This window comes from Pseudomonas sp. GW458-11-26-14-LB4 (assembly GCF_059423925.1).
Window position 1 is genome coordinate 165,494 of the sequence record NZ_JBWKYU010000008.1, and the last position, 57,671, is coordinate 223,164.

The window sequence follows — 57,671 nt, forward strand, 5'->3', positions numbered from 1 at the left end:
GCGAAAAGCGATGGAAAACAAAGTATCGCCCGGACGGACTACATACTGCCCGGTCGTCACGACCGGACGCTGGGCCACCGCATTGTTGCGATCGACGACCCGAACGTTGCTCGATTTTGTGCTGGAGCAACCGACCAGCAAGGTGCTCAAGACAAGGCCAGTCACCAGGCGCTGAAAGCTCGTGTTACCCATACGCTGCGCAATGACTGTGAGACTCACCCGCCGCTCCCTTTGTGGTGGCTGAAAAATGTGGAATGCCGATTCCGGCATAAAACTTCGCAAGTATAACGGGCGCAACCGGCTTTACCTTTATAGAAGCGCTATGGCTCGGCGCACACGTTTGCTTGTAGACGATCCATCCTGTTTAAACATTCGCTGCCGCTGTAAGACAGGCGCACTCGACAGGAATTCAGCATCGTGAAACAAATGCTCAGGCCAGCGGACCGTTGAGCAATGGCACGAAACGCACCGCCCCCAGAACGTGTCGGGAGAAGCCGTTTTCTTCGCGCACGATCAGCATCAATTGCTGCACTTCACCGGAGCCGACCGGGATCACCATCCGCCCGCCCGGCGCCAGTTGATCAAGCAAAGCCTGAGGCACATCGGTCGCCACCGCCGTGACGATGATGCCGTTGTATGGCGCCAGCGCCGGCCAGCCTTCCCAGCCATCGCCCCAACGAAACACCACGTTGCGCAGGTTGAGCTCGACCAGGCGTTCCTTGGCCCGATCCTGCAGAACCTTGATGCGCTCCACCGAAAACACCCGCTCGACCAGTTGCGACAGCACCGCCGTCTGGTAACCGGAACCGGTGCCGATCTCCAGTACTTTATCCAGCGGCCCGGCCTCCAGCAGCAGCTCGCTCATACGCGCCACCATATAAGGCTGGGAAATAGTCTGGTTGTTGCCGATCGGCAGCGCGGTGTCTTCATAGGCACGGTGCGCCAGCGCTTCATCGACGAACAGGTGTCGCGGGGTGCGGCGGATCACTTCCAGCACGCTGGCGTTGGAAACGCCCTCTTCGTACAGACGCTGGATCAGGCGCTCACGGGTTCGCTGGGACGTCATCCCGATGCCGCTGCGCAGCCTGTCGTCTTGTTCACGAGCCATCAGTTGAGCCCCTCCAGCCAGCCGTCGAGACTTCGGAAGGCATCATTGAAGGTGCGATCGAGCTGCAACGGAGTGATGGATACGTAACCTTGCATCACCGCATGGAAATCGGTGCCAGGCCCGCCATCTTCCGCATCACCTGCCGCTGCGATCCAGTAGCCGGCCTTTCCACGCGGGTCGACGACTTTCATCGGTGCAGCCGCACGGGCGCGATGGCCGAGACGGGTCAGTTGAATGCCGCGAATGTGATCGATCGGCAGATTCGGAATGTTCACGTTCAGCACCGTGCGCGGTGGCAGATCAAGCCCGGCGTAGGCCTCGACCAGTTTGCGCGCAAAGTAGGCGGCCGTGGGCAGGTTGTCGACCTGCCGCGAAACCAGTGAGAAGGCAAACGACGGGCGCTCGAGAAAGCGGCCCTCAAGGGCGGCTGCCACCGTTCCGGAATACAGCACGTCATCCCCCAGGTTGGCGCCCAGGTTGATACCCGAAACCACCATGTCCGGCTGGCGTTCGAGCAAGCCGTTGAGTCCCAGATGAACGCAGTCGGTCGGTGTGCCATTGAGGCTGATAAAGCCGTTGGCCAGGTATTGCGGGTGCAGCGGACGGTCGAGTGTCAGCGAACTGCTGGCACCGCTCTTGTCCTGTTCCGGGGCGATAACCACGCACTCGGTGTAATCCGCCAGCGCAGCATAAAGCGCGGCAAGACCGGGCGCAGTCACCCCATCGTCGTTAGAAATCAGAATACGCATGGGCTGTCCGTCTGCCCCACCGGCACCAGATCAACGAGTTCGCGCACCAATACGGTGGCGAAGCATCCGGCCGGGAGGACGAATTCCAGTTGCAGAATGTCAGGCTCGGGATAATGCCACGTCAACCCGCCAATGGGCAGCCGCAGGATGCGACGTTCGTGGCTCATACCGGCATTAATCAACCAATCGCGCAGATCCGCCTCGCGTGCGGCAATCCCCTGCTCCAGATCATGGACAACCCCGGCCGCCGGCGAGTCACCTTCGCCCCACTGCGGACCGGTCGGATGCAGATCAAGGATGGCCAGTCGCGGGTCGCTGCACTCGGCTTCACCGGCCGGGAAAAAACTGCGGCTGTCGGTGAAGGCCAGCAGATCGCCGACCTGGGCACGCTGCCAGGTGCCATCGGCGACCCGCGCTGCGAGCACCTGATTGAACAGAAAACTGCGCGCAGTCGACAGCAGGCGCGAACGCACATTGCGTTGTTCCGGCAGTGCCTTGCGCGCGGCCCACGAACGGGCATCGACGACGTTGCCACCGTCATGGCCGAAACGCTGGGCACCGAAATAATTCGGGATGCCCTGTTTGGCGATCAGTTGCAGACGCTCGTCGATGGCGGCCTTGTCGCCATTGAACTGGGTCAGGCGCAGCGTGAAACCGTTGGCCGAATGCGCACCGCGCTGCAGCTTGCGTTTGTGGCGGGTGGTCTTGAGGATTTTCAGCGTGTCGTTTTCCGCCGCCGACAGATCCGGATCGGCCTTGCCCGGGAGTTGCACGCTGAACCACTGACGGGTCAGCGCCTGACGATCCTTCAGACCGGCATAGCTCACCGTGCGCAGCGGTACACCGGCGGCCTTGGCGATACGGCGCGCGGCTTCTTCAGTATTCAGACCGCGCTTTTCCACCCAGATCCACAGGTGCTCGCCGTCACCGCTGAACGGAATGTCGAGAACTTCATCGACCTGGAAATCTTCGGCGATGGCTTTGAGTACCGCGGTGCCGAGGGCGTCGCCATAGGCCCGCGGGCCGAGCAGTTGCAGTTCGTTCATGCGCGCAGCAACAAGGCAACGGAATGCACGGCGATGCCTTCTTCGCGACCGACGAAGCCGAGCTTCTCGGTGGTGGTGGCTTTCACGTTCACTTGATCCAGTTCTACTTGCAGATCCGCGGCAATCAGCGCGCGCATCGATTCGATATGGGGGGCCATTTTCGGTGCCTGGGCAACGATGGTGTTGTCGACGTTGCCGACCTTCCAGCCTTTGGCGTGGATCAGACTGACCACGTGACGCAGCAGCACACGGCTGTCGGCGCCCTTGAATTGCGGGTCGGTATCCGGGAAATGCTTGCCGATATCACCCAGCGCAGCCGCGCCGAGCAAGGCGTCGCTCAAGGCATGCAGCAGGACGTCACCATCGGAGTGAGCGAGCAGCCCGAAGCCGTGTGCGATTCGCACGCCGCCCAGAGTAATGAAATCGCCTTCAGCGAAACGGTGCACATCATAGCCGTGGCCAATACGCATAAAAAAACGCCCCGAATTTTGTCAGGGCGTGATTCTACCTGCTTTGTCAGGCGTTAGGCGCCTAGAGCGCGTGCGTGATGCTGCAAGTGGTCGTCAATGAAGCTCGCGATGAAGAAATAGCTGTGGTCGTAGCCCGGTTGCAGGCGCAACGTCAGCGGGTGGCCCGCTTGTTTTGCCGCTTGTTGCAGGGCTTCCGGTTTGAGCTGGGTGGCGAGGAAATCGTCGCGGTCACCCTGATCGACCAGCAGTGGCAGTTTCTCGTCCGCTTCGGCGATCAGTGCACAGGCATCCCACTCGCGCCACTTCGAACGGTCTTCGCCCAGATAGCGGGTGAATGCCTTCTGGCCCCACGGGCAATCAATCGGATTGTTGATTGGCGAAAACGCCGAAACCGACTGGTAACGACCCGGATTGCGCAACGCACAAACCAATGCACCGTGGCCGCCCATGGAGTGGCCACTGATGCTGCGCTTGTCCGAGGCCGGGAAATGCGCCTCAACCAGTGAAGGCAATTCCTGCACGACGTAGTCATGCATCCGATAGTGCCGCGACCAGGGTTCCTGCGTGGCATTCAGATAAAACCCGGCACCTAGGCCGAAATCCCAGGCCCCGTCAGGATCACCCGGTACGTCGGGGCCACGGGGGCTCGTGTCCGGCGCTACGATGATCAGACCGAGTTCGGCCGCCATGCGCATCGCGCCGGCCTTCTGCATGAAGTTCTCGTCCGTGCAGGTCAGGCCCGACAGCCAGTACAGCACCGGCAACTTGCCGCCCTGCTCTGCCTGCGGCGGCAGATACACGGCAAACACCATGTCGCAGCCCAGCACTTCGGAACGATGGCGATAGCGCTTGTGCCAACCGCCGAAACTTTTCTGACAGGAGATGTTTTCCAGACTCATGTAGGGCTCCTACGCAGCCACGGCTACATATCGGCAGCCGTGGCATCGCGACTGATCAGAAATGAATGACGGTGCGGATGCTCTTGCCTTCGTGCATCAGGTCGAAAGCTTTGTTGATATCTTCCAGGCCCATGGTGTGAGTGATGAAAGTATCCAGCGGGATTTCGCCGCTTTGCGCCATATCGACGTAGCTTGGCAATTCGGTACGACCACGCACGCCACCGAACGCCGAACCACGCCAGACGCGACCGGTCACCAGCTGGAACGGACGGGTGGAGATTTCCTGGCCGGCACCGGCCACACCGATGATGACCGACTCGCCCCAGCCTTTATGGCAGCACTCGAGGGCTGCGCGCATCAGTTGCACGTTGCCGATGCATTCGAAAGAGAAGTCGACGCCGCCATCGGTCATGTCCACGATCACTTCCTGGATCGGACGATCGAAGTCTTTCGGGTTCACGCAGTCGGTAGCACCCAATTGTTTGGCGATTTCGAACTTGGCCGGGTTGATGTCGATGGCGATGATGCGCGCGGCCTTGGCCTTCACTGCACCAATCACGGCCGACAGACCGATGCCGCCGAGACCGAAGATGGCCACGGTGTCACCCGGTTTGACTTTAGCGGTGTTGATCACTGCGCCGATACCGGTGGTCACGCCGCAGCCGAGCAGACAGACCTTTTCCAGCGGGGCATCTTTGGAGATCTTGGCCACGGAGATTTCCGGCAGCACGGTGTACTCGGAGAACGTCGAAGTGCCCATGTAGTGGAAAATCGTTTGGCCCTTGTAGGAAAAGCGTGAAGTGCCGTCCGGCATCAGGCCCTTGCCCTGGGTGGCGCGGATCGCCTGACACAGGTTGGTTTTGCCCGACTTACAGAATTTGCACTGGCCGCATTCCGGGGTGTACAGCGGAATCACGTGGTCGCCGACGGCCACCGAGGTCACGCCTTCGCCGATCGCTTCGACGATGGCACCGCCTTCGTGACCGAGGATCGACGGGAAGATACCTTCCGGATCAGCGCCGGACAGGGTGTAAGCGTCAGTGTGGCAAACCCCGGAAGCCACCACGCGCAGCAGCACTTCACCGGCCTTGGGCATGGCGACATCGACTTCTACGATTTCCAGCGGCTTCTTGGCCTCGAAGGCAACGGCGGCGCGCGACTTGATCATGCTGACTCTCCAGTGAATCGATTGAATAAAAAACCAGACAGTCAGTGTAGTTCAGCGCTGCTTGATGAATAATCCTGGCAAAAGCAAAAAATTATTGCCATACAGGGATAATCCCCATGTCCGAAAACCGCTGGGAAGGCATCGACGAGTTCGTCGCCGTTGCCGAATGCAGCCAGTTCACCGCGGCAGCCGAACGCCTGGGCGTTTCTTCCTCACACATCAGTCGACAAATCGTACGGCTGGAAGAGCGTCTGCAGACGCGTTTGCTGTATCGCAGTACCCGGCGCGTCACCCTGACCGAGGCCGGCCAGACCTTTCTGCAACATTGTCAGCGTCTGCAGGACGGTCGCGAAGAAGCGTTGCGCGCAGTCGGCGACCTGACCAGCGAACCCAAAGGCATGCTGCGCATGACCTGTGCCGTGGCTTACGGCGAACGCTTCATCGTGCCGCTGGTGACCCGTTTCATGGGGCATTACCCGCAACTACGCATCGATATCGAACTGACCAACCGGCAACTCGATCTGGTGCATGAAGGCCTGGACCTGGCGATCCGTCTTGGCCGGCTTCAGGATTCCCGGCTGGTGGCGACCCGGCTGGCACCGCGACGCATGTATCTGTGTGCATCGCCTTCCTACCTTGAACGGTACGGGCGCCCACACAGTTTGTCGGAACTGGGACGGCACAATTGCCTGATCGGCAGCTCGGACATCTGGCAGCTTGAACAAAATGGGCGGGAATTTTCCCAGCGGGTGCAGGGAAACTGGCGCTGCAACAGTGGGCAAGCGGTGCTGGATGCGGCACTACAAGGCGTCGGCTTGTGTCAGTTGCCGGACTATTACGTGCTGGAACATCTGCACAGCGGTGCGTTGGTTTCGCTTTTGGAAGCGCATCAACCGCCGAATACGGCGGTGTGGGCGCTGTACCCACAGCAGCGGCACTTGTCGCCGAAGGTGCGCAAACTGGTGGACTTTCTCAAGGAAGGCTTGGCCGAACGGCCGGAATATCGGGCTTAACGTCGATTGGCCCAGCGCTGGCGCAACCATTCGAGGTCTTCGGGGCGGGTAACTTTCAGGTTATCCGCGCGACCTTCGATCAGGCGCGGTGCCAACCCGGCCCACTCCATCGCAGAAGCCTCATCGGTAATCACTGCGTCCGCAACCAGACTGTCCGCCAATGCGCGGTGCAGTGCACCGAGGCGGAACATCTGCGGCGTATAGGCTTGCCAGATCACACTGCGATCAACGGTTTCCACCACTCGACCGTGCTTGTCAACCCGCTTAAGAGTGTCCTTCGCCGGCACGGCCAACAGGCCGCCGACCGAATCGTTCGCCAGCTCAGCGAGCAGTTTGTCGAGATCGTCACGGCTCAGATTAGGCCGCGCCGCATCGTGCACCAGCACCCAGTCCTCGTCGTCGGCACCTTGGGCATGCAGATAAAGCAAGGCGTTGAGCACCGAGCCGGAACGTTCGGCACCACCGTCAACCCGTTGAATGCGCGGATCACTGGCGCTGGCCAGGTTCGGCCAATAAGGATCATCAACGGCAAGACTGACCACCAGGCCCTTGAGGCTCGGGTGATCGAGGAAACAGCCGAGGCTGTGTTCGAGAATTGTGCGCCCGCCCAGTTGCAGATATTGCTTGGGACGGTCCGCGGCCATACGGGCACCGACGCCCGCGGCAGGAATCACGGCCCAGAAGGCCGGCAGGGAATCGATCATTGGGCCAACTGGTAAAGGGTTTCGCCGTCCTTGACCATGCCCAGTTCGTGACGAGCCCGCTCTTCAACGGTCTCCATGCCTTTTTTCAACTCGCTGACTTCAGCGTCCATCACCCGGTTGCGCTCCAGCAGGGCTTCGTTCTCGGCGTGTTGATCAGCAATCTGCTGATTCAGTTCGGCGACTTGCGCCAGACTGCCATTGCCCACCCACAGGCGGTACTGCAGACCGGCCAGCAGCAAGAGCAAAACGAGAAACAACCAGTAAGGACTGCGCATCGAATATCAGGTATCCAGTGAAAAAAGACAGCCACGCCAAAACTTTGAAGCATCTGATAGCACGAAGCCTGGAATATCCAGGCTTGTGCATATAAGGCATCAGATTAGTGGCAAATCCATCGCTGTCACGACTTTTCCGACACAATCCGGTGTCTTTCTAACATTTACTGCTCAGCCGCGAAACTCGCTACGACCGTTGTACTTGGCCTTGCCATTCAACTGCTCTTCGATACGCAGCAGTTGGTTGTACTTGGAAACGCGGTCGGAACGGCACAGCGAACCGGTCTTGATCTGGCCAGCCGAAGTACCCACAGCCAGGTCGGCAATGGTCGAATCTTCGGTTTCGCCCGAACGGTGCGAGATCACGGCGGTGTAACCGGCTGCCTTGGCCATCTGGATGGCTTCCAGGGTTTCGGTCAGGGTGCCGATCTGGTTGAACTTGATCAGGATCGAGTTGGCGATCTTTTTATCGATGCCTTCTTTCAGGATCTTGGTGTTGGTCACGAACAGGTCGTCGCCGACCAGTTGGGTCTTCTCGCCGATCTTGTCGGTGAGGATCTTCCAGCCAGCCCAGTCGGACTCGTCCAGACCGTCTTCGATCGAGATGATCGGGTAACGCTCGGTCAGACCTTTGAGGTAGTCGGCGAAACCTTCAGCGGTGAACACCTGGCCTTCGCCGGACAGGTTGTACTTGCCATCTTCGAAGAATTCGCTGGCCGCGCAGTCCAGAGCCAGGGTCACGTCGGTGCCCAGCTTGTAACCGGCGTTGGCGACTGCTTCGGAGATCACTTTCAGTGCGTCTTCGTTGGACGCCAGGTTCGGCGCGAAACCGCCTTCGTCACCGACGGCAGTGCTCAGGCCACGGGCCTTCAGCACGGCTTTGAGGTGATGGAAAATCTCGGTGCCCATGCGCAGACCTTCCGAGAAAGACTTGGCGCCAACCGGCTGAACCATGAATTCCTGGATGTCGACGTTGTTGTCGGCGTGTTCGCCACCGTTGATGATGTTCATCATCGGAACCGGCATCGAGTACACACCCGGGGTGCCGTTCAGATTGGCGATGTGAGCGTACAGCGGCAGGTCCTGATCCTGTGCAGCCGCCTTGGCCGCAGCCAGGGATACGGCGAGGATGGCGTTGGCGCCCAGGGTCGCTTTGTTTTCGGTACCGTCGAGCTTGATCATCGCCTGATCCAGGGCTTTCTGGTCGCTTGGGTCGGTGCCCAGCAGCAGATCGCGAATCGGACCATTGATGTTGGCTACCGCCTTGAGCACGCCCTTGCCCAGGTAACGGCTCTTGTCGCCATCACGCAGCTCGAGCGCTTCACGCGAGCCAGTGGATGCACCGGACGGCGCGCAGGCGCTGCCGATGATGCCGTTGTCGAGAAGCACGTCCGCTTCCACGGTGGGATTGCCACGGGAGTCGAGAACTTCACGACCTTTGATGTCGACGATTTTTGCCATTGTTGTAAACACTCCAAAGTTGACGAAAACGACGCAGCTAGAGGAAATCTTTTTACCGTCGGCAAGTGGTGTGCAGCGGGCAGCTTGCAGACGACAACGCTCATACCCGAGGGCATGAGCGACAAATCGTGCGGTACTTTACCGGAGAATTGAGGTTTACGCGGTTTCTACCGTCGGAAAACTCTTCACCAGTTCGTCCAGGGCTTTGAGCTGGGCCAGGAATGGCTCCAGTTTGTCCAGACGCAAGGCGCAAGGGCCGTCGCATTTGGCGTTGTCCGGATCCGGGTGCGCTTCGAGGAACAGGCCCGCCAGCGACTGGCTCATGCCAGCCTTGGCCAGGTCGGTGACCTGGGCGCGGCGACCGCCGGCAGAGTCGGAACGACCGCCAGGCATTTGCAGCGAATGGGTCACGTCGAAGAATACCGGGTACTCGAACTGCTTCATGATGCCGAAGCCGAGCATGTCGACCACGAGGTTGTTGTAGCCGAAGCTCGAACCACGCTCGCAGAGGATCAACTGATCGTTACCCGCTTCCACGCACTTGTTCAGGATGTGTTTCATTTCCTGAGGCGCGAGGAACTGGGCTTTCTTGATGTTGATCACAGCGTTGGTCTTGGCCATCGCGACGACCAGATCGGTCTGGCGCGACAGGAAGGCCGGCAGCTGGATGATGTCGCAGACCTCGGCGACGACCGCGGCCTGGTCAGGCTCGTGGACGTCGGTGATGATCGGCACGCCGAAGGCTTGTTTGATGTCCTGGAAGATGCGCATGCCCTCTTCCAGGCCAGGACCGCGATAGGAGGTCACAGAAGAACGGTTGGCCTTGTCGAAGCTGGCCTTGAACACGTAAGGGATGCCGAGTTTTTCGGTGACCTTCACGTACTCTTCGCAAACCTGCATGGCCATGTCACGGCTTTCCAGCACGTTCATGCCGCCGAACAGCACCATGGGTTTGTCGTTGGCAATCTCGATGTCGCCGACGCGGATGATCTTCTGTGCCATCGGGGTTACGCCTTCTTCTGGTGTTGAGCCAATGCCGCTTTGACGAAGCCGCTGAACAGCGGATGGCCATCGCGTGGCGTCGAGGTGAACTCTGGGTGGAACTGGCAAGCGACGAACCATGGATGATCCGGAGCTTCGACCACTTCAACCAGCGCAGCATCGGAAGAGCGACCGGAGATTTTCAGGCCAGCCTCGATGATTTGCGGCAGCAGGTTGTTGTTCACTTCGTAACGGTGACGGTGACGCTCGACAATCACATCCTTGCCGTAGCAGTCGTGCACCTTGGAGCCGGCTTCGAGCAGGCATTCCTGAGCGCCGAGGCGCATGGTGCCGCCCAGATCGGACGCTTCGGTACGGGTTTCGACTGCACCGGTAGCGTCTTCCCACTCGGTGATCAGACCGACAACCGGATGGCCGCTGGCACGATCGAATTCGGTGGAGTTGGCGTCTTTCCAGCCCAGCACGTTACGGGCGAACTCGATGACCGCCACTTGCATGCCCAGGCAGATCCCCAGGTATGGAACCTTGTTTTCGCGAGCGTATTGAACGGCAGTGATCTTGCCTTCCACGCCACGCAGACCGAAGCCGCCCGGTACGAGGATCGCGTCGACGCCTTCCAGCAGCGCGGTGCCCTGGTTCTCGATGTCTTCGGAATCGATGTAGCGCAGGTTGACCTTGGTACGGTTGGTGATGCCGGCGTGACTCATCGCTTCGATCAGCGACTTGTAGGCGTCCAGCAGCTCCATGTACTTGCCGACCATCGCGATGGTGACTTCGTGCTCTGGATTGAGCTTGGCATCAACGACCTTTTCCCACTCGGACAGGTCGGCGCCATTGCATTGCAGACCGAAACGCTCGACGACGAAATCGTCCAGACCCTGAGCGTGCAGCACGGCCGGGATCTTGTAGATGGTGTCGACGTCTTCCAGGGAGATCACCGCACGCTCTTCAACGTTGGTGAACAGCGCGATCTTGCGACGCGACGACACATCCACCGGATGGTCGGAACGGCAGATCAGAACGTCTGGCTGCAGGCCGATCGAACGCAGTTCCTTCACGGAGTGCTGGGTCGGCTTGGTCTTGGTTTCGCCTGCGGTGGCGATATACGGAACCAGGGTCAGGTGCATCAGCATCGCGCGCTTGGAACCGACTTCCACACGCAGCTGGCGGATGGCTTCGAGGAACGGTTGCGATTCGATGTCGCCAACGGTGCCACCGATTTCCACCAGGGCCACGTCGGCATCGCCGGCGCCCTTGATGATGCGACGCTTGATTTCGTCGGTGATGTGCGGAATCACCTGGATGGTTGCACCCAGGTAGTCACCACGGCGCTCTTTGCGCAGCACGTGTTCGTAGACACGGCCGGTGGTGAAGTTGTTGTTCTGGGTCATGGTCGTGCGGATGAACCGCTCGTAGTGGCCCAGGTCCAGGTCGGTCTCGGCGCCGTCGTGGGTGACGAACACTTCACCGTGCTGGAACGGGCTCATGGTGCCCGGGTCGACGTTGATGTACGGATCCAGCTTCAGCATGGTGACCTTAAGCCCCCGCGCCTCCAGGATGGCCGCCAATGAAGCCGATGCAATGCCTTTCCCCAAAGAAGAAACAACACCGCCCGTGACGAATATGTAGCGCGTCATGAAAAACCCTAGAAGTCTGCGTTAAAGCGGTCCGAGCCGCCGGGGAAAGCGAAGGAAGGCCGAAGCCCCCGATCACCTGCATTAATCACAGTGCACCTTTCAAAAAAACCGCCGCGTTGGGACAGACCGGAAGTGAAAACACCGGTACGTTGCTCGCTACACATTTTTTGGAATCGCCCAGCAAAGACTGCTTGGTAATCGGCAACTCCTGCAATTCAGGCGAATCCACAGAAGTTGTATCAAGAAGGGAGCGTAGTCTACCGGAATGCCCCCTTCATCTCAAACCTTGATCTTCGTCCGAAGGCTGCCAATGCAATCGCCAGCCTTCCAGCGCATTGCCGTCGAGCCCCGGCAGGTTCGCCACGGCGAGCAATACTTCACCGCGAAACAGCAGCGGCAATCTGCCACGCACGAAGCCCGGCACCGCGCGCTCATTGAGCAGGCGCTTGAGATCACGATGACCGCGATCCGCCAGATGCATCACCTCGCCGCCCTGCCGATAGCGGATTTGCAGCGGCCCGACGGGAGTCTGGCCGATGAACATGACACGTCCGTTATCGGGCAAGCGTAGCGCTGACGACAGGTCATGCCAGTCGCCGCTGACCACCGGCGCGCGCAGCCATTGCCCGCTGAGCCACCACAAACGACCGGCGCTTCGATGCAACTCGCCATCCGCCAGACGCCAGATCGGCGAAGCACCGTCGCCGGCATCGCGCAGGTCCGCCCAACCCGACCAATGGTCGGTATCCGGCAGTCGGGTCAGCGGTTCAAGCCAGTGACTGAGCGTGTTTCGCTGACGTGCATCGGACAAGTTCGCGATAGCCGCGAACTCCAGTGACGGCAATCCCGACCACTCGAATTCAGCGGGTAAGCTCGCTTCAGCCAGATCGATTTGCGCCAGCTCATCAAGCAAGCCTTGCGCCTCACGCAGATGCGCCGCACTGCGGGCCATGCTGGCGTGAGCCTGAGGCCAGCGGCCGGTCAGCAACGGCATGACCTGATGGCGCAGATAGTTGCGCGAGAACTGTCGATCCTGATTGGAAGGGTCCTCAATCCAACGCAGACCATGGTCGTGCGCATAGGCTTCCAGCTCGGCCCGCGTAACATCGAGTAACGGCCGAACCAGACTGCCCTGCCCCAGCACGCGCTGAACTGGCATACCGGACAACCCACGCACGCCAGCGCCACGCAACAGGCGAAACAACAGCGTTTCAGCCTGATCATCGCGATGCTGCCCGGTCAGCAGCACATCACTGGCCTGAGTCGCCGCTATGAACGCTGCATAGCGCGCATCCCGCGCCGCCCGCTCCAGACTCGCCCCCGGCTGCACCTGCACATGCACCACTTGCAACGGCACCGCCAGTTCATCGCAGACAGCCTGACAATGCGCCGGCCACGCGTCGGCCACAGTCTGAAGGCCGTGATGGACATGGATGGCACTTAGCGCGGGAAGGGAATGGGTTTTGGCAAGATTTGCCAGAAGGTGCAGCAAGACGGTGGAATCGAGGCCACCGGAGAAGGCGATCCGCCAATGGGAAGCACCGAGCCAGGGCTTGAGATTGCGCAGAAGCCTGGAAGGCAAATCAATCGAGGGCTGACCCATTTTTCTACCTTTTCACAAACCAAATGTGGGAGCGGGCTTGCTCGCGAAAGCGCTGAAACAGCCAACACAGTCGTTGGATGTTACATCGCATTCGCGGGCAAGCCCGCTCCCACAGTGTTTTGCATCGTTGGCCGAAACGGCTCGACTTAGAGGCCGTAGCTCATCAGACGATCGTAACGACGCTTGAGCAGCGCTTCGTTGTCGAACTTCTTCAGCATCGCCAGTTGCGAGCTCAGCTCGGCGCGAATCGATGCTGCGGCAGCGGCCGGATCACGGTGAGCGCCGCCCAGAGGCTCGCCGATCACCTTGTCGACGATGCCCAGGCCTTTCAGACGCTCGGCGGTGATGCCCATCGCTTCAGCAGCATCCGGCGCTTTCTCTGCGGTTTTCCACAGAATCGACGCGCAACCTTCCGGCGAGATCACCGCGTAGGTCGAGTACTGCAACATGTTCAACTGATCGCACACGCCGATCGCCAGTGCACCGCCGGAACCACCTTCACCAATCACGGTGGCGATGATCGGGGTTTTCAGGCGAGCCATGACGCGCAGGTTCCAGGCGATCGCTTCGCTCTGGTTGCGCTCTTCGGCGTCGATGCCAGGGTAGGCGCCCGGGGTGTCGATGAAGGTCAGGATCGGCATCTTGAAACGTTCGGCCATTTCCATCAGGCGGCAAGCCTTGCGGTAGCCTTCCGGACGCGGCATGCCGAAGTTGCGACGTACCTTTTCACGCACTTCACGGCCCTTCTGGTGACCGATCACCATCACTGGCTGGTCTTCCAGACGTGCCACGCCGCCCACAATGGCCGCGTCGTCGGAGAAGTGACGGTCACCGTGCAGTTCGTCGAACTCGGTGAAGATGTGCTCGATGTAGTCCAGGGTGTAAGGACGTTTCGGGTGACGCGCCAGACGAGCGATCTGCCAGCTGGTCAGCTTGCCGAAAATGTCTTCGGTCAGCGTCTTGCTCTTGTCCTGCAGGCGGGAGATCTCATCGCCGATATTCAGCGAATTGTCATTACCGACCAAGCGCAACTCTTCGATCTTGGCTTGCAGGTCGGCGATCGGCTGTTCGAAATCTAGAAAATTCGGGTTCATAGGCGTCCGTCTTGGGTCGTGTCCCAAATGAGCTTGGGCCGGCCGGTTGTCTATTCGCGCCCTACCTTAAGGGAGAGGCGCGCTGAGGTCGAGATTAAAAATTCAGGTTGTGGGCAGGCGCTTTGATAGCACCTGCCGGTCAACGGTATTGGAGGAAGACGTTGTCTCGCCCGAACTGGTCACGCAGGGCTTGAATCAAGGCATCCGCCGGGTCGATCCGCCAGGTCTCGCCAAACTGCAGCAAGGTCTTCGCATCGGGACTGGTGTACTCCATGGTGATCGGGCACGCCCCGCGATGACGCTTGAGCAAATCACCCAACCAGCGTAGCTGATCGCCTTTCAGGTCCTGGGTTTGCAACTTCAGGCGCAGACTCTCGGCCAGGTTGGTGCGCGCATCTTCCATGCTCATCACCCGCTTGACCCGCAGCCGCAGGCCGCCGGAGAAGTCATCGTTGCTGACCTCGCCTTCGACCACCACCATCGCATCGGTCTGAAGCAGCGATTGCGCGGAGTGGAACGCATCGGCGAACAGCGACGCCTCGATCCGTCCGGAGCGATCATCGAGGGTGATGAACCCCATCTTGTCGCCCTTTTTGTTCTTCATCACCCGCAGGGCAATAATCATCCCCGCCACGGTCTGGGTATCCCGGGCCGGTTTCAGGTCGATGATGCGCTGACGGGCGAAACGGCGGATCTCACCTTCGTACTCGTCAATCGGGTGACCGGTCAGGTACAGGCCCAGGGTGTCTTTTTCACCCTTGAGGCGCTCCTTGAGCGTCAGCTCCTTCGCCTTGCGGTGGATCGCGTATACGTCCGCGTCTTCCTCGACGAACAGCCCGCCAAACAGGTCGGCGTGGCCGCTGTCACGGGTCCGCGCGGTCTGCTCGGCCGACTTGATCGCCTCTTCCATCGCCGCCAGCAGCACGGCGCGGTTGCGGTCAATGTTGGCCTGATACGCCTTCTGCTCGTCGTGGAAGTACGGGCCGAGGCGATCCAGCGCGCCGCTGCGGATCAGACCGTCCAGCGTGCGCTTGTTGATGCGCTTGAGGTCGACCCGGGCGCAGAAGTCGAACAAATCCTTGAACGGACCGGCCTGACGGGCTTCGGTGATCGCTTCCACCGGGCCTTCGCCGACCCCTTTGATCGCGCCCAGGCCGTAAACGATGCGGCCTTCGTCGTTCACCGTAAACTTGAACTCAGAGGTGTTCACGTCCGGCGCGTCGAGGCGCAGCTTCATCGTGCGCACTTCCTCGATCAAGGTCACGACCTTGTCGGTGTTGTGCATGTCCGCCGACAGTACCGCGGCCATGAACGGCGCCGGGTAGTGAGCCTTCAGCCAGGCAGTCTGGTACGACACCAGGCCGTAGGCGGCGGAGTGGGATTTGTTGAAGCCGTAACCGGCGAATTTTTCCACCAGGTCGAAAATGTTACCGGCCAGATCCGCGTCGATATTGTTCGACGCACAACCCTCAATGAAACCGCCGCGCTGCTTGGCCATTTCCTCGGGCTTCTTCTTACCCATCGCCCGACGCAGCATGTCCGCGCCACCGAGGGTATAACCGGCCATGACCTGGGCGATCTGCATCACCTGTTCCTGATACAGGATGATGCCGTAGGTCGGCGCCAATACCGGCTGCAAACCTTCGTATTGGTAATCCGGGTGCGGATAAGCAAGTTCTGCGCGACCGTGCTTACGGTTGATGAAGTCATCCACCATGCCGGACTGCAGCGGGCCCGGACGGAACAGGGCCACCAGTGCGATCAAGTCTTCGAGGCAGTCGGGCTTTAGCTTTTTGATCAGCTCTTTCATGCCGCGGGATTCAAGCTGGAACACCGCCGTGGTTTCAGCTTTTTGCAGCAGCTGATAGGTCGGCTTGTCATCCAGCGGGATGAACGCGATGTCCAGCGGCGGCTCGTTGACCTTGGCGCGGTCGCGGTTGATGGTTTTCAGCGCCCAGTCGATGATCGTCAGGGTCCGCAGGCCGAGGAAGTCGAACTTCACCAGACCGGCCGCCTCGACGTCGTCCTTGTCGAACTGGGTCACCAGACCGTCGCCGGCCTCGTCGCAATAGATCGGCGAGAAGTCGGTCAGCTTGGTCGGCGCGATCACCACACCACCGGCGTGTTTACCGACGTTACGCACCACGCCTTCGAGCTTGCGCGCCATCTCCCAGATTTCCGCCGCTTCCTCATCGACCTTGATGAAGTCGCGCAGGATTTCTTCCTGCTCGTAGGCTTTTTCAAGGGTCATGCCGACTTCGAACGGAATCATCTTCGACAGGCGATCCGCCAGGCCGAACGACTTGCCCTGGGCCCGCGCCACGTCCCGCACCACAGCCTTCGCCGCCATGGAACCGAAGGTGATGATCTGGCTCACCGCGTTGCGGCCGTACTTTTCGGCCACGTAGTCGATCACCCGGTCGCGACCGTCCATGCAGAAGTCGACGTCGAAGTCGGGCATCGATACCCGTTCCGGGTTGAGGAAACGTTCGAACAGCAGGTCATATTCCAGCGGGTCGAGGTCGGTGATCTTCTGTACATAGGCCACCAGCGATCCGGCACCCGACCCCCGGCCTGGGCCCACCGGAACACCGTTGTTCTTGGCCCACTGGATAAAGTCCATCACGATCAGGAAGTAACCGGGGAACCCCATCTGGATGATGATATCCAGCTCGAAATTCAGCCGGTCGACGTAGACCTGACGCTTGGCCTCGTAGTCCTCGGTGGTGTCCTTGGGCAGCAGCACGCTGAGGCGCTCTTCCAGACCATCGAACGAGACCTTGCGGAAATATTCGTCAATGGTCATGCCATCGGGAATTGGATAGTCGGGCAGGAAGTGCTTGCCCAGCTTCACGTCGATGTTGCAGCGCTTGGCGATCTCGACGGTGTTCTCGATCGCATCGGGCAGGTCGCTGAACAGCTCGGCCATTTCCTCGGCGCTTTTCAGGTACTGCTGGTCGCTGTAGTTCTTGGATCGCCGTGGGTCGTCGAGGGCCCGGCCCTCACCGATGCAGACACGGGTTTCGTGGGCGGCGAAGTCTTCCTGCTTGATGAAGCGTACGTCGTTCGTAGCTACCAACGGCGCGCCGAGCTTGTCGGCAAGGGCCACGGCACCGTGCAACTGTTCTTCGTCGTTCGGACGGTTGGTACGCTGAATTTCCAGATAGAAACGATCCGGGAACACCGCCATCCATTCGCGGGCCAGCGCCTCGGCTTCGGCGGGGTTGCCGCCGATCATGGCCATACCGATCTCGCCTTCTTTCGCGGCGGACAGCATGATCAGGCCTTCGTTGGCCTCGGCGACCCACTCGCGCTCGATGATGACCATGCCGTTACGCTGACCGTCGATGAAGCCACGGGAAATCAGCTCGGTCAGGTTGCGATAGCCCTGGGCATTCATGACCAGCAGGCTGATCCGGCTCAGCGGCCCGTCCGGGTCCTTGTTCGACAGCCACAGGTCGGCGCCGCAGATCGGCTTGATCCCGGCACCCATGGCGTTTTTATAGAATTTGACCAGCGAACACATGTTGTTCTGGTCGGTCACCGCAACGGCCGGCATGCCCATGCCGGTCAGGGCCTTGACCAGCGGTTTGATCCGCACCAGCCCGTCGACCAGGGAGTATTCAGTGTGCAGGCGTAGATGAACGAATGAAGCCGGCATAGTGATCCTGTCCAGTTACATAGAGACAACAAGGCCCGGATTGTACCGGGCCCCGAACAAAACATCAGCCTCGCCGCTAAACCTGCGCGAGACCTTCCAGTGCTTCATAAGCCTGCCGAACCGGGGCAAAAGAACGCCGGTGAATCGGCGTCGGTCCGAGGCGCGCCAATGCTTCCAGATGAACGGGCGTCGGGTAGCCTTTGTGGCCGCCGATGCCGTAACCCGGGTAGATCAACTCAAACGCTGCCATCTCGCGGTCACGGCTGACCTTGGCCAGAATCGACGCTGCTGCAATTGCCGGTACCTTGCCGTCGCCCTGCACCACCGCTTCGGAACGCATCGGCAGTTTCGGGCAGCGGTTGCCGTCGATCATTGCCAGTTTCGGCTGGATATGCAGGCCAGCGACCGCGCGCTGCATCGCCAGCATGGTGGCGTGAAGGATGTTCAGTTCGTCGATTTCTTCGACTTCGGCGCGGGCGATGCACCAGCTCAGCGCCTTCTCGCAGATTTCGTCGTAGAGCTTTTCGCGCTTGGCTTCGGTAAGTTTCTTCGAATCGTTGAGGCCGAGAATCGGACGGTTCGGATCGAGGATCACCGCTGCCGTAACGACCGCGCCGCACAACGGGCCGCGACCGACTTCATCGACGCCGGCGACCAGCTCTTCGACTTCGGCGACCAAGGTGAAATCCAGGCCCATCTGCATGCTTGTCTTGCTCATCGTGTTTGCCCGATCAGGTTCAGAACGGCGTCAGCCGCCTGATTGGAAGCGTCCAGGCGCAGGGTGCGGTGGATCTCGTCGAAGCCGCGGGTCTGCTCTTCGCCACCGTCGATCAACGGCGACAGGGTCTGGGCAAGCGCCTCGACCGTGGCATCATCCTGCAACAATTCCGGGACCAGCAATCGCTGGGCCAACAGGTTCGGCAGGGACACGTACGGGCTCTTGACCATGCGTTTGAGAATCCAGAACGTCAGCGGAGCAAGACGGTAGGCCACGACCATCGGGCGCTTGTACAACAGCGCTTCAAGGGTTGCCGTACCCGACGCGATCAGGACCGCATTGCACGCCGCCAGCGCCAGATGGGATTTGCCATCGAGCAGGGTCACCGGCAGGTCGCGGCCGGCCAGCAGCTCTTCGAGCTGGGCACGACGCTCGGGGTTGGCGCACGGTATGACGAAACGCACGCCTGGGCGCATGGCCCGCACGCGCTGGGCAGTATCGAGGAACAGCGCCCCCAGACGACTGACTTCACCGCCCCGGCTGCCGGGCATCAAAGCCACCAGCGGACCATCCGGCAGACCGAGTTCGGCGCGCGCAGCAGAGCGATCAGCCTCCAGCGGAATGGTGTCGGCCAGCGTATGGCCGACGAACCGCACCGGTACGCCCTTCTCTTCGTAGAATCTGGCTTCGAACGGCAGCAGCGTAAGCATCAGGTCGCAGCCTTCGCGGATCTTCAGGACCCGCTTCTGCCGCCACGCCCACACCGACGGGCTGACGTAATGCACGGTCTTGATTCCGGCCTGACGTAGCTTGAGTTCGATATTGAGGTTGAAGTCCGGCGCGTCGATACCGATGAATACGTCTGGCTTCTCGGCAATCAGGGTAGCAATCAGGTCCTTGCGGCGCTTGAGCAGCTCACGCAACCGCCCCAGGACCTCCACCAGCCCCATGACCGACAGACGCTCCATCGGAAAATAGGAAGTCAGGCCTTCGGCCTGCATCAGCGGACCGCCGACACCGATGAACTCCACCGCGGGATGCTGTGCCTTGAGCGCACGCATGAGACCGGCGCCCAGAATGTCACCGGAAGCCTCCCCCGCCACCAGCGCAATACGAAGATTGGCCATGATCAGCGGGTGATGCCGCGAGACGACGACTGAATGGAGTCACGGAACACCGCGACTTCCGGGAACTGGGCGGACGGTTCGGCGAGTTCGGCCAGCGCCTGCTCGACGGTCAGTCCTTGGCGATACACCGTTTTGTATGCACGGCGCAGGGCGTGAATGGCGTCTTCGCTGAAACCGCGACGGCGCATGCCCTCGAAGTTCATGCTGCGCGCTTCGGCCGGGTTGCCAAATACAGTGACGAACGCCGGAACGTCCTTGCCGATGGCCGTGCCCATGCCGGAAAAGCTGTGGGCGCCAATGTGGCAATACTGATGCACCAGGGTGAAACCGGACAGGATCGCCCAGTCATCAACGTGCACATGGCCGGCCAACGCGGTGTTGTTGACCAGGATGCAGTGGTTGCCGATGACGCTGTCATGTCCGATGTGGGCATAGGCCATGATCAGGTTGTGATCACCCAAGGTCGTTTCGGAACGATCCTGCACGGTGCCACGGTGAATCGTCACGCCTTCACGGATGACATTATGGTCACCGATCACCAGGCGCGTTTCTTCGCCCTTGTATTTCAGGTCCGGCGTGTCTTCGCCTACAGAGGAAAACTGGTAGATGCGATTGTGCCTGCCGATACGGGTCGGACCTTTGAGGATCACGTGTGGCCCGATGACCGTTCCCTCGCCGATTTCCACACCTGCACCGATGATCGACCACGGGCCGACCTCGACGCCATCAGCCAGGACGGCCGACGGATCGATGATTGCGCGAGGGTCAATCAAACTCATAGCTTGCGTTCCGCACAAATGATTTCAGCCGAGCAGACCGGTTTGCCATCGACCGAAGCCTGGCATTCGAACTTCCAGATCTGACGCTTGCAGCTGATGAACTTGGCTTCAAGGATCAACTGATCACCCGGCAGCACCGGCTGGCGGAAGCGCAGCTTGTCGGAACCGACGAAGTAGTAAAGGGTGCCGTCGGCCGGTTTCACGTCAAGCATCTTGAAACCGAGGATCCCGGCAGCCTGAGCCATGGCTTCGATGATCAGCACGCCCGGCATGATCGGGTGCGCAGGGAAGTGACCATTGAAGAACGGTTCATTGATGCTGACATTCTTGTAGGCGCGAATGCGCTTGCCTTCCGTATCCAGCTCCACTACCCGGTCCACCAGCAGGAACGGGTAACGGTGAGGCAGGTATTCGCGAATCTCGTTGATGTCCATCATTTCGGGGGGAAGCCTATGTAAAGATTGGGAGCGCGACTGACGCGCACTCCTCTAGCAAATCAAGGAGGCAGTCCAGAGGCTGTGCACACTTGATATGGAAATGGTATCAGCCTTCAGATGAAGCATTACCGTCGGGGGTCACTTCCCCGGACCGCTTTTCCAGCTGTTTCAAACGTCGCGCGATGTCATCGAGCTGACGAATACGGGCCGCGCTTTTGCGCCATTCGGCCGCAGGTTGCATAGCTGTACCGGAAGAATAGGCACCCGGCTCGGTAATCGAGTGGGTCACCATGGTCATCCCGGTCAGGAATACGTTGTCGCAAATATCGATGTGCCCTACCAGGCCAACACCGCCGGCGAGCATGCAGTGCTTGCCGATTTTGGTGCTGCCGGAAATCCCCACGCACGCCGCCATGGCGGTGTGGTCACCGACCTGCACGTTGTGGGCGATCTGAATCTGGTTGTCGAGCTTCACGCCATTGCCGATCACGGTATCGGCCAACGCACCGCGGTCGATGGCGGTATTCACGCCGATCTCCACATCGTCGCCGATGGTCACGCCACCGATCTGGGCGATCTTTTGCCAGATGCCCTTCTCGTTGGCAAAGCCGAAGCCTTCACCGCCGAGCACAGCACCGGACTGGATCACCACACGCTTGCCGATCCGCACATCGTGATACAGCGTGACCCGCGGGGCCAGCCAGCCGCCCTCGCCGATTTCGCTGCGGGCACCGACAACGCAATGCGCGCCGAGTGTCACGCCTGCACCGATTCGAGCCCCGGCTTCGATCACCACGAAGGGACCGACACTGGCACTCGGATCAACCACAGCATCCTCGGCAATCACCGCTGTTGGATGAACGCCGGCAGTTGCCTTGGGCTTTGGATCGAACAGATGGGAAATGCGCGCGTAAGCCAGGTAAGGATCCGGCACCACCAACGCATCACCGGCATAACCTTCCGCGTCGGCAGCCTTGAGCAACAGGGCTGCGGCTTGCGAGCCTGCCAGGTATTTACGGTATTGGGGGTTTGCCAGAAAGCTCAACTGAGCTGGGCCAGCCTCCTGCAAGGTGGCTAGCCCAGTGATTTGCTTCTCGGGGTCGCCACTCAGGGTGGCGCCGAGGAACTCGGCCAACTGGCCGAGCTTGATAGTCACGGTCATGGGTTACTTCAGCTGATTCATGCGCTCGATAACCTGGCGCGTGATGTCGTACTGAGGTTTGACATCGATCACTGCGCCACGCTCGAACACCAGGTCAAAACCACCTTTCTTGATGACTTCTTCCACTGCGCTATCCAGCTTCGGCTTCAGTTGCTTGAGCATTTCGCGGTCGGCAACGGCCTTGGCTTCGTTCAGTTCCTTGGACTGGAACTGGAAGTCACGAGCCTTTTGCTTGAACTCAAGCTCCAGACGCTCGCGCTCGCCTTGCTGCATCTTGTCGCCACCGGCCATCAGGCGATCCTGAATGCCCTTGGCGCTGCTTTCCAGGGTCTTGAGCTTGGTCAGTTGAGGGCCGAATTTCTTCTCGGCATCCACGGCGTACTTCTTGGCCGCGTCGGATTCCAGCAGCGCCATCTGATAGTTCAGAACGGCGATTTTCATGTCGGCAAATGCCGGGCCTGCCACCAGTACGGAGGCCAGGAGAACCAATTGAGTCAACTTACGCACGATGCACTCCTACAAAATCCATTGTCGTTATCTTGGGTCAAACGCTTAGAACGTCTGACCGAGGGAGAATTGGAACACTTGAGTTTCAGCGTCATCCGGTTTCTTGATCGGCATCGCCAGTGCAAAACTCAGCGGACCCAGTGCGGTGACCCAGGTCACGCCGACACCGACGGAGCTGGCCATGTTGCTAAGACTGATGTCGTTGCATTGGGTATTCGACTTCGTACCGTTGGCGTTCGTAGTATCGGAACACTTGGAGTCGAACACGTTACCGACATCCCAGAATACCGAAGTACGCAGCGAACGCTGATCCTTGACGAACGGGAGCGGGAACAGAACCTCGACACCGCCCTGGATCAGGACGTTACCACCGAACGGCAGCGGATCCTGGTCCGGGTCTCTCGCCGTGCCCGGGTTACTCCCCGTACTTGGCGTGCTTCGCGGGCCAAGGGTGCTGTCCTTGAAGCCACGCACCGAGTTGAAACCACCAGCATAGTAGTTTTCATAGAACGGCAAGCCGTCGGTCGAACCGTAACCGTCGCCATAGCCCAGTTCAGTGTGCAGGCGCAGAGTGTAGTTATCGGTGATCGGCTGGAACAGCTGACCACGGTAATCGAGCTTGAAGAACGACAGATCGCTGCCTGGAACGGTAGTTTCCAGCGTCAGGCTCTGGGAGCGACCACGGGTCGGCAGTACACCCTTGTTCAAGGTGGACTCGGACCAGCCGGCCGAGGCCTTGAAGTTCAGGTACTTGTCGCCTTCCCTGTTAACGAAGTCGAAAATCTCGTCAACGGTGTAGGTACCGGTCTTGATCTCGTCCTGTTGAACGGACAGACCAAAGGTCAGACGCGAAGTCTCGCTGATCGGGTAGCCCACGTTCACGCCGGCGCCCAGGCTGTCTACCGCATAGCTCGCCACATCGACGTCGAGATCTTTGTAGTCGGTGGTACGGTAGAACGCGTTGTAACCCAGGCTCACGCCATCGGCGGTCCAGTAGGGGTCAACGTAGCCGAAGTTGTAGCGGCTCTGGTATTCGCTGCGGGTCAGGCCGACGCTGACGCGGTTACCGGTACCGAGGAAGTTGTTCTGGGTGATCGAACCACCGAGGATCAGACCGGCGCTCTGGGCGAAACCGACGCTGGCGGTGATCGAACCGGAAGCCTGCTCTTCAACGCTGTAGTTCACGTCAACCTGGTCGTCGACACCTGGCACGGCCGGGGTTTCGACGTTGACTTCTTTAAAGAAGCCCAGACGCTCCAGACGGGTCTTGGACTGGTCGATCAGGTAGGTCGAAGCCCAGCCACCTTCCATTTGACGCATTTCACGACGCAGCACTTCGTCCTCGGACTTGGTGTTGCCACGGAAATTGATGCGATTGACGTAGGCACGCTTGCCTGGATCGACAGCAAACAGGATATCGACGGTGTGATCTTCGTCGTGCGGTTGCGGTACGCCGTTGACGTTGGCGAAGGTGTAACCCTCGTTACCCAGACGACGGGTGATCAGTTCGGAGGTGGTGGTCATCAGCTTGCGCGAGAACACCTGGCCTTTCTGCACCAGCAACAGCGACTTGACCTGGTCTTCAGGAACCTTCAGGTCACCGCTGAGTTTGACGTCACGAACGGTGTACTTCTCGCCTTCGTTGACGTTGACGGTGATGTAGACGTGCTTCTTGTCCGGGGTGATGGACACCTGGGTCGAAGCGATATCCATGTTGATATAGCCGCGGTCCAGGTAGTAGGAACGCAGACGCTCCAGGTCACCGGACAGTTTTTCACGGGCGTACTTGTCATCGTTCTTGAAGAACGACAGCCAGTTGGTGGTTTTCAGTTCGAACAGGTCGGTCAGGTCTTCTTCGGGGAAAACCGTGTTGCCCACCACGTTGATGTGCTGAATGGCAGCAACGGTGCCTTCATTGATCTTCACTTTCAGGCCGACACGGTTGCGCGGCTGCGAGACCACTTCGGTATCGACGGTAGCCGAGTAACGACCTTGTGCAACGTATTGACGTTGCAGCTCGTTACGCACGCCTTCGAGGGTCGCGCGCTGGAAGATCTCGCCTTCGGCCAGACCGGATTGCTTGAGGCCTTTCATCAGGTCTTCGGTGGAGATCGCCTTGTTGCCTTCAATCTCGATGCTGGCGACCGAGGGACGTTCGACGACGGTGATCACCAGAACGTTGCCTTCGCGGCCCAGCTGGATATCTTGAAAGAAACCGGTTTTGAACAACGCACGAGTGGATTCCACCAGGCGACGATCATCCGCCTGCTCGCCGACGTTCAACGGCAAGGCACCAAAGACGCTACCCGCGGAGACCCGCTGGAGGCCATTGACGCGAATATCAGAGATAGTGAAGGACTCGGCGTGAACTTCGGCGATCATCAATACGGTGAGAACCGCAGTTAGCAGCAGACGTTTCATGAAGTCCTTTCTTATTCCAACTGGCAATAAACAAACTGCCGCAAAATGCGGCAGATTCGCAATTCAGCGAAGCGTTACAGTCGACCCAGATCGTTGACCAGAGCAAGCAACATCACCCCGACCACCAAACTGATACCGATCTGTATCCCCCAACCTTGCACCCGATCCGACAAGGGACGACCACGCGCCCACTCGATCAGATAAAACAACAAATGCCCCCCATCCAGTACAGGAATGGGCAGCAAATTCAGAACCCCCAGGCTAATACTCAGATAAGCAAGGAAATTCAGGAAATCAGCGACGCCCGACTGGGCAGAAGCGCCCGCCACTTTAGCAATGGTTATCGGTCCACTCAAGTTTTTTACCGAGAGCTCGCCGAAGAGCATTTTCTTCAGTGAATCCAGCGTCAGGACGCTCATGGTCCAGGTACGACGGGCACCCTCGCCAATTGCTGCCAAAGGCCCGTAGCTGACCTCGCGGATCATCTCCGGCGGCCAGTCGACAGCCTTCACGCCCGCCCCCAGGTAACCGCTTGGTGACTTCTTCTCGCCCCGCGCGGCCAGTGTGACAGGGACGTCGATTGGAACACCGTCGCGCTCGACGCGCAGCACGATTTTGGTATCAGGACGCGTACGAACGGTGTCGACCACCTGCTGCCAGTCATCCAGCGCCTTGCCATCGAGCGTCAGCAGACGATCGCCGGTTTTCAGCCCGGCTGCCTGGGCCGGACCTTTCGGGTCGAGTTCGGCCAGCACTGGCGGCAATGCCGGACGCCAAGGGCGAATGCCGAGAGAGCGAATCGGATCCGGCTCGTCAGCCCCCTTGAGCCATTTATCGAGTGCCAGTTCACGAGGCGTATCAGCCGTAGAGCCCTGCTCGCGCACCAGCACCTGCAAGGAACCGCTTTCCCCGAGACGTCGCACCAGTTGCAGGTTGACTGCCGCCCAGCCCGAGGTCGGCTCACCGTCGATCGCGACGATTTCCTGACCGGCGCTCAGTCCGGCCGTTGCAGCGATGCTGCCGGACTCCACCGAACCGATGACCGGGCGAATCTGCTCGCTGCCGAGCATGGCCAGCACCCAGAAGAACACCAGCGCAAGCAGAAAGTTGGCCACAGGACCGGCGGCGACGATCGCGATGCGTTGACGAACGGACTTGCGATTGAATGATTGATGAAGCTGATCGGCCGGTACTTCGCCCTCGCGCTCGTCGAGCATCTTGACGTAGCCACCCAGCGGAATGGCCGCGACCACGAACTCCGTGCCCTGCTTATCGTGCCAGCGCAGCAGCGGCATGCCGAAGCCCACGGAGAAACGCAGAACCTTCACGCCACAGCGACGCGCGACCCAGAAATGGCCGAATTCGTGAAAGGTGACCAGCACACCCAAAGCGATCAGGGTGCCGGCAATCATATAGAGCGCGCTCATCTACTTTCTCCGCAATCCTGTCCAGTGCCGCGTGAAGCCATGTGTTGCAAGACCTATCGGCCGTGACGACTTAACCACTGCCCGGCCAATGTCCGGGCAGTCGCGTCAGCGGTGAACACCGCATCGAGATTGTCCAGGGCCACCACAGGTTCGAGGTTCAAGACTTCCTCGATGATACTCGCGATTTCCAGGTAGCGAACCCGTCCGTCGAGAAACGCGGCGACCGCCACTTCATTCGCCGCATTGAGCATGGCCGGGGCGCTGTTTCCCGCCTCGGCAGCCTGGCGCGCCAGACGCAGGCACGGGAAGCGCTCTTCGTCGGGTGCTTCGAAATCCAGGCGTGCTACAGCGAACAGATCCAGCGGCGCCACGCCCGAGTCAATGCGCTCAGGCCAGGCCAGGGCGTTGGCAATCGGCGTGCGCATGTCGGGATTGCCCAACTGCGCCAGCACCGAACCGTCCACGTAATCGACCAGCGAATGAATCACGCTCTGCGGATGAATCACCACCTCGACTTGCGATGGCTTGGCATCGAACAACCAGCAGGCCTCGATCAATTCGAGCCCTTTGTTCATCATGCTGGCCGAATCGACCGAGATCTTGCGACCCATCGACCAGTTCGGGTGCGCACACGCCTGATCGGGTGAAACATATGCCAGCTCGGCCATCGGCGTCTGCCGGAAAGGGCCACCAGAGGCCGTGAGCAAAATCCGGCGGACCCCAACGTTGCTCAACCCGCGAGCAAAGTCCTGTGGCATGCACTGGAAAATCGCGTTGTGCTCGCTATCGATCGGCAACAGGACCGAACCGCTCTTGCGCACGGCCTGCATGAACAAGGCGCCGGACATGACCAGCGCTTCCTTGTTGGCCAGAAGAATCTTCTTGCCCGCCTCAACTGCCGCCAAAGTCGGGCGCAAGCCGGCGGCGCCGACGATGGCGGCCATGACAGCATCCACCTCCGGCGCAGCAGCGACCTGACACAAGCCTTCTTCGCCGACCAGCACCTGCGTCGACAGGCCCGCAGCACGCAAATCATCCTGCAGGCTGCGGGCAGCGCCGGCTTCCGGCACTACCGCATATTTCGGGAGATGGCGAACACACAGGGCAAACAGTTCGCTCAGACGGGTAAAACCGCTCAGGGCAAAAGCCTGATAACGCTCCGGATGCCGGGCGATGACATCCAGGGTGCTCAGACCGATCGAACCGGTCGCCCCCAGGACGGTAATCTGCTGTGGGCGACTCACGACGCCGCCATCCACAACAGCACCGCGAAGACCGGGATCGCCGCCGTCAGGCTGTCGATGCGATCCAGTACACCACCATGACCGGGCAGCAGATTACTGCTGTCCTTGATGCCGGACTGACGTTTGAACATGCTTTCGGTCAGGTCACCCACCACCGAGATGAAGACGATCACCGCAGCGCCGATCAAGCCCTTGAACAGTTGTGCCACCGTCCAGTCACGGAACAGCGCGACCAGGGTGGTGATGACCAGGCTCAGCGCCAGACCGCCATACACGCCCTCCCAGCTTTTGCCGGGACTGACTTGCGGCGCCAGCTTGCGCTTGCCGAACGCGCGACCGGAGAAATAGGCACCGATATCAGCGCCCCAGACCAGCACCATCACCGCCATGATCAGCCAGTTGCCCAGCGGATACTGCTTGATCTGCACCAACCCTTGCCAGGCAGGCAACAGAATCAACAGACCGATCACCAGCTTGGCGGCGGCGCTGGACCAATGCTCGCTGGAGCGCGGGTAAGTCAGCACCAGCCAGGTCGCCAATGCCCACCAGATCACCGAAGCACCCAACACCCAAGGCGCCAGCCCCGGCAGGATGTACATGACGAACAGCATCAGCGCGACCACCGCCGCGTAGCCGACACGAAATGCCTGTGCGGTGAAGCCGGCCAGACGCGCCCATTCCCAGGCGCCCAGACTTACGACCAGCCCGATGAACAGAGCAAAACCGGAACCCTCGAGCAGGAAAAAACCGCCCAGGGCGATCGGCAGCAGAATCAGTGCAGTGATGATGCGTTGTTTAAGCATTAAACCCGGGCTCCAGCTTCGACCTGCTCGCTCGTTTTACCGAAGCGGCGCTGGCGCAAAGCGAAATCGGCCAGCGCATTGCGCATGGCTTCGTGTTTGAAGTCCGGCCAGAACAGGTCGGAGAAGTACAGCTCGGCGTAAGCCAGCTGCCACAAGAGGAAATTGCTGATGCGGTGCTCGCCGCCGGTGCGGATGCACAAGTCGGGCAACGGCAGATCACCGGTAACCAGGCAGGTCTGCAGCAGATCCGGCGTGATGTCTTCCGGCCGCAGATGACCGGCCTGAACTTCACGCGCCAGACGCTGCGCCGCTTGCGCAATGTCCCACTGACCGCCGTAGTTGGCGGCGATCTGCAGGATGAAACGGTTGGCACCGGCGGTCATCGCTTCCGCTTCACGCATGGCGGCCTGAAGCTCCGGATGGAACCGCGTACGGTCACCGATGATGCGCAGACTGATGTTGTTGTCATTCAGGCGCTTTGCCTCGCGACGCAACGCCTTGAAGAACAGATCCATCAAGGCGCTGACCTCATCGGCCGGGCGCTGCCAGTTTTCACTGGAAAAGGCGAACAGGGTGAGCACCTCGACCTTGGCCTCGGCACACACCTCGATCACCGCCCGCACAGCGTCTACGCCCGCCTTATGCCCGGCGACACCCGGCATGAAGCGTTTTTTCGCCCAGCGATTATTGCCATCCATGATGATCGCGACATGGCGCGGCACCGCGGACGGCGCAGTCTGCTTGGTCTTGTCCATTTAAAACTCGACCCTTATACGGCCATCAGGTCTTTTTCTTTCTCGTCCGTGGCCTTGGTGATCTGGGCCTCGGATTCTTTGGTCAGCTTATCGATATCAGCGATGGCACGACGCTCTTCGTCTTCGCTGATTTCCTTGTCCTTGACCAGTTTCTTGAGCTCGCCCAAGGCATCACGACGAATATTGCGCACGGCAACACGCGCGTCTTCAGCAGCGCTACGCGCCTGCTTGGTGAAGCCTTTACGCGTTTCCTCGGTGAGGGCCGGCATAGGGATCAACAGCAACTCACCCAGGTTGGTCGGGTTGAGGTTCAGACCAGCGCTTTGGATTGCCTTGTCGACAGCAGCGAGCATGTTGCGCTCGAACGCCACGACCTGCAGGGTGCGCGAGTCTTTCACGGTGACGTTGGCAACGCCGCTCAGCGGAGTATCAGTGCCGTAGTAAGGCACCATGACACTGCCGAGGATGCTCGGGTGAGCCTTGCCGGTACGAATCTGGCCGAACGCGTGGTTCAGAGACTCCAGGGATTTCTGCATACGCGCTTGGGCGTCTTTCTTGATTTCGTTGATCATTGTTGGCCTTCCTCGATCAAAGTCCCTTCTGCGCCACCATGCACGATGTTCAGCAGGGCGCCGGGCTTGTTCATGTTAAATACGCGCAGCGGCATCTTGTGATCGCGGCACAGGCAGATGGCCGTCAGATCCATTACGCCCAGCTTGCGATCCAGTACTTCATCGTAAGTCAGATGATCGAACTTCTCGGCATGCGGGTCTTTGAACGGGTCAGCGGTGTAGACGCCATCGACCTTGGTCGCCTTGAGCACGACATCGGCGTCGATTTCAATGGCGCGCAGGCAGGCTGCCGAATCCGTGGTAAAGAACGGATTGCCGGTACCGGCCGCGAAGATCACCACGTCCTTGGAGTTCAGGTGGCGCATGGCCTTGCGACGGTCATAGTGATCGGTCACACCGACCATGGAGATGGCCGACATCACGATCGCCGAGATATTGGCACGTTCCAGCGCGTCGCGCATGGCCAGGGCGTTCATCACAGTGGCCAGCATGCCCATGTGGTCACCCGTGACCCGATCCATACCGGCCTTGCTCAGCGCTTCACCGCGGAATAGGTTGCCACCGCCAATCACCAGACCGACCTGGACGCCGATACCGACCAGCTGGCCGACTTCCAGCGCCATGCGATCCAGCACCTTAGGATCGATCCCGAACTCTTCCGAGCCCATCAGGGCCTCGCCGCTAAGCTTGAGTAGAATGCGTTTATAGCGAGCCTGATAACCACTGCCCTGCTGAGCCATTGCGAATCTCTCCTGCGGCGTATTTTAAAAATTCTTTGCGAGCTGTTTACAGCTGGCGTTCACTCTAGCTTGGCGCTGCTTCAGCGCCATCGGAACATGGCTTTGTAAGTCAGTTCCAAGGGGAAACCAATTAAAAATTGGTAACCCTATCTGAAAAGAGGCTGCGCGCGTGAGCGGGCAGCCTCTTTCGGGCGACAGTTGAAAAACCGTCTTATTGCTTGGCGGCAGCCAGCTGGGCAGCAACTTCTTCAGCGAAGTTGTCGACCGGCTTCTCGATGCCTTCGCCTACTTTGAAATAGGTGAAGGAAACGATTTCAGCGCCGCCTTTCTTGGCCAGCTCGCCAACTTTGATTTCAGGGTTCTTGACGAACGCCTGCTCAACCAGGCTGGCTTCTGCCAGGAACTTGCTGATACGGCCTTTGACCATGTTCTCAACAATGTTTTCTGGCTTGCCTTTGATTTTTTCTTCGTTCAGCTGCAGGAACACAGCTTTTTCACGCTCGATCGCTTCGTCGGAGACTTGCGAAGGCAGCAGGAACTCAGGGTTGCTTGCAGCAACGTGCATTGCGATGTCTTTGGCCAGCTCGACGTCGCCGCCTTTCAGGACAACAGCAACACCGATCTTGTTGCCGTGCAGGTAGGTGCCGACTACGTCGCCTTCTACGCGCACCAGGCGACGGATGTTGACGTTCTCGCCTACTTTGGCAACCAGTGCTTCGCGAGCGGCTTCTTGAGCAGCGATCAGCGGAGCTGCGTCGGTCAGCTTGTCAGCGAATGCTTTGTCAACGCTGGCAGCAACGAAGTTTTTGAAGTCGTCCTGCAGAGCCAGGAAGTCGGTCTGCGAGTTGACTTCGATCAGAACGGCAGCCTTGCCGTCGTCCTTGATTGCGATAGCGCCTTCAGCGGCAACGTTGCCAGCTTTCTTGGCAGCCTTGATCGCGCCCGAAGCACGCATGTCATCAATGGCTTTTTCGATGTCGCCGCCAGCCTTTTCCAGGGCTTTCTTGCAATCCATCATGCCTTCGCCGGTACGCTCGCGCAGTTCTTTGACCAACGCTGCAGTAATTGCTGCCATTTTCAAATTCCTCTTGGATAGGTTTTCAACCATTCCACCCGATCGAACGGGCGTTCAATTCTTCCCGAGACACCTTGTAGCCGCTGCACGTTACAGATGCTGTAGCTGCGCTGCCGACAAATGGTTTTCGAGGTGGCAAAAAGGGGGCCAAGCCCCCTTTTTGCTTACTGAGTCAACGCCAGGGCGTCAATTACTCAGCTGCAGCCTGAGTTTCTTCAGCTGCGAATTCTACAGTACCGCCAGCAACGTTGTTGCGACCGCGGATGACTGCGTCAGCCATCGAACCCATGTACAGCTGGATAGCGCGGATTGCGTCATCGTTGCCTGGGATGATGTAGTCAACGCCTTCCGGGCTGCTGTTGGTATCGACAACGCCGATGACCGGGATGCCCAGCTTGTTGGCTTCGGTGATCGCGATGCGCTCGTGGTCAACGTCGATCACGAACAGTGCGTCTGGCAGACCGCCCATGTCCTTGATGCCGCCCAGGGAGCGATCCAGCTTCTCAAGATCGCGAGTGCGCATCAGCGCTTCTTTCTTGGTCAGCTTGGCGAAAGTACCGTCTTCGGCTTGTACTTCAAGGTCACGCAGACGCTTGATGGAAGCACGGATGGTCTTGAAGTTGGTCAGCATGCCGCCCAACCAGCGGTGATCGACGTACGGCGAACCGCAACGTGCTGCTTCTTCAGCAACGATCTTGCCAGCGGAACGCTTGGTGCCGACGAACAGAATCTTGTTTTTGCCCTGGGCCAGACGTTCTACGAAAGTCAGAGCTTCGTTGAACATTGGCAGGGTTTTTTCAAGGTTGATGATGTGAATCTTGTTACGCGCGCCGAAAATGTATTTACCCATTTTCGGATTCCAGTAACGGGTTTGGTGACCGAAGTGCACACCGGCCTTCAGCATATCGCGCATGTTGACTTGGGACATGACAGTTCCTTGATAAGTCGGGTTGGGCCTCCACGTATCCCAATGACCAACCATTGATCCGAGGATCAAAGGCACCCAGGCCATCGTGTCGACACGTGTGTGGGTTAATGCTCCCGGAGCTATCCCCGGAAAGCGGCGCATTTTATACCACAGGGACGACGCAAACGGAACCCGGAATCTGCAATCGCGTCAGGGACATGCGCGCCAGCCCCTTGGAATCGGGGCAATGCACCGCATTGTATAGAGAGAAGCGATGCACGCAGGCGCGGATTTGCGCCTTTGGTCTGTTAGAATCGCGTTTTTCGGGGCCGCCAAACCAACAGCCGCGCCCCTGTTCGTATCAGCAAGCGCCGCCGAGCGCAGAGAGAGTCTGTATGACCGTCACCCTCAAAACCCCCGAGGACATCGCTGGCATGCGTGTCGCCGGCAAACTGGCCGCCGATGTGCTGGAAATGATTGCCGAACACGTCAAGCCGGGCGTGACCACCGATGAGCTGAACCAGATCTGCCACGACTATATCGTCAACGTGCAGCAGGCCATCCCTGCCCCGCTCAACTACAAGGGCTACCCGAAGTCGATCTGCACCTCGATCAACCACGTGGTCTGCCACGGTATCCCGAACGACAAGCCGCTGAAAAACGGCGACACCCTGAACATCGACGTCACCGTGATCAAGGACGGCTATCACGGCGACACCAGCCGCATGTTCCACGTCGGCACCGTGCCGGTCTGGGCCGAGCGCCTGTCGCAGGTCACCCAGGAATGCATGTACAAGGCGATCGAGATCGTCAAACCCGGCTGCCGCCTCGGCGACATCGGCGAAATCATTCAGAAGCACGCTGAAAAGAACGGCTTCTCGGTGGTGCGTGAGTTCTGCGGTCACGGCATCGGCAAGGTGTTCCACGAAGAGCCGCAGATCCTGCACTACGGCCGCGCCGGCACCGGCATGGAACTGAAGGCCGGCATGACCTTCACCATCGAGCCGATGATCAACCAGGGCAAGGCCGACACCAAAGTACTGGGCGACGGCTGGACCGCGATCACCAAGGATCGCAAGCTGTCAGCACAGTGGGAACACACTTTGCTTGTCACCGACACCGGCTACGAGATCTTCACCCTGCGCAGCGACGACACCATCCCGCGCATCTCGGCCTGACCCAGACACCGTTCCCAGCCTATAGAAGGAAAGCCAATCGATGCCGCAGGTGGATCCCGAACTCTTCGACCGCGGTCAGTTCCAGGCTGAACTGGCCCTGAAAGCGAGTCCCATCGCGGCGTTCAAGAAGGCGATCCGCCAGGCCCGCGAAGTGCTCGATGCACGCTTTCGGGCCGGTCGCGACATCCGGCGACTGATCGAGGACCGGGCGTGGTTTGTCGACAACATTCTGCAAAAGGCCTGGGACCAGTTCGACTGGAGCGAAGACGCCGACATCGCGCTGGTCGCGGTCGGCGGCTACGGTCGCGGCGAATTGCACCCCTACTCCGACATCGACCTGCTGATCCTGCTGGACAGCGCCGACCACGAAATCTTCCGCGATTCCATCGAGCGTTTTCTGACGCTGCTGTGGGACATCGGCCTGGAAGTCGGTCAGAGCGTTCGCTCGGTCGACGAATGCGCCGAAGAGGCCCGCGCCGACCTGACGGTGGTCACCAACCTGATGGAAAGCCGCACCATCTGTGGTCCCGAGCGCCTGCGCCAGCGCATGCTCGATGTCACCAGCACCGCACACATGTGGCCAAGCAAGGATTTCTTCCTGGCCAAGCGCGCCGAGCAGAAGGCCCGCCACCACAAGTACAACGACACTGAATACAACCTGGAACCCAACGTCAAAGGCTCGCCCGGCGGACTACGGGATATCCAGACGATTCTGTGGGTGGCCCGTCGTCAGTACGGCACCCTGAACCTGCGCGCCCTGGCTGGCGAAGGATTCCTGGTCGAGAGCGAAAACGCCCTGCTGGCCTCCTCCCAGGAATTTCTCTGGAAGGTGCGTTACGCCCTGCACATGCTCGCCGGTCGCTCCGAGGACCGCCTGCTGTTCGATCACCAGCGCACAATTGCCGGTCTGCTGGGTTTTGAAGGCGACGACGCAAAACAGGCCGTCGAAAACTTCATGCAGCAGTATTTCCGGGTGGTGATGAGCATCGCCCAGCTCAGCGACCTGATCATCCAGCACTTCGAGGAAGTCATCCTCGCCCCGGAAGACGAAGCACCGCCGCAGCCGATCAACTCGCGTTTCCAACTGCACGACGGCTACATCGAAGCTCGCAACGACAACGTATTCCGCCGCACGCCGTTTGCCATGCTCGAGATCTTCGTGCTGATGGCCCAGCAGCCGGAAATCAAAGGTGTACGCGCCGACACGATTCGTCTGCTGCGGGAAAACCGCCACCTGATCGACGACAACTTCCGCAACGACATCCGCAACACCAGCCTGTTCATCGAGCTGTTCAAGTGCAAGATCGGCATCCACCGCAACCTGCGGCGAATGAACCGCTACGGCATTCTCGGGCGCTACCTGCCGGAGTTCGGCTTCATCGTCGGGCAGATGCAGCACGACCTGTTCCACATCTATACGGTCGATGCGCACACGCTGAACCTGATCAAACACCTGCGCAAATTGCAGTACACCCAGGTGTCGGAGAAATTCCCGCTGGCCGCCAAGCTCATGGCCAAGCTGCCCAAGCCTGAACTCATTTATATGGCCGGCCTGTACCACGACATCGGCAAAGGCCGGCATGGCGATCACTCGGAGATTGGCGCGGTGGATGCCGAGGCGTTCTGCCAGCGTCACCAACTGCCGGTGTGGGACAGCCGCCTGATCGTCTGGCTGGTGCAGAACCACCTGGTGATGTCGACCACCGCCCAGCGCAAGGACTTGTCCGACCCGCAGGTGATCCATGACTTCGCCCAGGCAGTCGGTGACGAAACCCGTCTCGACTACCTGTACGTGCTGACCGTGGCCGACATCAACGCGACCAACCCGACTCTCTGGAACTCGTGGCGTGCCAGCCTGTTGCGCCAGCTCTACACCGAGACCAAGCGCGCCCTGCGCCGTGGCCTGGAGAACCCGGTGGATCGCGAAGAGCAGATCCGCCAGACCCAGAGTGCGGCACTGGACATTCTGGTGCGCGGCGGCACCGATCCGGATGACGTCGAGCAATTGTGGGCGCAACTGGGCGATGACTACTTCCTGCGCCACACCGCCGGCGACGTGGCCTGGCACACCGACGCCATCCTTCAGCAACCGGCCGACGGCGGCCCGCTGGTGCTGATCAAGGAAACCACCCAGCGCGAATTCGAGGGCGGCACGCAGATCTTCATCTATGCGCCGGACCAGCACGATTTCTTCGCCGTGACCGTGGCGGCGATGGACCAGCTCAACCTGAACATTCACGACGCCCGGGTCATCACGTCCAGCAGCCAGTTCACCCTCGACACCTACATCGTGCTCGACACCGATGGCGACTCGATCGGCGACAATCCGGTCCGGGTCAAACAGATTCGCGACGGCCTGACCGAAGCGCTGCGCAACCCGGCCGACTACCCGACGATCATCCAGCGTCGGGTGCCGCGCCAGCTCAAGCATTTCGCGTTCGCCCCGCAGGTGACGATCCACAACGACGCCCAGCGCCCGGTAACGGTGCTGGAGCTCACCGCGCCGGATCGCCCGGGCCTGCTGGCACGGGTCGGCGGGATTTTCCTCGAGTTCGACCTGTCGCTGCAGAACGCCAAGATCGCCACCCTGGGCGAGCGGGTGGAAGACGTGTTCTTCATTACCGACGCCCACAATCAACCGCTGTCCGACCCGCTGCTGTGCAGCCGTTTGCAGGATGCCATCGTCGAACAGCTGAGCGTCAATCAGGAACCCGATATCAAACTGTCGCGCATCAGTATTTGATTGCGCACCCGGATTCAATCGCTTTGCACGAGATCCCGCACCGATGAACAACGCTCTGTCCCAGCTTCAGCCCTACCCGTTCGAAAAGCTCCGCGCCCTGCTCGGCAGCGTCACGCCAAACCCGGACAAGCGCCCGATCGCGCTGTCCATTGGCGAACCGAAGCATCGCTCGCCAAGCTTTGTCGCCGAGGCGCTGGCGAACAATCTGGAGCAGATGTCGGTGTACCCGACCACCCTCGGCATTCCGGCCCTGCGCGAAGCCATCGCGGCTTGGTGCGAACGTCGTTTCAACGTGCCGAGCGGCTGGATCGACCCGGCGCGCAACGTGCTGCCGGTCAACGGCACCCGTGAAGCGCTGTTCGCCTTCACCCAGACCGTGGTCAATCGTGGCGACGACGCGCTGGTGGTCAGTCCGAACCCGTTCTATCAGATCTACGAAGGCGCAGCGTTCCTCGCCGGCGCCAAGCCGCACTACCTGCCATGCCTGGACGAGAACGGCTTCAACCCTGACTTCGACGCGGTATCGCCGGACATCTGGAAGCGCTGCCAGATCCTGTTCCTGTGCTCGCCGGGCAACCCGACCGGTGCGCTGATTCCGGTCGACGTGCTGAAAAAGCTGATCGCCCTGGCCGACGAATACGACTTCGTGATCGCCGCCGACGAGTGCTACAGCGAGCTTTACTTCGACGAACAGACCCCGCCGCCGGGCCTGCTCAGCGCCTGCGCCGAACTGGGTCGCAAGGACTTCAAGCGTTGCGTGGTGTTCCACAGCCTGTCCAAGCGTTCGAACCTGCCGGGCCTGCGCTCCGGTTTCGTTGCCGGCGATGCCGACATCCTCAAGGGCTTCCTGCTGTACCGCACCTACCACGGCTGCGCGATGCCGGTTCAGACCCAACTGGCCAGCGTCGCCGCGTGGAATGACGAAGTGCACGTGCGCGCCAACCGAGCGCTGTATCGCGAGAAGTTCGATGCCGTGCTGGCGATCCTCAGCCCGGTGATGGATGTGCAGCGTCCGGATGGCAGCTTCTACCTGTGGCCGAATGTGCAAGGCGACGATGCCGCGTTCTGCCGCAATCTGTTTGCCGAAGAGCACGTGACCGTGGTGCCGGGTTCGTACCTGTCCCGTGACGTCGATGGCGTCAATCCGGGTGCCGGGCGCGTGCGCATGGCGCTGGTTGCGCCGCTGGCGGAATGCGTCGAAGCTGCCGAGCGCATCCGCGATTTCGTCCTGCGCCACAAGTAATGCCTGAACGCCCGTGCCGGGCAATCCGGCACGGGTGGTCAAATATCACGTAACAGTTCCCCTTCTTCTCTACCCCACGCCCCTGCCCGCCAGACGTTAGTCTTGAGCGGCGCCGTTCGCTGCGCCTTACTAAAAACCGATCTTTGACTTCATGGAAGAAGTGAAAATGACAGAACTGCTCGATTGCCAACTCAACCAATGGCCCGACGATCAGGCGGCGTATATAGCCGCCATCAACGAAAACCCGGCCAATGCCGGCACCGCGACCGGCACTCGCCGCAAGCGCTCCGTCGTCAACTACTCAAAACTGTGGGCTAACGGCCGCACACTGAAAATCGCCTTCATGGACGCGCCCGATACCGATCACAAGAAGAAGATCATCGATGCCGCCAGCCAGTGGTTGCCGTACATCAATCTCACGTTTGAATTCGTCGATGACCTGTTGGGCGACATCCGCATCGCTACTAAAAACAACGACAACAGTTCGATGCTCGGCACCGATGCGCTGCTGATTCATCCGGACTATCCGACCATGAACCTGGGCGTAAAGCCGGATCACCAGGACTTTGAAGTGATCGTGATGCACGAGTTCGGTCATGCGCTGGGCGCGCTGCATGAACACCAACACCCACAGGCAAAAATTCCGTGGGATAAACCGAAGGTGTACGAGTTCTACAAAAATCGCGAGATGAACCCGCTGACCGAGGAGCAGGTCGACAGAAACCTGTTCGCTTCCTTCGACACGCTGGATGCGATCTACACCGCCTACGACCGCAGGTCGATCATGCACCACCCCGTGGCCAACACCTTGACGGTGGGCAACTGGGAGGTGCCGATCAACCGCACGATCAGCAAGAAAGACAAACGCCTGATGAGATTGCTCTATCCCAGGTAACGCGCTGCCTATTTGACCTGCCCCAGGTTGGCCTCACTCAAGTCGAGCTCGCCCAACACTTCACGCAACACATCATCACCGATCTGGTGCTGACGGCTGAGGCTGTACAACTCGAGGCGTTGCGCGCGCAGCGCCTTGAGTCGCAGGCGGCGCTCCAGCAGATCCATCTGGAACGCCAGCGCCTGGGCTTCGGCCGAATCGTTGAACACCTCCAGTTGATGACGATACTCGGACATGATCCGGGCCTTGAGCTCCGCTGCCAGCGCGGCTTGCGCGGCATCCTGCGGGTTGACCTCTTCGGTCTCCAGCGCATGAATCGCTGCTTCCGCCGTCTTGCGCCAGGCGTCGCGCACTTCCTGACGGCGTTTGTCGTCCGGGCTCTTTTCGATGCCGCGCAACAGCAACGGCAGCGCAATGCACGCCGCCACCAGCGACAACAGGATCACCCCGGCGGCGATGAAGATCAGCAGATCGCGCTCGGGGAACGCCTCGCTGCCCATCAGCATCGGCACCGACATCACGCCTGCCAGGGTCACCGCACCGCGTACGCCACCGACGGTCAGCAGCCAGCAGGAACGGGCGGTCGGCACTTGCGTCAGATCTCCCTTGCCGCGCAGGCGGCGCAGCAATACCGACAGGCGCCAGATGCTCTGTACCCAGATGAAACGCAACAGTACAAGCGCCAGGAAGATCGCCACCACATCGAGACAGCGATAGAACAGGGTCGGCCACAACGAGCTCTCGTGGCTAACCACCGCCTTGATGATGTCCGGCAGTTGCAGCCCCAGCAGCAGGAAGATCAGGCCATTGAAGGCGAATTCCAGTAACGACCAGACACTGCGGTTGAGCAAACGCGTGCTGGTCTGGCGCGGCAGCAGATCGAGCCAGCTCTGCATCATCCCCGCCGCCACTGCCGAAAGGATGCCCGACGCGCCAAGCCGTTCGGCCAGCACGTAAGCGGCAAACGGCAGCAGCAACATGAACACCACGTGGGTCGCCGGATCGTCCCAGCCCCGGGCGATCATCCAGGCGCGCAACCGGCCCACCAGCCAGCTCAGTGCCACACCGACCGCCAGCCCGCCGACTGCCACCAGCACGAAGGTCAGACTGGCATTGGCCAGGGAAAACGCACCGGTCACCGCGGCAACCAAGGCGAATTTGAATGTCACCAGGCCCGAGGCATCATTCATCAACGCCTCGCCTTGCAGCATGTGCATTAGCGGCGTCGGCAAACGGTTTTGCGCGATGGCCGAAACCGCCACGGCATCCGTCGGCGACAGCACCGCCGCCAGCGCAAAGGCCACCGGTAAAGGAATCGTCGGCAGCAGCCAATGAATGAAGTAACCCGCGCCGACCACGGTAAACAGCACCAACCCGACTGCCAGCGTCAGCACCGGCCCGCGCAGGCGCCACAATTCGCGCTTGGGCATGCGCCAGCCATCGGAAAACAGCAGCGGCGGCAGGAACAGAAACAGGAACAGTTCGGGATCAAGGACCACGTGCAGGCCGAGGGTCGGCCAGGCCAGCAAGGCGCCGGCGGCGATCTGTACCAGTGGCAGCGGCAGCGGAATCACCCGTCCCACCAGGCGCGAGACACTGACCAGCATCAGTAGGATCAGGACGGTATAAGCGGTTTGCATAAAGCGGAAATCCCGGACAATCGACAGCGTTGAACTGCCATATTAGCCGCTTAGGCTGTGGCTGACCGTTGCACCTATGTCGCAGGCCCCCTCCGTAAAAGCAACCTCGGCGCCGCGAAACCGTCTGGTCATGGCATAATCCGACACCATTTTTTTCCAGCACCTGTAAAGGGGGCAATTCCTTGACCGTTTCAAGCAAAACGTTGCACCTTTTCGGCATCAAAGCCTGCGACACCATGAAAAAGGCGCGCACCTGGCTCGATGAACACGCTGTCAGCTATGACTTCCACGATTACAAGACCGCCGGCATTGACCGTGAGCACCTGACCCAATGGTGCGACGAGCATGGCTGGCAAACGGTGTTGAACCGCGCAGGCACGACCTTTCGCAAACTCGACGACGAACGCAAAGCCGATCTCGACCAGTCGAAAGCCATCGAACTGATGCTCGCTCAACCCTCGATGATCAAGCGCCCGGTGCTCGATCTCGGTGACCGAACCCTGATTGGCTTCAAGCCAGATATCTACGCGGCCGCCCTCAAGTAAGCAGCCCGTCACTTTTTGTAGAGGTATTCACATGTCCAACTCCCTGTTCAGTATTGCCTTCGGCGTCGGCACCCAAAACCGTCAAGGCGCGTGGCTGGAAGTGTTCTACGCCCAGCCGCTGTTGAACCCTTCGGCCGAACTGGTTGCCGCTGTTGCACCGATCCTCGGCTACACCGAAGGCAACCAAGCCATCACCTTCACCACCGCCCAAGCCGCCCAACTGGCTGAAGCCGTGAAAGGCATCGACGCGGTACAAGGCAAGCTGCTGACCCGTCTGGCTGAAAGCCACAAGCCGCTGGTCGCCACCCTGCTGGCCGAAGACGCGCAACTGACCTCGACCCCTGAGGCTTACCTGAAGCTGCACCTGCTGTCCCATCGTCTGGTCAAGCCGCACGGCGTGAGCCTGGCCGGGATCTTCCCGCTGCTGCCGAACGTGGCCTGGACCAGCCAGGGCGCGATCGACCTGAGCGAACTGGCCGAGCTGCAACTTGAAGCCCGTCTGCGCGGCGAGCTGCTGGAAGTGTTCTCGGTGGACAAATTCCCGAAAATGACCGACTACGTAGTACCGGCCGGCGTGCGTATCGCTGACGCGGCGCGTCTGCGTCTGGGCGCTTACGTGGGCGAAGGCACCACCGTGATGCACGAAGGTTTCATCAACTTCAACGCCGGCACCGAAGGCCCGGGCATGATCGAAGGCCGCGTTTCCGCTGGCGTATTCGTCGGCAAGGGTTCGGACCTGGGCGGCGGCTGCTCGACCATGGGCACCCTGTCGGGCGGCGGCAACATCGTGATCAAGGTCGGCGAAGGCTGCCTGATCGGTGCCAACGCCGGTATCGGTATCCCGTTGGGCGACCGCAACACCGTCGAGTCGGGCCTGTACGTGACCGCCGGCACCAAGGTGGCGCTGCTGGACGAGCACAACAACCTGGTCAAAGTGGTCAAGGCTCGTGAACTGGCTGGTCAGACCGACCTGCTGTTCCGTCGCAATTCGGAAACCGGTGCTGTGGAATGCAAGACCCACAAATCGGCGATCGAACTGAACGAAGCACTGCACGCTCACAACTAAGCGCCAGAAGCTCACCTGAGGGAGCCGGCCTGTTTGCCATGGCGTTCGAAAGATCGCCATCGCGGGCAAGCCCGCTCCCACAGGGTTCGGCGTTAACCCGCCCATCTTCACCAGGGCTTGAAACCGTGATGATTCCCTCCCCCTGGCGCGCCGATTTCCCGGCCATCGCCGCCCTGCAACGGCAAGACCAGACTTACCTGGACAACGCCGCCACCACGCAAAAACCCCAGGCCCTGCTCGACGCGCTGGCGCATTACTACGCCAATGGCGCGGCCAACGTGCATCGTGCCCAACATCTGCCCGGTGCCCACGCCACGCAGGCGTTCGAGGACAGTCGCCTGAAGGTTGCCCAGTGGCTGAATGCCGGTGACAGCGGGCAGATCATCTTCACCCACGGCGCCACCAGTGCGCTGAATCTCCTGGCCTATGGCCTGGAACATCTTTTCCATCCCGGCGATGAAATTGTCATCAGCGCCCTGGAGCATCACGCCAACCTGCTGCCTTGGCAGCAACTGGCACAACGTCGCGACTTGAAGCTGATAATCCTGCCGCTGGACGATGACGGTGTGATCGACCTCGCCGCTGCCGTTCACCTGATTGGCCCGCGCACTCGCTTGCTGGCGGTCAGCCAGTTGTCCAACGTGCTTGGTGCATGGCAACCATTGCCGGCGCTGCTGGCGATGGCCAAGGCGCACAACGCGCTGACCGTGGTCGATGGCGCTCAAGGTGTGGTCCACGGGCGGCATGACGTCCAGGCCCTTGGTTGCGACTTTTACGTGTTTTCCAGCCACAAGTTGTACGGCCCCGATGGCCTCGGCGTGCTGTTCGGGCGCAACGCAGCGCTCGAACAACTGCGCCCGTGGCAATTCGGCGGCGAGATGGTGCTGGAAGCCAACTATCACGAATCCCGTTTCCGCCCTGCACCGCTGGGCTTCGAAGCGGGAACGCCGCCGATTGCCAGTGTGATCGGACTTGGTGCGACCCTCGACTATCTGGCCGGTCTGGATCAGGACGCAGTGTCCGCCCACGAAGCGGCGCTGCACGATTACCTGTTACTTGGCCTCGCCGCCCGCAATGGCATTCGTCTGTTGGGCAAGCCGCAATTGGCGCTGGCGAGTTTTGTCGTGGAGGGTGTGCATAACGCCGATCTGGCGCACTTGCTGACCGAACAGGGCATCGCCGTACGTGCCGGGCATCACTGTGCGATGCCGATGCTCAAGCGTTTCGAACTGGCCGGGGCTATTCGTGTGTCGCTGGCGCTGTACAACGATTCCGAGGATCTGGAGCGGTTCTTTGAAGCGCTGGATCAGGCGCTGGAGTTGTTGCGATGAGCCTGCCGGTCGAGGCCGCCGAGGCGCTGCAAACATTTCAGAACGCCGCCGGCTGGGAACAGCGGGCGCGATTGTTGATGCAGTTTGGCGATCGTCTGCCGCCGTTGAGCGATGCGGACAAGTGCGAGGCCAATCGAGTGCACGGCTGTGAAAGCCAGGTGTGGCTGGTCGGTGAATTGCGCGACGGCCACTGGCAGTTTGCGGCGAGCAGCGATGCGCGGATGATTCGCGGGTTGGTGGCGTTGCTGCTGTTGCGGGTCAACGGTTTGACCGCTGGCGAGTTGCAGTTGGTTGATCTGCCGGACTGGTTCAATCAGCTTGGGCTGTCGCGGCAGTTGTCGCCATCGCGCAGCAATGGCTTGAATGCCGTGCTGCAACGGATGCGTGAACTCGCCCCGAACTGATCGTTCCCACGCTCCGCGTGGGAATGCAGCCCGGGACGCTCTGCGTCCCATGCCGAAGCGGACGCAGAGCGTCCAATGAGGCATTCCCACGCAGACGGTTCGACGCCTCGACGTGGGAACGATCGGCGACGTAGAGCGTGGGAACGAGCGGTCACTGGTCAGGCCTGAGGCTTGACCCGATCCGCCGGGCGCCGAACGCCCGCCACGATCTTGTCCACCGCCTTGGTCGCCGCGACCATGCCGAACGTCGCCGTCACCATCATCACCGCGCCAAACCCGCCGGCGCAGTCCAGCTTCACACCGTCGCCGACAAAACTCTTCTGCAGGCAAATGCTGCCGTCCGGTTTCGGATAGCGCAGCTGTTCGGTGGAGAACACGCACGGCACGCTGTAATGGCGGGTCACGGTACGCGAGAAGCCGTAGTCGCGGCGTAACGTAGAGCGCACTTTCGAGGCCAAAGGATCATTGAACGTACGGTTGAGGTCGCAGACCTGAATCAGCGTCGGATCGATCTGCCCGCCGGCGCCGCCGGTGGTGATGATCTGGATTTTGCGCCGTTTGCACCAGGCGATCAGCGCGGCCTTGGCGTTGACCGCATCGATGCAGTCGATCACGCAGTCGATGTTCGGCGTGATGTATTCGGCCATGGTGTCGCGGGTGACGAAGTCCGCCACGGCGTGCACCTTGCAGTCCGGGTTGATCCCGCGCAGACGCTCGGCCATCACCTCGACCTTGGGCTTGCCGACGGTGCTGTCCAGCGCATGCAACTGACGGTTGGCGTTGCTGACGCAGACGTCGTCGAGGTCGAACAGCGAAATCTCGCCCACCCCGCAACGGGCCATGGCTTCCGCCGCCCAGGAGCCGACGCCGCCAACGCCGACAATCGCCACATGGGCTGCGCGCAGACGCTCGAGGCCCTCGATGCCATACAAACGGGCGATGCCTGCAAACCGCGGATCTTCTGTACTCATGACCATTACCCTAAAAACCGGCGCGCATTATAGGGCCGTCGGCGGCCAAGAGCATCTTTGCGCTATGAACGGCGAACGCGCCTGCTTTAATTAAAGCTGCACGTAACAAAGATTTGTCTTACACGCTGAAACGAAAGAACTTAAGTCGGGTTGGATTGCCCAACGTCCGGCATTTCCCTGTCTCTTGTAGGACTTGGCGAACTGCCGGTGTAGGATGCGCGCCCTCTTGGCGTCAACCAGCCGACCCTCCGTTCCACAGCCTTTGGAACCCGACACAGCTATGTCATCGCGTAAATTTGGACTCAACCTGGTGGTGGTTCTGGCAATCGCCGCCCTGTTCACCGGTTTCTGGGCGCTGATCAACCGCCCCGTCTCCGCGCCGAACTGGCCGGAGCAGATCTCCGGTTTCTCCTATTCACCATTCCAGCAAGGACAGTTCCCACAGAAGGATCAGTATCCGTCCGACGATGAAATGCGCCGCGACCTGGAGATCATGAGCAAGCTGACGGACAACATCCGCATCTACTCGGTCGACGGCTCTCTGCAGGACATCCCGAAACTGGCGGAAGAATTCGGCCTTCGCGTGACCCTCGGGATCTGGATCAGCCCCGACCAGGAGCGCAACGAGCGGGAAATCACTCGCGCCATCGAACTGGCCAACACTTCGCGCAGCGTGGTTCGCGTAGTCGTCGGCAACGAAGCGATCTTCCGCAAGGAAATCACCGCCGAACAACTCAGCGTGCTGCTTGACCGCGTGCGTGCGGCCGTGAAAGTGCCGGTGACCACCTCCGAACAATGGCACGTCTGGGAAGAGCACCCGGAGCTGGCCAAGCACGTCGACCTGATCGCCGCCCACGTTCTGCCCTACTGGGAATTCATTCCGGTGGACAAGGCCGGGCAGTTCGTTTTCGACCGCGCCCGCGACCTGAAAAAGATGTTCCCGAAAAAGCCGCTGCTGCTGTCCGAAGTGGGCTGGCCGAGCAACGGCCGCATGCGCGGTGGCGCCGATGCGTCGCCGGCAGATCAGGCGATCTACCTGCGCACGCTGGTCAACAAACTCAACCGCCAGGGCTTCAACTACTTCGTGATCGAAGCGTTCGACCAGCCATGGAAGGCCAGCGACGAAGGCTCGGTCGGCGCTTACTGGGGCGTGTTCAACGCCGCGCGCCAGCAGAAATTCAACTTCGAAGGCCCGGTGGTGGCGATCCCGCAATGGCGCGTGCTGGCCATCGGTTCGGTGGTGCTGGCGCTGTTGTCGCTGACGCTGCTGATGATCGACGGCTCGGCCCTGCGTCAGCGCGGCCGTACCTTCCTGACCTTTATCGCGTTCCTGTGCGGTTCGGTGCTGGTGTGGATCGGCTACGACTACAGCCAGCAATACAGCACGTGGTTCAGCCTGACGGTGGGTTTCCTGCTGGCGCTCGGTGCGCTCGGGGTGTTCATCGTGTTGCTGACCGAGGCCCACGAACTGGCCGAAGCGGTGTGGATTCACAAGCGTCGCCGTGAATTCCTGCCGGTGGTCGGCGATTCGGACTACCGCCCGAAAGTCTCGATCCACGTGCCCTGCTACAACGAGCCGCCGGAGATGGTCAAACAGACCCTCAACGCCCTGGCCAACCTCGACTATCCGGACTTCGAAGTCCTGATCATCGACAACAACACCAAAGACCCGGCGGTCTGGGAACCGGTGCGCGACTACTGCGAAACCCTCGGCCCGCGCTTCAAGTTCTTCCACGTCTCGCCCCTGGCCGGTTTCAAGGGCGGTGCGCTGAACTACCTGATCCCGCATACCGCCAAGGACGCCGAAGTGATCGCGGTGATCGACTCGGACTACTGCGTGCACCCGAACTGGCTCAAGCACATGGTGCCGCACTTCGCCGACCCGAAAATTGCCGTGGTGCAGTCGCCGCAGGACTATCGCGACCAGAACGAAAGCACCTTCAAGAAGCTTTGCTACGCCGAATACAAAGGCTTCTTCCACATCGGCATGGTCACCCGCAACGACCGTGACGCGATCATCCAGCACGGCACCATGACCATGACCCGTCGCTCGGTTCTGGAAGAGCTGGGCTGGGCCGACTGGTGCATCTGTGAAGACGCCGAACTAGGTCTGCGGGTATTCGAAAAAGGCCTGTCGGCGGCGTACTACCACGACAGTTACGGCAAGGGTCTGATGCCGGACACCTTCATCGACTTCAAGAAACAGCGTTTCCGCTGGGCCTACGGTGCGATCCAGATCATCAAGCGTCACACCCGCAGCCTGCTGCGCGGCAAGGACACCGAGCTGACTCGCGGCCAGCGTTACCACTTCCTCGCGGGCTGGCTGCCGTGGGTCGCGGACGGCATGAACATCTTCTTCACCATCGGCGCGCTGTTGTGGTCGGCGGCGATGATCATCGTGCCGCAACGGGTCGATCCGCCGCTGCTGATTTTCGCGATCCCGCCGTTGGCGCTGTTCGTGTTCAAGGTCGGCAAGATCATCTTCCTCTACCGTCGCGCCGTGGGCGTGAACCTCAAGGATGCGTTCTGCGCGGCCCTGGCCGGTCTGGCGTTGTCGCACACCATCGCCAAAGCGGTGCTGTACGGCTTCTTCACCAGCAGCATTCCGTTCTTCCGCACCCCGAAAAACGCCGACAACCATGGTTTCTGGGTGGCGATTTCCGAGGCCCGGGAAGAGCTGTTCATCATGCTGCTGTTGTGGGGCGCGGCGCTGGGGATCTTCCTGGTGCAGGGCATTCCGAGCAACGACATGCGCTTCTGGGTGGCCATGCTGCTGGTACAGTCGCTGCCGTACGTGGCGGCGCTGATCATGGCGTTCCTGTCGTCGCTGCCAAAACCTGCGGCTGCGCCTGAACCGGCACCGGTGGTCTAAATCCTTCCGGATGCACTAAACGGCGGCCAATGGTCGCCGTTTTGCTTTAAGATAACCGCCATTTTGCGCGCCTTGCCCCCCAGCTTTCGGAGTTTTCCATGACGGCCCACGCCGACCTTTCGCCGACCCTCCAACTCGCCATCGACCTGATCCGCCGTCCGTCCGTGACGCCGGTCGACGCCGATTGCCAGAAGCAGATGATGCAGCGCCTGGGCGATGCCGGTTTCCAGCTGGAACCGATGCGCATCGAAGATGTGGATAACTTCTGGGCGACTCACGGTAAAGGCGACGGCCCGGTGCTGTGCTTCGCCGGTCACACCGACGTGGTGCCGACCGGCCCGGTGACGGCCTGGCAGATCGACCCGTTCAACGCGGTGATCGACGAGCACGGCATGCTTTGCGGTCGTGGCGCGGCGGACATGAAAGGCAGCCTGGCCTCGATGACTGTGGCAGCCGAGCGTTTTGTCGCCGACTACCCGGATCACAAGGGCAAGGTTGCGTTCCTGATCACCAGCGACGAAGAAGGTCCGGCGCATCACGGCACCAAGGCAGTGGTCGAGCGTCTGGCAGCCCGTAACGAGCGCCTGGACTGGTGCATCGTCGGCGAACCGTCGAGCACCACGCTGGTGGGCGACGTGGTGAAGAACGGTCGTCGCGGCTCCCTCGGCGCCAAACTGACCGTGCGCGGTGTGCAGGGCCACGTGGCCTATCCGCACCTGGCGAAGAACCCGATCCACCTCGCGGCTCCGGCTCTGGCCGAACTGGCCGCCGAGCATTGGGATCACGGCAACGACTTCTTCCCGCCGACCAGTTTCCAGATTTCCAACGTCAACTCCGGCACCGGCGCGACCAACGTGATTCCGGGCGATCTGGTGGCGGTGTTCAACTTCCGTTTCTCCACCGAATCGACGGTCGAAGGTCTGCAGAAGCGCGTCGCCGACATCCTCGACAAGCACGGCCTGGACTGGCACATCGACTGGGCGCTGTCCGGTCTGCCGTTCCTCACCGAGCCGGGTGCGCTGCTCGACGCGGTGTCTTCGAGCATCAAGGACATCACCGGCCGCGAGACCAAGGCATCCACCAGCGGCGGCACCTCCGACGGTCGTTTCATCGCGACCATGGGTACGCAGGTTGTTGAGCTGGGCCCGGTCAACGCGACCATCCACCAGGTCAACGAGCGCGTACTGGCGGCCGATCTCGACGTGCTGACCGAAATCTACTACCAGACCCTGATCAAGTTGCTCGTCTGATGCTCGCGTGCCCGATCTGCAGTGAACCGCTGAACGCGGTGGACAACGGCGTGGTCTGCCCCGCCGGCCACCGCTTTGACCGCGCGCGTCAGGGTTATCTGAACCTGCTGCCGGTGCAGCACAAGAACAGCCGCGATCCCGGCGACAACCAGGCCATGGTCGAGGCCCGCCGCGACTTTCTGAACGCCGGGCATTACGCGCCGGTGGCCAAGCGTCTGGCGGAGCTGGCGGCGGGTTATGCGCCGGCCCGCTGGGTCGATATCGGTTGTGGCGAGGGTTACTACACCGCGCAGATCGCCGAGGCTTTGCCCGATGCTGACGGTTACGCGCTGGATATCTCGAAGGAAGCGGTCAAACGCGCCTGCAAACGCAATCCTTCGCTGACGTGGTTGATTGCGAGCATGGCCCGAGTGCCATTGGCCTCGGGCAGCTGCCAGTTTCTCGCCAGTGTTTTCAGTCCGCTGGACTGGGAAGAAGCCAAGCGTCTGCTCAGCGTCGGCGGCGGTCTGATGAAAGTCGGCCCGACCAGCGGCCATCTGATGGAACTGCGCGAACGACTGTACGACGAAGTGCGCGAATACACCGACGACAAGCATCTGGCCCTGGTGCCGGAAGGCATGGCGCTGGCGCACAGTGAAACCCTGGAATTCAAACTGACGCTGGACAAGCCCGAGGATCGTGCCAACCTGCTGGCGATGACGCCCCACGGCTGGCGCGCCAGTGCCGAGCGCCGCGCGGCGGTGATCGAACAGCCCGAGCCGTTCGTGACCACTGTCTCGATGCGCTACGATTATTTTGTTCTTCAATAACTTTTGGTCTCGGGCAACGACCCGGGGCCGGCTAAATCCGCGAATGGATTTTTCAGACCCGCAGTGAGGACATCCATGCGCCAACCGGACATCGAGATTTACCTGAAAGACGCCGACGTCGACCACAAGGCCATTTCCGCCTGGCTGGGCGCCGCCCTCGGCCCGTGCAGCGACTGGGTACAGAAAGGTCAGACTTACAAGTGCAAGGCCGGCAACATCCCGGTGACCTGGCTGCCGAAAGCCGTGGGCAAGTGGAACAGCCTGTACCTGGAAAGCGATGCGACCCCATGGGACGACGACATCGCCTGCGCCCGCGCAGCCTTTGCCGCGCTGAACGTCGAAGTGCGCTGCGCGCCGGGGACGTGGGTCGAGGAAGAGGGTGAGGAAACGGCGGATCGCTGGATTCGCATCAGCGCCGATGGCGAAGAAGAAATCACCTGGAAAACTGCATAAAAGCAGCTTCGAGCTTGATCGTTCCCACGTCGAGGCGTCGAACCGTCCACGTGGGAATGCAGCCCGGGACGCTCCGCGTCCCAAAGCGGACGCAGAGCGTCCATTGAGGCATTCCCACGCAGAGCGTGGGAACGATCATTACAGGCCTACAACGTCTTCAGCCTGCAACCCCTTCTGCCCTTCCACCACCGCGTATTCAACCTGCTGACCCTCGGTCAGCGAACGGTGGCCTTCGCCACGGATCGCGCGGTAGTGCACGAACACGTCCACCCCGTCTTCGCGCTGAATGAAGCCGTAGCCCTTGGCGTCGTTGAACCACTTCACGTTGCCGGTTTCACGTGTTGCCATCTGTTCGTACTCCTTTTTTATTATTGAACAGGCTTTTCGCAGGAAAGCCTTTGAGGAACGTCAGCCTGCGTCCGACGTCCATAAAAGGGCCCCGGCGACAGATCGCCGAGTATATGACAGGCGGCAAAACTCTCAACAGGAGATTACTTCGCCGCTTTTTTGCCGATTTTCCATGAATCCGGCACACTATCGACCGCCCGAGCAAACGCTCGGTTTATCCACTCACGCAGAAGCCGTATGACCCGTTCCCCGTTCCGCCGTCTTGTGTTTGGCACCTTGCGCCGACTGTTGTATCTCTGGGTTCGCTCCGAGACGATCAACCAGTCGTCGTTCACCCTCAACCTCGACCGCAGTCGTCCGGTGTTCTACGTCCTGCAAAACCCATCGCTGACTGATCTGGCGGTGGTCGACACCGAGTGCACCAAGGCCGGCCTGCCGCGCCCGGTGCTGCCGGTGTCTGTGGGTTCGCTGATCGAACCCGCGGCGTTTTTCTACCTGACGCCGGATCCGGACTGGCTCGGCCGCCAGGACAAACGCGGTGCGCCGCCGACCCTGACCCGACTGGTCAGCGCCCTGAGCCAGAACGCTGCCGAAGACGCGCAGATCATTCCGGTCAGCGTGTTCTGGGGCCAATCACCGGACAGCGAAAACAGCCCGTGGAAACTGCTGTTCGCCGACAGCTGGGCCGTCACCGGGCGCCTGCGTCGCCTGCTGAGCATCATGATTCTGGGGCGCAAGACCCGCGTGCAATTCTCCGCACCGATCCACCTGCGGGAACTGATCGAGCACAACAAGGGCCACGAACGCACCGTGCGCATGGCCCAGCGAATCCTGCGGGTGCACTTCCGCAACCTCAAGGCTGCGGTGATCGGCCCGGACATTTCCCACCGCCGTAACCTGGTCAAAGGCCTGCTCAACCAGCCGCTGGTCAAGCAAGCGATCCTTGACGAAGCCGAGCGCGAAAACATCTCCCCGGAAAAAGCCAAGGCCCAGGCCCTGCGCTACGGCAACGAGATCGCCTCGGATTACACCTATACCGCGATCCGTTTTCTGGAAGTGGTGCTGAGCTGGTTCTGGAACAAGATCTACGACGGGATCAAGGTCAACCACATCGAAGGCGTGCAGAAGGTCGCCCAGGGTCACGAAGTGATCTACGTGCCGTGCCACCGCAGCCACATCGACTACCTGCTGCTTTCGTATTTGCTGTTTCGCAATGGGCTGACCCCGCCGCACATCGCCGCCGGGATCAACCTGAACATGCCGGTGATCGGCAGCCTGCTGCGCCGTGGCGGGGCGTTCTTCATGCGCCGCACGTTCAAGGGCAATCCGCTGTACACCTCGGTGTTCAACGAATACCTGCACACCTTGTTCACCAAAGGCTTCCCGGTCGAGTACTTCGTCGAAGGCGGCCGCTCGCGTACCGGGCGCATGCTGCAACCGAAAACCGGGATGCTCGCGATCACCATGCGCAGTTTCCTGCGTTCGTCGCGGATGCCGATCGTGTTCGTGCCGGTGTACATCGGTTATGAGCGCGTGCTCGAAGGCCGCACCTACCTTGGTGAACTGCGTGGCGCGAGCAAGAAGAAAGAATCGATCTTCGACATCTTCAAAGTCATCGGCGCGCTCAAGCAGCGTTTCGGCCAGGTGGCGGTGAACTTCGGCGAGCCGATCAAACTCGCGGAATTCCTCGACAGCGAACAGCCGGACTGGCGCCAGCAGGAACTCGGCCCGCAGTACAAGCCGGCCTGGCTCAACGAAACCACCAACCGTCTCGGCGAGAAAGTCGCGCAGCATCTCAACGAAGCCGCAGCGATCAACCCGGTCAACCTGGTGGCGCTGGCGCTGCTGTCGACCACTCGCCTAGCACTCGATGATCGCGCCATGGCGCGAGTGCTGGATCTGTATCTGGCATTGCTGCGCAAGGTTCCGTACTCGCCGCATACCACCTTGCCGGAAGGCGATGGCCGGGCGCTGATCGAACACGTGAAGGACATGGATCTGCTGTCCGAGCAGAACGATGCGCTGGGCAAGATTCTGTATCTGGACGAGCAGAACGCCGTCCTGATGACCTACTACCGCAACAACGTGCTGCACATCTTCGCCCTGCCGGCGCTGCTGGCGAGTTTCTTCCAGAGCACTTCGCGCATGAGCCGCGAACAGATCCTGCGCTACACCCGCGCGCTGTATCCGTACCTGCAATCGGAACTGTTCATCCGCTGGACCCTGGACGAACTGGATGCGGTGATCGATCAGTGGCTGGAAGCGTTCGTCGAACAAGGCCTGCTGCGTTTCGAGAAAGACGTGTACCTGCGCCCGGCACCGAGCTCGCGGCATTTTGTGCTGCTGACCCTGCTGTCGAAGAGCATCGCCCAGACCCTGCAACGCTTCTACATGACCGTTTCCCTGCTGCTCAACGCAGGCCAGAACACTGTCAGCGCCGAAGAGCTGGAAGACCTGTGCACAGTGATGGCCCAGCGCCTGTCGATCCTGCATGGCCTCAACGCCCCGGAATTCTTCGACAAGAGCCTGTTCCGCCACTTCATCCAGACCATGCTCGACCTCGACGTGTTGCGTCGCGACGAAGCCGGCAAGTTGAGCTACCACGAACTGCTCGGCGAACTCGCCGAAGGCGCGGCCAAACGGGTGTTGCCGGCGGAGATTCGCCTGTCGATCCGTCAGGTAGCCCTGCATCGCAGCGAAGATGCAGCCGATCAGCCCGCCGCCCCCGTGCAGAGCGACTAAATTTCTACAGGCGCCAGGCTTCTTCTGGCGCCGTCGATACGGAGATCTCCGATGAAAAAACTTTCCCTGCTGGCCGCTGCCACCCTGCTCAGCGCGTGCCAGTCGACCTCACCGGCCGGCAAGGTCAGCCTCGACGGCGAAGTGTTCTACCTGCAACGCATCGCCCTGCCACCCAGTGCAACCTTGAGCGTGAGCCTGCAGGACGTCTCGCTGGCCGACGCTCCGGCCGTGGTACTCGACGAACAGAAAGGCCCGGTCAAAGGCCAGGTGCCGCTGCCGTTCCACTTGAGCTACGATCCGGCCCAGGTCAAACCCGGCCACCGCTACTCGGTCAGCGCACGCATCGAAGTCAACGGCGAGCTGATGTTCATCACCACCGAAAACCATGCCGTGCAGCTCGATGGCAAGGATCCGCAGCCGCTGAAGATCCGCGTCGACGCCGCCCGCTAACCCTCTCCGAACAAGGAAGCCGCCATGCTCCGCCCTACCCTTCGCTTCGCCGGCCTGTGCGCGGGCCTGATGATCTCCGCCAACGTACTGGCCCTGTCCCTCAGCGACCTGTCGCAAGGCGACGCCACCGGTGGCCTCAAGGATGCCCTGACCCAAGGCGCGCAACTGGCCGTCAAACAACTCGGCACCCCGGGCGGCTTCAGCAACAACCCGGACGTGAAAATCGAACTGCCGGGCAAACTCGGCAAAGTCGCCGGCAAGATGAAAGCCTTCGGCATGGGCGCCCAGGTCGACGAACTGGAAACCGCCATGAACAAGGCCGCGGAAACCGCCGTCACCCAGGCCCAGCCGATCCTCGTCGACGCCGTGAAGAAAATGAGCGTGGAAGACGCCAAAGGCATCCTCAGCGGCGGCAACGACTCCGCCACCCAATACCTGGACAAATCCAGCCGCGAACAGATCCGCACCAAGTTCCTGCCCATCGTCAAACAGGCGACCGACAAAGTCGGCGTAGCCCAGAAATACAACGCCTTCGCCGGCCAGGCCGCGACCTTCGGCGTGGTGGATGCGAAAAGCGCCAACATCGAAAGCTACGTGACCGAACAAGCGCTCAACGGCCTGTTCGAAATGATCGGCAAACAGGAAGAAACCATCCGCAAGAACCCGGCCGCTGCAGCGACGAGTCTGGCGAAAAAAGTGTTTGGTACGCTCTAAGCCGACACGACACGGGAGTGAGCTGTCTCACTCCCGTTGTTCAATCCGCCACCAGCAGATACACGTAAAAAGTACACCCACTCGCGCCCCATTTTCTTCTTCTCGAAAACCTGCAGCTCAACCAACCCGCTCAACGCCGACACCGCTGTGTTGTAGGCACAACCAAGGTGCTCCTTGACGTTCCCCGCTGTGAACTCCTTCGCCACCCCACTTCTGGCCACCTGATAAATCGCTCGCTGCCGCTCTGTCAGCCGATCAAAAAAGCCCGAACAGGTCAGCCAGTGCTCGAAGTTTTCGCTGTACGCCACACTCTTGCGATACACCTCGGTAAACCCCTCCACCGCCCGCAGAATCACCGAACACTGAAACTCGATGAAGTACGTCAGATCGAGCTCATCGGCTTCGCTGTGCAAATACGACCGCCCGTACTTCACCGGCGCGTTGCGCAGTAAAAGACTGATCGCGATATAACGGAAGGCCGAAAAATCATGCTTGAACATGAACCAGTAAAACAGCGCCCTGGCGACCCGCCCGTTGCCGTCGCGAAACGGATGTTCGTAACCCAGGGCAAAGTGCAGCGTGATCGCCTTGATCAGCGGATGCAGGTAGTTTTTTTGCCTAGGTGAGCCCTGTGATTGATTGATCCACTGCGAGAGCAAATCCAGCCGCCTCCCCAATCCGGCGGCAGGCGGAGGCGTGTGCACGGTATTCCCTTCGCCATCCTGCACCACCACTTCATCGTTGGTCCTGAAAAGCCCGGGGTCATACCGCTCGTCATCAATGCCTTCGACACCGACTCGATGGATCGACGCTATCAACTCCACGCTCAATGGCTCGTAACGTTTTTCCCAGGCGAAATTCATCATCCGGTAATTACCCATGACCATCCGCTCATCCGGCGTACGCGGCTGACGCCGTTGCTTGAGCATGTCCTTGGCAACACGGGTAGTGGTCGCGGCGCCCTCCAACTGACTGCTGCTGATCGCCTCATCCTCGATCAGACCGTTAAGCAAATAACTGAAATGCGCCCGCTCGCCTATCTGGCTGGTCATGTACTCCAGCGACGCCGTCGTAGTTTGCCGATCAACCACTGAAAGTGCCTTCTGCGCGGTGGGCGTCGGCACAAACTTCCCCCACTGCGCCGGTTCCCCCAAAGGCAGAAGATGAATGTACTGAGCGACCCGCGCCATCTTGACCAACGCCCAACACAAACGCGAATCCAGCCCGCTGGCCCAGCGATACCGCAAATCCTCAAAAGGCAGATACCGCCCCTGATCATCCAGCGGCTTGAGCAACGCAAGATAATCCGCCAGACGCTGCTTGTGAGGCGCGCGCATCAACAACTCAAAGACCGGATCTGCCCGACCCTTCAATACCGGCGGTTTCTTCATCAACGCTGACTCAAACAAGGCTGAAAAACAGCCTCGAGTACAGCACCGCCAACACAGCGACTCAATATCGGAGCCGTCTGAAAAAAACGTAGGAGACGGCGCAAGGTCCTACAAAGCTGCTTGCTCCCAAAAGAAATGGGGTGCCCCCAGCCCCCATCGCTAGCAAGCTAGCTCCCACAGTTGAAACGTGCTCCCCAAAAATGTGGCATAGCCACCCCACTCAACACGATGAGCGTTAGCTCGAGTACCACTTTTGACGTGCCGGCCCCTTCGGCCGGCTGAGTGGAGGGATTTATCCGGGGGTAGGCGCGTAGCGCCGTTCGACGAAGTCGAACACATCGAGAGGAGGTGCAGCGAAGCAAACCGTAGGCGATGCCCCCGGATGAATCCCGGAACGAAGGAACCCCGAGCCCCAGCGAGGGGCCGAACGCCGGGGCCAAGCGTTTTGCTTACTTTTGGGCGTCTGCAAAAGTGAGCCGCTGTAAGAGCGGAACCGCCAGCCGCAACACCCGCAGAAACGGATATTCACCCAAAACCCCAAGAGCCTGGTCGGCCCAAAGGCCGCCAAGCTCACCAAACCAAATCAAGACTCCTTGCGAACCCTGAACCAAGCCGCATACAACGCCGGCAAAAACAAAAGCGTCAAAGCAGTAGCAACAATCAACCCCCCCATAATCGCCACCGCCATCGGCCCAAAAAACACACTGCGAGAAAGCGGAATCATCGCCAACACCGCCGCCAAAGCCGTCAACACAATCGGCCGGAACCGCCGCACAGTCGCCTCGATTATCGCCTGCCACGGCTTGAGCCCGGCGGCGATATCCTGCTCGATCTGATCCACCAGAATCACCGAGTTACGCATGATCATCCCCGACAGCGCGATCGTCCCGAGCATCGCCACAAACCCGAACGGCTGACGGAACACCAGCAGAAACAGCGTCACCCCGATCAACCCCAGCGGTGCGGTCAGAAACACCATCGCCGTGCGTGAAAAACTGCGCAACTGCACCATCAGCAACGTCAGCACCACGACAATGAACATTGGTACGCCAGCGTTCACCGACTTCTGCCCACGCTCCGAATCCTCCACCGTACCGCCGACATCCAGCAAATAGCCGTCCGGCAATTCGGCACGAATCGGATCAAGCGTCGGCATGATCTGCTTCACCAGCGTCGCCGGCTGCTCCTTGCCATAGATGTCGGCGCGCACGGTCACGTTCGGCAGGCGATTGCGGTGCCAGATGATGCCTTCCTCGAAGCCATATTCCAGCGTGGCAATCTGCGACAGCGCGACGCTGCGACCGTTGTCGGTCGGCACCGCCAGACTCGGCAGCAACGACAGCTCGGTGCGCTCGTGCACGGTGCCGCGCAGGAGGATTTCGATCAGTTCGTTGTCCTCGCGGTACTGGCTGACGCTGGAACCGGTCAGCGAACTCTGGAGGAATTTCGCCAGATTCGCCGTGCTCACGCCCAACGCCCGGGCGCGATCCTGATCGATGTTCAGGTACACGACCTTGCTCGGCTCTTCCCAGTCCAGATGCACGTTCACCACATGCGGGTTCTCGCGCACCTTGGCCGCGACTTTCCGGGCCAGTGCACGCACTTCCTCAATGTGCTCGCCGGTGACGCGGAACTGCACCGGATAGCCAACCGGCGGGCCGTTTTCCAGACGCGTGACCCGCGAGCGCAGGGACGGGAACTGCTCGTTCAACGTGTCGATCAGCCACGTGCGCAGCGCTTCGCGCTCCTCGATGGTTTTCGCCAGCACGACAAATTGGGCGAAGCTCGCCGCCGGCAGTTGTTGATCCAGCGGCAGGTAGAAACGTGGCGAACCGGTGCCGACGTAAGCGACATAGTTGTCGATGCCGGCGTGATCCTTGAGCATCGCTTCCAGCCGTTTGACCTCACCCGTGGTATTGGCCAGCGAGGCGCCTTCGGCAAGCTTCAGATCGACCATCAACTCCAGTCGCCCGGAAGCCGGGAAGAACTGCTGCGGCACAAACCGGAACAACGCCACCGACGCCACGAACAGCAGCACGGTGAGCACGATCACGGTTTTGCG

The 57,671-nt window shown here is 60.4% G+C and carries 51 protein-coding genes (2 of these 51 running past the window's edge); 16 read left to right on the forward strand and 35 right to left on the reverse strand.

Going from position 1 to position 57,671, the window contains the following annotated elements:
• The 7 genes from AC07XZ_RS13060 to AC07XZ_RS13090 all read right to left on the reverse strand — a co-directional run.
• On the reverse strand, positions 1-219 hold the start of the coding sequence (locus AC07XZ_RS13060) for a peptidoglycan DD-metalloendopeptidase family protein (protein ID WP_085748123.1). Its footprint begins 663 nt before the window's first position; 219 of the gene's 882 nt are visible here — the first part of the coding sequence; its start codon is at positions 217-219; its stop codon lies beyond the left edge, outside the window.
• Between the two features lie 211 nt (positions 220-430).
• On the reverse strand, positions 431-1,066 hold the full coding sequence (locus tag AC07XZ_RS13065) for a protein-L-isoaspartate(D-aspartate) O-methyltransferase (RefSeq protein ID WP_170844894.1): 636 nt from the start codon (positions 1,064-1,066) through the stop codon (positions 431-433).
• Between the two features lie 41 nt (positions 1,067-1,107).
• Entirely contained in the window at positions 1,108-1,857 is a 750-nt protein-coding gene (surE, locus tag AC07XZ_RS13070; RefSeq protein WP_102686560.1) for a 5'/3'-nucleotidase SurE, read from the reverse strand.
• Entirely contained in the window at positions 1,845-2,903 is a 1,059-nt protein-coding gene (gene truD, locus AC07XZ_RS13075; protein ID WP_011332702.1) for a tRNA pseudouridine(13) synthase TruD, read from the reverse strand. Before truD ends, surE begins: the two co-directional genes overlap by 13 nt.
• Positions 2,900-3,373 carry a 2-C-methyl-D-erythritol 2,4-cyclodiphosphate synthase gene (ispF, locus tag AC07XZ_RS13080; RefSeq protein WP_007954821.1) on the reverse strand — a complete coding sequence of 158 codons (474 nt, stop codon included), beginning with the start codon at positions 3,371-3,373 and terminating at the stop codon, positions 2,900-2,902. The genes truD and ispF overlap by 4 nt, the downstream gene beginning before the upstream one ends.
• A gap of 53 nt (positions 3,374-3,426) precedes the next feature.
• Positions 3,427-4,272: an S-formylglutathione hydrolase gene (gene fghA / locus AC07XZ_RS13085; RefSeq protein WP_085748121.1), complete on the reverse strand. Its 846-nt coding sequence runs from the start codon at positions 4,270-4,272 to the stop codon at positions 3,427-3,429.
• A gap of 55 nt (positions 4,273-4,327) precedes the next feature.
• Positions 4,328-5,440: an S-(hydroxymethyl)glutathione dehydrogenase/class III alcohol dehydrogenase gene (locus AC07XZ_RS13090; protein ID WP_085748120.1), complete on the reverse strand. Its 1,113-nt coding sequence runs from the start codon at positions 5,438-5,440 to the stop codon at positions 4,328-4,330.
• Between the two features lie 116 nt (positions 5,441-5,556).
• On the opposite strand from AC07XZ_RS13090, the gene AC07XZ_RS13095 reads away from it, so the two are divergent.
• The gene (locus tag AC07XZ_RS13095) at positions 5,557-6,453 is read left to right on the forward strand and encodes a LysR family transcriptional regulator (RefSeq protein WP_085748119.1); all 897 of its coding nucleotides are present in this window, start codon (positions 5,557-5,559) and stop codon (positions 6,451-6,453) included.
• On the opposite strand, the gene ispD is transcribed toward AC07XZ_RS13095, so the two are convergent.
• The 23 genes from ispD to rpsB all read right to left on the reverse strand — a co-directional run bounded on the left by ispD (position 6,450) and on the right by rpsB (position 32,585).
• Positions 6,450-7,157: a 2-C-methyl-D-erythritol 4-phosphate cytidylyltransferase gene (gene ispD, locus AC07XZ_RS13100; RefSeq protein WP_102686559.1), complete on the reverse strand. Its 708-nt coding sequence runs from the start codon at positions 7,155-7,157 to the stop codon at positions 6,450-6,452. The genes AC07XZ_RS13095 and ispD overlap by 4 nt on opposite strands.
• On the reverse strand, positions 7,154-7,432 hold the full coding sequence (gene ftsB, locus AC07XZ_RS13105; RefSeq protein ID WP_003222158.1) for a cell division protein FtsB: 279 nt from the start codon (positions 7,430-7,432) through the stop codon (positions 7,154-7,156). The genes ispD and ftsB overlap by 4 nt, the downstream gene beginning before the upstream one ends.
• A 171-nt stretch (positions 7,433-7,603) precedes the next feature.
• The gene (gene eno / locus AC07XZ_RS13110; protein ID WP_011332697.1) at positions 7,604-8,893 is read right to left on the reverse strand and encodes a phosphopyruvate hydratase; all 1,290 of its coding nucleotides are present in this window, start codon (positions 8,891-8,893) and stop codon (positions 7,604-7,606) included.
• Positions 8,894-9,049: 156 nt separating this feature from the next.
• On the reverse strand, positions 9,050-9,895 hold the full coding sequence (kdsA, locus tag AC07XZ_RS13115) for a 3-deoxy-8-phosphooctulonate synthase (RefSeq protein ID WP_007954807.1): 846 nt from the start codon (positions 9,893-9,895) through the stop codon (positions 9,050-9,052).
• 5 nt (positions 9,896-9,900) lie between these two features.
• A complete protein-coding gene (pyrG, locus tag AC07XZ_RS13120; RefSeq protein ID WP_007954805.1) occupies positions 9,901-11,532 on the reverse strand; it encodes a CTP synthase in 1,632 nt (543 codons plus the stop codon).
• Between the two features lie 274 nt (positions 11,533-11,806).
• A complete protein-coding gene (gene tilS, locus AC07XZ_RS13125) occupies positions 11,807-13,135 on the reverse strand; it encodes a tRNA lysidine(34) synthetase TilS (RefSeq protein ID WP_102686558.1) in 1,329 nt (442 codons plus the stop codon).
• Between the two features lie 146 nt (positions 13,136-13,281).
• Positions 13,282-14,229, reverse strand: coding sequence for an acetyl-CoA carboxylase carboxyltransferase subunit alpha (locus tag AC07XZ_RS13130; RefSeq protein WP_085748116.1), 948 nt, complete (start codon positions 14,227-14,229; stop codon positions 13,282-13,284).
• Positions 14,230-14,368: 139 nt separating this feature from the next.
• Entirely contained in the window at positions 14,369-17,890 is a 3,522-nt protein-coding gene (gene dnaE / locus AC07XZ_RS13135; protein WP_102686557.1) for a DNA polymerase III subunit alpha, read from the reverse strand.
• Between the two features lie 76 nt (positions 17,891-17,966).
• The gene (gene rnhB, locus AC07XZ_RS13140) at positions 17,967-18,593 is read right to left on the reverse strand and encodes a ribonuclease HII (protein ID WP_102717198.1); all 627 of its coding nucleotides are present in this window, start codon (positions 18,591-18,593) and stop codon (positions 17,967-17,969) included.
• An 11-nt stretch (positions 18,594-18,604) separates the two neighbouring features.
• Positions 18,605-19,735: a lipid-A-disaccharide synthase gene (lpxB, locus tag AC07XZ_RS13145; protein ID WP_085748113.1), complete on the reverse strand. Its 1,131-nt coding sequence runs from the start codon at positions 19,733-19,735 to the stop codon at positions 18,605-18,607.
• A 2-nt stretch (positions 19,736-19,737) separates the two neighbouring features.
• A complete protein-coding gene (gene lpxA, locus AC07XZ_RS13150; protein ID WP_085748112.1) occupies positions 19,738-20,514 on the reverse strand; it encodes an acyl-ACP--UDP-N-acetylglucosamine O-acyltransferase in 777 nt (258 codons plus the stop codon).
• Entirely contained in the window at positions 20,511-20,951 is a 441-nt protein-coding gene (fabZ, locus tag AC07XZ_RS13155) for a 3-hydroxyacyl-ACP dehydratase FabZ (protein WP_003222142.1), read from the reverse strand. Before fabZ ends, lpxA begins: the two co-directional genes overlap by 4 nt.
• A 106-nt stretch (positions 20,952-21,057) precedes the next feature.
• Positions 21,058-22,113: a UDP-3-O-(3-hydroxymyristoyl)glucosamine N-acyltransferase gene (gene lpxD / locus AC07XZ_RS13160; protein ID WP_085748111.1), complete on the reverse strand. Its 1,056-nt coding sequence runs from the start codon at positions 22,111-22,113 to the stop codon at positions 21,058-21,060.
• A 3-nt stretch (positions 22,114-22,116) separates the two neighbouring features.
• The gene (locus AC07XZ_RS13165) at positions 22,117-22,620 is read right to left on the reverse strand and encodes an OmpH/Skp family outer membrane protein (RefSeq protein WP_003222140.1); all 504 of its coding nucleotides are present in this window, start codon (positions 22,618-22,620) and stop codon (positions 22,117-22,119) included.
• A gap of 45 nt (positions 22,621-22,665) precedes the next feature.
• A complete protein-coding gene (bamA, locus tag AC07XZ_RS13170; RefSeq protein ID WP_085748110.1) occupies positions 22,666-25,041 on the reverse strand; it encodes an outer membrane protein assembly factor BamA in 2,376 nt (791 codons plus the stop codon).
• Between the two features lie 74 nt (positions 25,042-25,115).
• Positions 25,116-26,468 carry a sigma E protease regulator RseP gene (rseP, locus tag AC07XZ_RS13175; protein ID WP_085748109.1) on the reverse strand — a complete coding sequence of 451 codons (1,353 nt, stop codon included), beginning with the start codon at positions 26,466-26,468 and terminating at the stop codon, positions 25,116-25,118.
• Between the two features lie 53 nt (positions 26,469-26,521).
• Complete coding sequence (ispC, locus tag AC07XZ_RS13180) at positions 26,522-27,712, reverse strand: 1-deoxy-D-xylulose-5-phosphate reductoisomerase (protein WP_102686555.1); 1,191 nt, start codon at positions 27,710-27,712, stop codon at positions 26,522-26,524.
• Positions 27,709-28,515 carry a phosphatidate cytidylyltransferase gene (locus AC07XZ_RS13185; RefSeq protein ID WP_102686554.1) on the reverse strand — a complete coding sequence of 269 codons (807 nt, stop codon included), beginning with the start codon at positions 28,513-28,515 and terminating at the stop codon, positions 27,709-27,711. The genes ispC and AC07XZ_RS13185 overlap by 4 nt, the downstream gene beginning before the upstream one ends.
• Positions 28,515-29,270, reverse strand: coding sequence for a polyprenyl diphosphate synthase (gene uppS, locus AC07XZ_RS13190; protein ID WP_007954779.1), 756 nt, complete (start codon positions 29,268-29,270; stop codon positions 28,515-28,517). The genes AC07XZ_RS13185 and uppS overlap by 1 nt, the downstream gene beginning before the upstream one ends.
• A gap of 14 nt (positions 29,271-29,284) precedes the next feature.
• Positions 29,285-29,842 carry a ribosome recycling factor gene (gene frr / locus AC07XZ_RS13195; RefSeq protein ID WP_007954771.1) on the reverse strand — a complete coding sequence of 186 codons (558 nt, stop codon included), beginning with the start codon at positions 29,840-29,842 and terminating at the stop codon, positions 29,285-29,287.
• A complete protein-coding gene (gene pyrH / locus AC07XZ_RS13200; RefSeq protein WP_003222124.1) occupies positions 29,839-30,582 on the reverse strand; it encodes a UMP kinase in 744 nt (247 codons plus the stop codon). The genes frr and pyrH overlap by 4 nt, the downstream gene beginning before the upstream one ends.
• A gap of 211 nt (positions 30,583-30,793) precedes the next feature.
• On the reverse strand, positions 30,794-31,657 hold the full coding sequence (gene tsf, locus AC07XZ_RS13205; RefSeq protein WP_011332682.1) for a translation elongation factor Ts: 864 nt from the start codon (positions 31,655-31,657) through the stop codon (positions 30,794-30,796).
• 190 nt (positions 31,658-31,847) lie between these two features.
• On the reverse strand, positions 31,848-32,585 hold the full coding sequence (gene rpsB, locus AC07XZ_RS13210; protein WP_008052780.1) for a 30S ribosomal protein S2: 738 nt from the start codon (positions 32,583-32,585) through the stop codon (positions 31,848-31,850).
• 374 nt (positions 32,586-32,959) lie between these two features.
• Here rpsB and map point away from each other — a divergent pair, with 374 nt between their 5' ends.
• The 4 genes from map (at position 32,960) to AC07XZ_RS13230 (ending at position 38,623) form a co-directional block, all read left to right on the forward strand.
• Positions 32,960-33,742, forward strand: coding sequence for a type I methionyl aminopeptidase (map, locus tag AC07XZ_RS13215; protein WP_039769663.1), 783 nt, complete (start codon positions 32,960-32,962; stop codon positions 33,740-33,742).
• 40 nt (positions 33,743-33,782) lie between these two features.
• Positions 33,783-36,485 carry a [protein-PII] uridylyltransferase gene (locus tag AC07XZ_RS13220; protein ID WP_102686553.1) on the forward strand — a complete coding sequence of 901 codons (2,703 nt, stop codon included), beginning with the start codon at positions 33,783-33,785 and terminating at the stop codon, positions 36,483-36,485.
• 43 nt (positions 36,486-36,528) lie between these two features.
• Positions 36,529-37,728: a succinyldiaminopimelate transaminase gene (gene dapC / locus AC07XZ_RS13225; protein ID WP_102686552.1), complete on the forward strand. Its 1,200-nt coding sequence runs from the start codon at positions 36,529-36,531 to the stop codon at positions 37,726-37,728.
• 166 nt (positions 37,729-37,894) lie between these two features.
• Positions 37,895-38,623: a M12 family metallopeptidase gene (locus tag AC07XZ_RS13230; protein ID WP_085748220.1), complete on the forward strand. Its 729-nt coding sequence runs from the start codon at positions 37,895-37,897 to the stop codon at positions 38,621-38,623.
• Between the two features lie 8 nt (positions 38,624-38,631).
• On the opposite strand, the gene AC07XZ_RS13235 is transcribed toward AC07XZ_RS13230, so the two are convergent.
• Positions 38,632-40,263, reverse strand: coding sequence for a Na+/H+ antiporter (locus tag AC07XZ_RS13235; protein ID WP_102686551.1), 1,632 nt, complete (start codon positions 40,261-40,263; stop codon positions 38,632-38,634).
• Positions 40,264-40,445: 182 nt separating this feature from the next.
• Between AC07XZ_RS13235 and AC07XZ_RS13240 the strand changes: the two genes are divergently transcribed.
• The 4 genes from AC07XZ_RS13240 to AC07XZ_RS13255 all read left to right on the forward strand — a co-directional run bounded on the left by AC07XZ_RS13240 (position 40,446) and on the right by AC07XZ_RS13255 (position 43,609).
• Complete coding sequence (locus tag AC07XZ_RS13240) at positions 40,446-40,808, forward strand: ArsC family reductase (protein WP_003222107.1); 363 nt, start codon at positions 40,446-40,448, stop codon at positions 40,806-40,808.
• A 31-nt stretch (positions 40,809-40,839) separates the two neighbouring features.
• Positions 40,840-41,874 (forward strand): 2,3,4,5-tetrahydropyridine-2,6-dicarboxylate N-succinyltransferase, encoded by a 1,035-nt coding sequence (dapD, locus tag AC07XZ_RS13245; protein ID WP_007954762.1) that lies wholly within the window; start codon positions 40,840-40,842, stop codon positions 41,872-41,874.
• Positions 41,875-41,999: 125 nt separating this feature from the next.
• Entirely contained in the window at positions 42,000-43,205 is a 1,206-nt protein-coding gene (locus AC07XZ_RS13250) for an aminotransferase class V-fold PLP-dependent enzyme (protein WP_102686550.1), read from the forward strand.
• Positions 43,202-43,609: a SufE family protein gene (locus AC07XZ_RS13255; protein ID WP_102686549.1), complete on the forward strand. Its 408-nt coding sequence runs from the start codon at positions 43,202-43,204 to the stop codon at positions 43,607-43,609. Before AC07XZ_RS13250 ends, AC07XZ_RS13255 begins: the two co-directional genes overlap by 4 nt.
• Before the next feature lie 158 nt (positions 43,610-43,767).
• Here AC07XZ_RS13255 and tcdA read toward each other — a convergent pair whose 3' ends face one another.
• The gene (gene tcdA / locus AC07XZ_RS13260) at positions 43,768-44,586 is read right to left on the reverse strand and encodes a tRNA cyclic N6-threonylcarbamoyladenosine(37) synthase TcdA (RefSeq protein ID WP_039769652.1); all 819 of its coding nucleotides are present in this window, start codon (positions 44,584-44,586) and stop codon (positions 43,768-43,770) included.
• Between the two features lie 274 nt (positions 44,587-44,860).
• Here tcdA and AC07XZ_RS13265 point away from each other — a divergent pair, with 274 nt between their 5' ends.
• From AC07XZ_RS13265 to AC07XZ_RS13280, 4 genes are all read left to right on the forward strand, one after another.
• The gene (locus AC07XZ_RS13265) at positions 44,861-47,452 is read left to right on the forward strand and encodes a glycosyltransferase (protein WP_102686548.1); all 2,592 of its coding nucleotides are present in this window, start codon (positions 44,861-44,863) and stop codon (positions 47,450-47,452) included.
• 98 nt (positions 47,453-47,550) lie between these two features.
• Positions 47,551-48,702 (forward strand): succinyl-diaminopimelate desuccinylase, encoded by a 1,152-nt coding sequence (gene dapE / locus AC07XZ_RS13270; RefSeq protein ID WP_064593754.1) that lies wholly within the window; start codon positions 47,551-47,553, stop codon positions 48,700-48,702.
• Complete coding sequence (locus AC07XZ_RS13275; RefSeq protein ID WP_085748099.1) at positions 48,702-49,511, forward strand: putative RNA methyltransferase; 810 nt, start codon at positions 48,702-48,704, stop codon at positions 49,509-49,511. Before dapE ends, AC07XZ_RS13275 begins: the two co-directional genes overlap by 1 nt.
• 75 nt (positions 49,512-49,586) lie before the next feature.
• The gene (locus tag AC07XZ_RS13280; protein WP_039769649.1) at positions 49,587-49,964 is read left to right on the forward strand and encodes a hypothetical protein; all 378 of its coding nucleotides are present in this window, start codon (positions 49,587-49,589) and stop codon (positions 49,962-49,964) included.
• Positions 49,965-50,102: 138 nt separating this feature from the next.
• On the opposite strand, the gene AC07XZ_RS13285 is transcribed toward AC07XZ_RS13280, so the two are convergent.
• Complete coding sequence (locus AC07XZ_RS13285) at positions 50,103-50,312, reverse strand: cold shock domain-containing protein (RefSeq protein ID WP_007954750.1); 210 nt, start codon at positions 50,310-50,312, stop codon at positions 50,103-50,105.
• Positions 50,313-50,549: 237 nt separating this feature from the next.
• On the opposite strand from AC07XZ_RS13285, the gene plsB reads away from it, so the two are divergent.
• The 3 genes from plsB to AC07XZ_RS13300 are packed head-to-tail and all read left to right on the forward strand — an operon-like array spanning position 50,550 to position 54,218.
• Complete coding sequence (plsB, locus tag AC07XZ_RS13290; protein WP_102686547.1) at positions 50,550-53,054, forward strand: glycerol-3-phosphate 1-O-acyltransferase PlsB; 2,505 nt, start codon at positions 50,550-50,552, stop codon at positions 53,052-53,054.
• 51 nt (positions 53,055-53,105) lie between these two features.
• Positions 53,106-53,504, forward strand: a complete 399-nt coding sequence (locus AC07XZ_RS13295) for a YbaY family lipoprotein (protein WP_085605193.1) — start codon at positions 53,106-53,108, stop codon at positions 53,502-53,504.
• 24 nt (positions 53,505-53,528) lie between these two features.
• Entirely contained in the window at positions 53,529-54,218 is a 690-nt protein-coding gene (locus AC07XZ_RS13300; RefSeq protein WP_102686546.1) for a DUF4197 domain-containing protein, read from the forward strand.
• On the opposite strand, the gene AC07XZ_RS13305 is transcribed toward AC07XZ_RS13300, so the two are convergent.
• Positions 54,215-55,609, reverse strand: a complete 1,395-nt coding sequence (locus AC07XZ_RS13305; protein WP_102686545.1) for a Fic family protein — start codon at positions 55,607-55,609, stop codon at positions 54,215-54,217. The genes AC07XZ_RS13300 and AC07XZ_RS13305 overlap by 4 nt on opposite strands.
• A 583-nt stretch (positions 55,610-56,192) precedes the next feature.
• A protein-coding gene (locus tag AC07XZ_RS13310) for an efflux RND transporter permease subunit (protein WP_102686544.1) crosses the window boundary here: on the reverse strand, positions 56,193-57,671 show its 3' portion. It continues 1,590 nt past the right edge of the window; the window shows 1,479 of its 3,069 coding nt (coding positions 1,591-3,069); its start codon lies off the right edge, out of view; its stop codon occupies positions 56,193-56,195.

Excerpts from the sequence above, each read along its gene's own strand:
- AC07XZ_RS13065 (WP_170844894.1), bottom strand. The coding sequence starts at position 1,066 with ATGACGTCCCAGCGAACCCGTGAGCGCCTGATCCAGCGTCTGTACGAA.
- surE (WP_102686560.1), bottom strand. The coding sequence starts at position 1,857 with ATGCGTATTCTGATTTCTAACGACGATGGGGTGACTGCGCCCGGTCTT.
- truD (WP_011332702.1), bottom strand. The coding sequence starts at position 2,903 with ATGAACGAACTGCAACTGCTCGGCCCGCGGGCCTATGGCGACGCCCTC.
- ispF (WP_007954821.1), bottom strand. The coding sequence starts at position 3,373 with ATGCGTATTGGCCACGGCTATGATGTGCACCGTTTCGCTGAAGGCGAT.
- fghA (WP_085748121.1), bottom strand. The coding sequence starts at position 4,272 with ATGAGTCTGGAAAACATCTCCTGTCAGAAAAGTTTCGGCGGTTGGCAC.
- AC07XZ_RS13090 (WP_085748120.1), bottom strand. The coding sequence starts at position 5,440 with ATGATCAAGTCGCGCGCCGCCGTTGCCTTCGAGGCCAAGAAGCCGCTG.
- AC07XZ_RS13095 (WP_085748119.1), top strand. The coding sequence starts at position 5,557 with ATGTCCGAAAACCGCTGGGAAGGCATCGACGAGTTCGTCGCCGTTGCC.
- ispD (WP_102686559.1), bottom strand. The coding sequence starts at position 7,157 with ATGATCGATTCCCTGCCGGCCTTCTGGGCCGTGATTCCTGCCGCGGGC.
- ftsB (WP_003222158.1), bottom strand. The coding sequence starts at position 7,432 with ATGCGCAGTCCTTACTGGTTGTTTCTCGTTTTGCTCTTGCTGCTGGCC.
- eno (WP_011332697.1), bottom strand. The coding sequence starts at position 8,893 with ATGGCAAAAATCGTCGACATCAAAGGTCGTGAAGTTCTCGACTCCCGT.
- kdsA (WP_007954807.1), bottom strand. The coding sequence starts at position 9,895 with ATGGCACAGAAGATCATCCGCGTCGGCGACATCGAGATTGCCAACGAC.
- pyrG (WP_007954805.1), bottom strand. The coding sequence starts at position 11,532 with ATGACGCGCTACATATTCGTCACGGGCGGTGTTGTTTCTTCTTTGGGG.
- tilS (WP_102686558.1), bottom strand. The coding sequence starts at position 13,135 with ATGGGTCAGCCCTCGATTGATTTGCCTTCCAGGCTTCTGCGCAATCTC.
- AC07XZ_RS13130 (WP_085748116.1), bottom strand. The coding sequence starts at position 14,229 with ATGAACCCGAATTTTCTAGATTTCGAACAGCCGATCGCCGACCTGCAA.
- dnaE (WP_102686557.1), bottom strand. The coding sequence starts at position 17,890 with ATGCCGGCTTCATTCGTTCATCTACGCCTGCACACTGAATACTCCCTG.
- rnhB (WP_102717198.1), bottom strand. The coding sequence starts at position 18,593 with ATGCAGATGGGCCTGGATTTCACCTTGGTCGCCGAAGTCGAAGAGCTG.
- lpxB (WP_085748113.1), bottom strand. The coding sequence starts at position 19,735 with ATGGCCAATCTTCGTATTGCGCTGGTGGCGGGGGAGGCTTCCGGTGAC.
- lpxA (WP_085748112.1), bottom strand. The coding sequence starts at position 20,514 with ATGAGTTTGATTGACCCTCGCGCAATCATCGATCCGTCGGCCGTCCTG.
- fabZ (WP_003222142.1), bottom strand. The coding sequence starts at position 20,951 with ATGATGGACATCAACGAGATTCGCGAATACCTGCCTCACCGTTACCCG.
- lpxD (WP_085748111.1), bottom strand. The coding sequence starts at position 22,113 with ATGACCGTGACTATCAAGCTCGGCCAGTTGGCCGAGTTCCTCGGCGCC.
- bamA (WP_085748110.1), bottom strand. The coding sequence starts at position 25,041 with ATGAAACGTCTGCTGCTAACTGCGGTTCTCACCGTATTGATGATCGCC.
- rseP (WP_085748109.1), bottom strand. The coding sequence starts at position 26,468 with ATGAGCGCGCTCTATATGATTGCCGGCACCCTGATCGCTTTGGGTGTG.
- AC07XZ_RS13185 (WP_102686554.1), bottom strand. The coding sequence starts at position 28,515 with ATGCTTAAACAACGCATCATCACTGCACTGATTCTGCTGCCGATCGCC.
- uppS (WP_007954779.1), bottom strand. The coding sequence starts at position 29,270 with ATGGACAAGACCAAGCAGACTGCGCCGTCCGCGGTGCCGCGCCATGTC.
- frr (WP_007954771.1), bottom strand. The coding sequence starts at position 29,842 with ATGATCAACGAAATCAAGAAAGACGCCCAAGCGCGTATGCAGAAATCC.
- pyrH (WP_003222124.1), bottom strand. The coding sequence starts at position 30,582 with ATGGCTCAGCAGGGCAGTGGTTATCAGGCTCGCTATAAACGCATTCTA.
- tsf (WP_011332682.1), bottom strand. The coding sequence starts at position 31,657 with ATGGCAGCAATTACTGCAGCGTTGGTCAAAGAACTGCGCGAGCGTACC.
- rpsB (WP_008052780.1), bottom strand. The coding sequence starts at position 32,585 with ATGTCCCAAGTCAACATGCGCGATATGCTGAAGGCCGGTGTGCACTTC.
- map (WP_039769663.1), top strand. The coding sequence starts at position 32,960 with ATGACCGTCACCCTCAAAACCCCCGAGGACATCGCTGGCATGCGTGTC.
- AC07XZ_RS13220 (WP_102686553.1), top strand. The coding sequence starts at position 33,783 with ATGCCGCAGGTGGATCCCGAACTCTTCGACCGCGGTCAGTTCCAGGCT.
- dapC (WP_102686552.1), top strand. The coding sequence starts at position 36,529 with ATGAACAACGCTCTGTCCCAGCTTCAGCCCTACCCGTTCGAAAAGCTC.
- AC07XZ_RS13230 (WP_085748220.1), top strand. The coding sequence starts at position 37,895 with ATGACAGAACTGCTCGATTGCCAACTCAACCAATGGCCCGACGATCAG.
- AC07XZ_RS13235 (WP_102686551.1), bottom strand. The coding sequence starts at position 40,263 with ATGCAAACCGCTTATACCGTCCTGATCCTACTGATGCTGGTCAGTGTC.
- dapD (WP_007954762.1), top strand. The coding sequence starts at position 40,840 with ATGTCCAACTCCCTGTTCAGTATTGCCTTCGGCGTCGGCACCCAAAAC.
- AC07XZ_RS13255 (WP_102686549.1), top strand. The coding sequence starts at position 43,202 with ATGAGCCTGCCGGTCGAGGCCGCCGAGGCGCTGCAAACATTTCAGAAC.
- tcdA (WP_039769652.1), bottom strand. The coding sequence starts at position 44,586 with ATGGTCATGAGTACAGAAGATCCGCGGTTTGCAGGCATCGCCCGTTTG.
- AC07XZ_RS13265 (WP_102686548.1), top strand. The coding sequence starts at position 44,861 with ATGTCATCGCGTAAATTTGGACTCAACCTGGTGGTGGTTCTGGCAATC.
- dapE (WP_064593754.1), top strand. The coding sequence starts at position 47,551 with ATGACGGCCCACGCCGACCTTTCGCCGACCCTCCAACTCGCCATCGAC.
- AC07XZ_RS13275 (WP_085748099.1), top strand. The coding sequence starts at position 48,702 with ATGCTCGCGTGCCCGATCTGCAGTGAACCGCTGAACGCGGTGGACAAC.
- AC07XZ_RS13280 (WP_039769649.1), top strand. The coding sequence starts at position 49,587 with ATGCGCCAACCGGACATCGAGATTTACCTGAAAGACGCCGACGTCGAC.
- AC07XZ_RS13285 (WP_007954750.1), bottom strand. The coding sequence starts at position 50,312 with ATGGCAACACGTGAAACCGGCAACGTGAAGTGGTTCAACGACGCCAAG.
- plsB (WP_102686547.1), top strand. The coding sequence starts at position 50,550 with ATGACCCGTTCCCCGTTCCGCCGTCTTGTGTTTGGCACCTTGCGCCGA.
- AC07XZ_RS13295 (WP_085605193.1), top strand. The coding sequence starts at position 53,106 with ATGAAAAAACTTTCCCTGCTGGCCGCTGCCACCCTGCTCAGCGCGTGC.
- AC07XZ_RS13300 (WP_102686546.1), top strand. The coding sequence starts at position 53,529 with ATGCTCCGCCCTACCCTTCGCTTCGCCGGCCTGTGCGCGGGCCTGATG.
- AC07XZ_RS13305 (WP_102686545.1), bottom strand. The coding sequence starts at position 55,609 with ATGAAGAAACCGCCGGTATTGAAGGGTCGGGCAGATCCGGTCTTTGAG.